Genomic DNA, 57,671 nt, shown 5'->3' with positions numbered 1-57,671 from the left:
TATTGGAAAACGAGATCAATTCAGCGAACGATAATCCGATCATTAATGTTGAAGATCAGCATGTTTACCATGGAGGAAACTTCCACGGCGATTATATTTCCCTTGAAATGGACAAGCTGAAGATTGTGGTAACAAAACTTACAATGCTGGCAGAAAGACAGCTGAATTATCTTTTGAATTCAAAAATTAATGAAATTTTACCTCCGTTTGTGAATTTAGGCAAATTAGGTTTCAATTTCGGAATGCAGGGTGTTCAGTTTACGGCAACTTCCACGACAGCGGAAAGCCAGATGTTATCAAATCCGATGTATGTTCACAGTATTCCTAATAATAATGATAATCAGGATATTGTAAGCATGGGAACGAATGCTGCCGTAATTTGCAGGAAAGTTATCGAAAATGCTTTTGAAGTATTGACGATTGAAGCGATTACTATTGTTCAGGCAATCGAATATCTTGGTTTTCAGGATAAAATATCATCGGCAACAAAAGAGTTGTATGATGAAATAAGAAAGATCATTCCTGCGTTTTCCAATGATATGATAATGTATCCTTATTTGGAAGAAGTGAAGAAATATTTAAAGATGAAATATTATGAAATCTAAATTTTTATTTTTTCTTTTTATTTTTTGGAATGTTATACTTTTGTCTCAAACTAATTCAGGCGTTAGATATCAATTATTTAGCCAACAAAATAGTAATGTTGTAATAAACAATAATATTGATTTATCTGGAATTTCCAATGAAATAGCTTCATTTAGGAATATGATAGATAAAAAAAATAAAGTTGATGGAAAAATTGAGACTTTAAAGAATACTTTTTCTGCTATAAAACATTTTCCAGACAGAATAATTGACGGATGGCATTTAGTAAAAGTTACCAACAATTATAATATTTGTTCAGATGCAAAAGTATTAATTCAGAATAACGAAATAAAAAAGTTTGTTGTTGGCAATTGGATTAAAAATTCATTGACTTTTGTTACTATTTCATCTATTAAAGATGCAAAAGCTGTTATCGAAGTTGGTTTTGATGATAAGCCAGAAACGTTAGAATTGTATTTTATATATGATTTGGAAAAACAAAATCTTGTAGAAAAACCTTTTGAATCTGCATATATTTGTTTTTGGTCAGACTTAAAAAAAAGCAGAACATATAAAAGTCTGGCTAAATAAAAGATTATTAGGCACTCTGAAAGGTGTAATTGTTTCACAAGCTAATTGTTATGATCCTTTAACTATAACATTAGAAGTTAAGCCAGGTATTTATGATTTTACAGCAGCAGGAAAAGGATCAATAGCTTGGGAAGGATCAATAAATGCTAAAGAGAATGAATGTTTAAGTTTACTTCTTAACAAAGAAAATCAAAAAAAATAAAATATAACAATAACACATGAAATGTGCAATCATCACAGGCGGCTCACGGGGAATTGGAAGAGCAATCTGTATAAAACTGGCAGAAGAAAAAAATTATCATATTCTGATCAACTATACTTCAAATGAAGCTGCAGCAAAGGAAACTTTGGTTAAAGTTGAAGAGTTGGGCTCTACAGGCGAAATTCTGAAATTCGATGTCGGAAATGCCGAAGAGACTCAGAAGATTTTAAACGAATGGCAGGAAAATAACCCAGGCGCTATTGTTGAAGTGATTGTAAATAATGCAGGAATCACAAGAGATGGTCTTTTCATGTGGATGCAGAGTGAAGACTGGAACTCGGTGATTAACACGAGTTTAAATGGGTTTTTCAATGTGACTAATTTCTTTATTCAAAAACTGTTGCGTAATAAATACGGCAGAATCATCAATATGGTTTCTGTTTCAGGGGTGAAAGGAACAGCGGGACAGACTAATTATTCTGCAGCAAAAGGAGCGTTGGTCGGTGTTACAAAAGCTTTGGCTCAGGAAGTGGCAAAAAGAAATATCACAGTCAATGCAGTGGCACCTGGATTCATTAAAACTGATATGACGCAGGAATTTAACGAAGATGAATTAAAAGCAATGATTCCTGCCAACCGATTCGGTGAAGCGGAAGAGGTAGCAGATTTAGTGGCATTTTTAGCATCTAAAAAATCATCTTACATTACAGGGGAAATCATTAATATTAACGGAGGAATTTATTCATAAAAATCAGGTAGCAGATATAAGATGGCAGGTAATAGCTGCAACCTAAAATCTGCAACCTAAAATCTTGAATTTTAAATGGAAAACAGGGTTGTCATTACCGGAATGGGGATTTATTCCTGCATCGGAACTTCTTTGGAAGAGGTGAAAGAATCTTTATTTCAGGGAAAATCCGGTATTTTTTTAGTGGACGAAAGAAAAGAATTTGGCTTCAGATCGGGACTCACGGGTGTTGTTCCTAAACCGGATCTCAAAAATCTTCTGAACCGCAGGCAGCGCGTAAGCATGGGCGAGGAAAGCGAATATGCCTATATTGCAACGCTTGATGCTTTAAAAAATGCAAACATAGACCAGAATTTTTTAGACAACAATGAAGTCGGAATTTTATATGGGAATGACAGCGTTTCCAAGGCGGTAGTGGAGTCTATCGACATTGCAAGAGAAAAAAAGATACTACTTTAATGGGTTCGGGAGCGATATTCAAATCCATGAACTCTACCATTACCATGAATCTTTCCACTATTTTTAAATTGAGAGGGATCAATCTTACCATAAGCGCGGCCTGTGCAAGCGGTTCTCATTCTTTGGGGCTGGCTTTCATGATGATTAAAAATGGTTTTCAGGATATGATCGTGTGTGGGGGAGCGCAGGAAACCAACAAATATTCAATGGCAAGCTTTGACGGATTAGGTGTTTTTTCTGTGAGAGAAGGCGAGCCTACAAAAGCTTCAAGACCTTTCGATTCCGGAAGAGATGGTTTGATTCCAAGCGGAGGAGCTGCAACATTAATTGTTGAAAGTCTTGAATCTGCACAGAAAAGAGGTGCCAATATCATTGCAGAGATCGTTGGCTATGGTTTTTCTTCAAACGGCGGACATATTTCAACACCGAATGTAGACGGTCCGGCTTTGGCAATGGACAGAGCGTTGAAACAATCGGGTTTAACGGCAAAAGATATTGATTATATTAATGCTCATGCCACTTCCACACCGATTGGTGATGCCAATGAAGCCAAAGCGATTTACGAAATCTTCGGAGGGGAAGTTCCGGTGAGTTCTACAAAATCAATGACAGGCCATGAATGCTGGATGGCTGGTGCCAGTGAGGTTATTTATTCTATTTTGATGATGCAGAATGATTTTATCGCGCCCAATATTAATCTTGAAAATCCTGACGAGGAAGCAAAAAAAGATAAATTTAATTGCCAAAACAAAAAGTCAAAAAATTGACGTATTTTTGTCGAATTCTTTCGGATTTGGGGGAACCAACTCTGCATTAATTGTTAAAAAATTTGATTAAAAACATGGAAAGGGAAAAAAATTGTTGCAATCGTCAATGACTTTTTAGTGAATGAATTTGAAGTAGACGGTGATGAAATCAGCAATGAAGCCAACTTAAAAACTACCTTAGGTTTGGATAGCTTAGATTACATTGATATGGTGGTTGTAATTGAATCTAATTTCGGAGTGAAATTAGGCGAAGCAGACTTTAAGAAAATGATCACATTTGATGATTTCTATTCAACAATCGAAAACAAAATCATTGAAAAAAACGCATAAATAATGTAACAATATACCAATCTGGCAATTTACTAATGTTTAAAAATATTGCTACATTATTAGGCTGATATATTGTTAAACTAATACTATGAACAAGTGGAAAGGTAAATCTAAAGGGACGATTTTAGGCTACAGAATATTCGTCTGGTGCATTAGAAATATCGGAATCCGCAGTTCATATTTTGTACTTTATTTTGTAGCATCCTATTATTTCATTTTCGAAAAAAAAAGCAATCAATACATTTCATATTATTTTCGAAAAAGACTTAATTATACTTTCTGGAAAGCAAAAATTTCTGTTTTTATAAGTTACTTTACTTTCGGAAAAGTTCTCATTGACAAAACGGCTATTTCTGCCGGTTTGCGTAATAAATACACCTACGAATTCGACGGAATTGAAAACCTTAGAAATCTTTTAGCAGAAAAAAAAGGCGGTGTTCTCATCAGTGCCCATATTGGAAATTTTGAGATTGCAGAACATTTTTTTGCAGATATTGATTTTGACTGTCAGATTAATTTAGTGACAACAGATCAGGAAGTTACGGCCATTAAAGAGTATCTTGAAAGTGTTTCCGTAAAAACCAGCAGCATTAAATTTATCTATGTTAAAGAAGATATGTCGCATATCTTTGATATCAACGAAGCATTGTCAAAAAATGAACTGATCTGTTTTACCGGAGACCGTTATTTTGAAGGTTCTAAATTTTTGGAGGGAGATTTATTAGAGAAAACGGCAAAATTCCCGGCCGGTCCGTTTCTTATTGCTTCAAGATTGAGTGTTCCTGTGGTGTATGTATATGTGATGAAAGAGAAGAACCTGCATTATCATTTGTATGCACGAGTTGCTCAAAACGTCAAAAAACGTGATGCACAGGGACTTTTGAATTCTTACACACAGAATCTGGAATCTATGATTAAAAAATATCCTCTTCAATGGTTCAATTATTTTGATTTTTGGGATGATATTGATTAAATTCCCTACTTTTACTCTTGAAAAAACTAATATTTAAACTCAAATACTAAGGTTCTTTTAAGAATTAATTCTTTTTTTGCTTTGATTTTCATTGATTAAGTTTTACTTTGCTAAGTGTTAATGCCTTTGCGAACTTTGCATTAAATAAAATTATTTCTAAATTTCTCAATAATATTTCTCCTTTGAAAAAAGAATTTGACATACTGATAATCGGCAGCGGATTGGGAGGTCTTGTTTCGGCACTTGTTCTGGCGAAAGAGGGCTTAAAGGTATGCATACTTGAGAAAAATAATCAATTCGGAGGGAATCTACAGACATTTTCACGTGATAAGCTTATTTTCGATACCGGAGTTCATTATCTTGGTGGTCTTTCGGAAGGGCAGAATCTACACCAGTACTTTTCTTATCTGGGCATTATAGATGAACTGCAGATTCATAAAATGGATGAAAACGGCTACGATAAAATCACTTTTGGAGAAGATAAAACTGAATATCCTCACGCGCAGGGCTACGAAAACTTTGTCGGTCAGTTATCAGAATATTTCCCCGAGGAAAAAGAAAATCTGGAAAATTACTGTGAAGAACTTCAGCGGGTCTGCAGCCAGTTTCCGAGATATAATCTGGTTGGAAAAGACCATTACAATGAAGAGATTCTTCATCTTAACACTAAAAGATTTATTGAATCGATTACCCAGAACAGAAAACTACAGTCTGTTTTATTAGGCTCGAATTTTCTGTACGCGGGAGATTCTGAAAATATACCTTTTTACGTTCATGCTTTAACGGTAAACTCCTATATCCAAAGTGCTTACAAATGTGTAAAAGGCGGAAGCCAGATCTCAAAATTACTGATTCGGAAGTTAAAAGAATACGGAGCGGAAGTTCATAAACATTCCGAAGTTTCTGAGTTTATATTTAATGAAAATAATTCTTTGACAGGAGTTAAAACAAAAACAGGAAAAGAATACGCTGCGAAACAATTTATTTCCAATATAGAAATCCGTTCAACCATTCAACTGATTGGCGAAAAAAGGTTAAAAAAATCTTTTCTGAACAGAGTTATGAGTTGGGAGCCTGTTTCCTCATGCTTTAGTGTTTATATTGTGCTGAAACCTCATGCTATTCCGAATTTTAATTATAATATTTACCATTATTCAAATGAGGAAATGGTGTGGAATGCGTATCGTTATAAAAAAGAGTTATGGCCTGAAACGTATATGCTTTCTTCCACGCAATCGAAGAATGATCCTGACTTTGCGGAAAGCCTGACGATAATTTCTTATATGGATTTTGAAGAAGTGGAAGAGTGGAAAGAAACCTTCAATACGGTTGCTGATGAATATGAAAGGGGAGAATTGTATGAAAAATTCAAGCTGGAAAAGGCGGAAAAAATGATTGACGCTCTGGAAAAGAAGATGCCGGATCTCAGAGAGTCTATTAAAAGAATCTATACTTCTTCGCCTTTGTCTTACCGCGATTATATCGGAAGTGCCAGCGGGAATATGTATGGCTACATGAAAAACTCAGAGAATCCTTTGAAAACAATGGTTTCTCCGAAGACGAAAATCAATAATCTTTTCCTGACAGGGCAATCCGTGAATATGCATGGTATTTTAGGATGTACGATCGGCGCGTTCAATACCTGCGCTGAAATTTTAGGGAAAGAACGTATTGATCAGAGGCTTACACAATTAATTAATAAAGATAAACGTGAAAAATAATAACGTAGCTGGTTGTAGGGATTCTGTCATTCTGAATACAGGACGCAGTTCTGCGAACGTAGTTCATAAGGGTAGTAGTAATGTCAGATGTTTCATTTTGTTATTTCTCAGCCTCAACCTGATCCTGAACCTAACCTCCTGCGGCGTAAGAAAATCTATAAATCACGTTCCTGATGTAAAGCAATATGCTCTTGAAATTCCAAAAGTTAATAGAATCAATGACTCAACTTTTAGCTTTAATCAAAATTATTTAACGAAAAATAAGCAGCAGCTTTGGGAATTGTATATTAAAGGAAATTCTTTACAGCTGGGCTATAACAATGGTGCTTTGACTCAAAGTCTGATGCAGAAGCAGGAAGAAATTTTCTTTTCAAAAGTTGAAGGATTTGTACCCTCTAAATTCAAACAGAATTTGCTAAGAGGCTTCCTGAAATGGTATAACCGGAAAATGTATCTGAATATCCGTGAAGATTATCAGGCCGAATTGTACGGATTATCACAGTATTCATCTGATAAATATAATTTTATTGCTCCGAAATTTTTAAGAAGCATGTATTTGCATGGTGCACATGATATCGGCCATGCAATGCAGGATTTAATGATGGTCGGCTGTACTTCTCTCGCGGTCTGGAACGAAAATACGGAAGATGGAGATCTGTTGATCGGCAGGAATTTTGACTTTTATGTAGGAGACGATTTTGCTAAAAATAAACTGATCGAATTTGTAGAACCGGAAGACGGAATTCCTTATCTCTCCGTTAGTTGGCCCGGAATGATCGGCGTGGTTTCCGGAATGAATAAAGAAGGGGTTACAGTAACGATTAATGCAGGGAAATCTAAAATTCCTTTAACTGCTAAAACACCCATTTCTCTGGTAACTAGGGAAATCCTTCAATATGCGAAAAATATCGACGAAGCTATTGCTATTGCAAGAAAAAGAAAAGTTTTTGTTTCAGAATCGATACTTGTCGGAAGTGCAAATGATAAAAAAGCTGTAATCATCGAGGTTTCACCAGATAATTTTGGAGTGTATAATGTTGAAAATACAAGCAAGGTGTTCTGTACCAATCATTTTCAGTCGGATGCTTATAAAGATGATAAAAGAAATCAGAAGCATATTCTTGAAAGTCATTCTGAATACCGATATGAAAAACTTCAGGAACTTTTACAGGAAAATAAAAAGTTGAATCCTGAAAAAATGGCTTCTATTTTAAGAGATATATCAGGACTGAAAGGCGAAAAAATTGGATACGGCAACGAAAAAGCGATCAATCAGCTACTGGCACATCATGCAGTGATTTTTTCTCCTCAGAAAAAGCTGGTATGGGTTTCTGCCAATCCTTATCAGCTGGGTGAATTTGTCTGCTATGATTTGAATGAAATTTTTTCTGATCAAAGACTGAAAAATGGGAAATTTTCAAAATCTGAATTAAATATTCCAAAAGATCCTTTTTTAGATTCTGAAGAATATAAAAATTATGAACACTACAAAAGGATGAGCTCAGAAGTAAATAAAGCGATTGATGGAGAAATTGTCATCACGAGCGATTCTCTTTCCTATTATCAATCTCTTAATCCTGATTTTTGGCTGGTTTATTATCAGGCAGGAAAATATTACTACAATGCAAAAGAATATTCAAAAGCAAAAATTGAATTTGAAAAGGCTTTAACGAAAGAAATCACAACAATTCCCGACAAAAAAAATGTTGAAAAATATTTACATAAGACAAATAAAAAATGAAGTAATTTACTTTTAGTATTTTTAAATTTTTGCTGTATTTGTAATATTGTTTTTATTATTTGTGTTGGTTTATTTATTTTTATTTTATTATAATTCATTGGCTTTATTAAGCAATATTTATTTAAAATGAATTTATTTTTGTTTATTTTGAAAGAAATGAAGTTTTTGTTGGGAAAAATTTGTTTTGATGTAGATTTATTATTTATATTCGTTTTCTCTAAATTGTTAATGAATGAAAAAAATCTACTTGTTGTCTTTACTTTGCTTTTTAGCCTTATTTTCCTGTAAAAATGACGAAAAAAATAGAAAGTGTAGAAACCGAAAGCTCTTTTGTTAATTTTAATATTGACGCAGTTCCGTATGCAAAATTATCGACCTATATGTTTTTTACGGGAGATCTTAAAAACTTACAGCCTAATACAAAAGTTATTTCTTATGAACCTGCCAGCTCACTTTTTACCGATTACGCACTGAAAAAAAGATTTATATGGATGCCGGGAGGTGTGAAAGCTGTTTATGATACAGACGACAAGATTCTCAATTTTCCTTTAGGGACGGTTCTTATTAAGAACTTTTATTACAATACCGTACAGCCGAGCAACACCACAAAGATCCTTGAGACTCGCTTAATGATCAAAAAATCAACTGGTTGGGTTTTTGCAGAATATCTTTGGAATGATGCGCAGACAGAAGCGGAATTAGTTACCGGAGCTAATTTTGCAAGTGGCAGTTCCAAGAATATTACTTTTAAAAAAGAAAATGGTGACATCATCACCACCGATTACAGGATTCCCTCGGAAACTGAGTGTCTGGCCTGTCATAAATTGGATAATAAGCCTATTCCGATTGGTGTAAAGCCTCAAAATCTAAATATTTCTTACAATTACCCGAATGGAATTAAGAATCAGCTACAGAAGCTTGTTGATGAAGGCTATCTTCAAAGTTATCCTTCCAATATTGTTTCCACAGTAAATTATAAGGATACCAGTAAACCTCTGGATATTCGCTTGCGATCTTACCTCGATATCAACTGTGCGCATTGTCATCAGGAAAATGCACGATGTGATTACAGAGCAATACGTTTAAGTTTCAGTCAGACATCAAACTTAACAAAATTAGGTGTTTGTGTCTCGGCAGACGAACCTATCAATCCTTCCTTGGAAAGAATTATCACTCCCGGCAATCCTGCCAAGTCTGTGATGCATTTCAGGCTGAGTTCTACGAATGAGAATAACAGAATGCCTTTACTGGGACGAACGATTGTTCATGATGAAGGTGTTGAGCTTTTAAGACAGTGGATTTCTTCATTAAATCAAACCTGTCCATAATAATTAATTAATACGAAAACTTTATAACTCATGAAAAAAATATTCCCCCCTTTTTGTTTTAGTATTGAATAGCACATGGGCAATTGCACAACTAACATGTGCCACAGCAGTTCCTCTCAGTTTGGGAACAGTTACTGCTCCTACTGTTACAGGAGATGCACCCGCAACGGCCTGCTCTTTAGGTACGCCCGGATCAAAAGGTTTATGGTACAAATTTACCGCTACGGAAAACAAGACCATTAAAGTTGCCACTTCTTCCGCGGGACAAAATGCAGATACGCGGCTGATTGTATTTATGGGAAATTGTAGTACCCTGAATTGTATTGCAGCCAACGACGATAGTGTAGGAGCTTTTTCTGCAGTTACGTTTAATGCTGTTGCAGGAACTACATATTACATTGTATTTGATAATAAATTCTCTTCAGCAGGTTTTAATATTACACTTTCAGAAGTGGTGGTGGTTCCGGATCGTTTGTCTTTTGTAGCGCAGCCGGTATCGGCAGCCGGAACTTTTAATAATTGTGTTGTAGATATGAACGGAGATTATCTTGATGATATTGTCTCTGTTGTAAGTGCTACCCAGATTGTTATTTCTTATCAACAGCCCGGAGGTGGATTCAATAATGTGACATATACGGTTCCTTCTACGATAATAACTCCATCCTGGAGTATTGCGGCAGGAGATTACGATAATAACGGTTTTAATGATCTTATTTATGGTTCTGGAAGCGGAGTCGCTTTTTTAAAGGCAAATTCCAATGGAACCGCATATACGTCGGACAGAAAATCACAGTCCTTCCTGGTACAAAGGACAAATTTTATAGATATCAATAATGACGGAAAGCTGGATGCTTTTGTTTGTGATGATAATGCACCCAACAGATTTTATATAAATGACGGTACAGATCTGAATCATAATCAGGGCGGGCTTGGAGATTTCCCATCCGGTGGAAATTACGGATCTATCTGGATTGATTATGATAACGATGGTGATATGGATCTTTTCATCGCAAAATGCAGCGGAGGAGGTTCTGGCCCCGGCGGAAATATCGATGAGCTTCACAGGAATAATGGTAATGCGACATTTACCAATGTTGCCGCTGCGGCTAATATGGCAAATCCGACTCAGACATGGTCTTCAGCATGGGGGGATTTTAATAATGACGGATGGATGGATGCCGTGGTAGGAATCAATTCTACCAGCAATGGATTGAGTAAAGTAATGAAAAATAATGGTGACGGAACATTTACAGATAAATCGGTAGGTTCCGGCTACGACACGACAAATGCATTAAGCAGGGAATATGTGGCCCATGACTTTGATAATGACGGATTTTTAGATGTGCTGGGAGCTGGAGATACAATTATGTTTGGGAATGGTGATTTTACATTTATTCCTAATGCAACACCTTACAATCTCGGCTATTATGATCGACCTATCGGAGATTTAAATAATGACGGATTTCTGGATATCCAAAATGGAAATCTTATTATGATGAATGCCGGAAATACCAATAAATGGCTGAAAGTGACACTCAAAGGAACGCAAAGCAACCGAAACGGAATCGGAGCCAGAGTGGAGATATACGGATCCTGGGGTAAACAAATCAGAGATATACAAAGTGGTACCGGTTTTGGAAACATGAGTACGTTGAATGCTCATTTCGGAATCGGGCAGGCGACAGCTATTACAAAAGTTATTGTGAGATGGCCTTCCGGTGTGGTAGATGTTATTAATAATGTAACACCAAATACAACATTAAACGTAATTGAAGGTTCATACCTGAATACAAAAGAAATACAGGAAACGCAACAAATGCTTACTGTGTATCCTAATCCTGCTCATGATAGGGTTTATTTTAAAACTCAGAAAGATTTTATTCCAGTTGAAGCCAAAATATATGATCTTTCCGGAAGAATCATTCTGCAGACTAAAATTGAACGGGATTCAGTTTCGGTAAAAGAATTGAGTTCAGGAAACTATATGCTGGTCTTAATTGATAAAAATGGAAAAACCCTGTCTCAGAAATTAATGGTGAAGTAAAACGAATTAAGATTAACCCAAATACAACTGCGATGCCGAAGGGCTTTGCAGTTTTTTAATATTAAACCTGTTTAAACTAATATTGAATTAACCGCAAAAGTTACAAAAGAAAAGTTTAAAAAGTTTTATGAGCTAATCAAAGCTTTCAAAAGAACAAAAATCAAAGATTTTTAAAACTATTGTTAGCTTTTTTCTTTTATAAGAATTGCTTATGATAGAAATTTAATCTTTTGTAACTTTTGTGGTTAAATAAAAAAGTTTAAACAAACTTATTAATTATTTTCCGGACTCACCTTATTAAGAAAAAGAAAAGTAGCGATTCCTGAAATTACTGACATCGTTACGGATAATATGGCACTGCCGATCAGATATTGCAGAAGGTTGTTCTTTACCAGTTCAAAGTTTATTTCCTGACTTAAAAAATTGCTCTCACCATGTACAAAAGGCGATCCTAAAAACAATGAGGCCACAATAATGAAAGGAATAAAAGGAGGTAAACTGACATTGGAAGCTACAAAAGCCAGAACTTTATTCAGCTTAAAAAGCACAGCTAATGAGATCGTTAATAATGTATGGAATCCCCAAAAAGGTGAAAAACCTATAAATACGCCCAGTGCAACGGAAAAAGCTTTCGTACGATTGGTTCCGTCACTTTCCAGAACGTCCTCTTTGATGAATTTCTTAAAGCTTTTTTTTTTGAAATTATTCACGAAATTTCGTGGAATAATGTACACTAAAGTAATGCTTACCAAAATCGTATTGAGAATACTTATTCGTGTAAAATCTTTGAAAGGCCTGAAATGCGAAACTCTTTCCTCAGGATCATACAGAACTTTTACCGGAACATTCTTCACAGGAATATGTCTCCAGGCTGTTCTTACAATGATTTCGATTTCAAATTCAAATTTAGGAGTAAAATATTTTTTAGGAATTTTATGCAAAGGATACAATCGGTATCCTGATTGCGTATCTTCTAGTTTAATTCCGGTTTCAAACCAGAACCAGAAATTAGAAAATCGGTTTCCAAAACTGCTTTTCTTAGGAATTCCGTCCTGAGACATATTGCGGTTCCCTATTAGTAAAACATCTTCTTTTTCGTTCTGCAATGCTTCTACAAAGACAGGGATATCATCGGGATAGTGCTGCCCGTCGGAATCGATGGTGATCGCATAGTTGTAATCCAGTTTTTTAGCCTTTCTAAAACCAATTTTTAATCCATTTCCTTTTCCTTTGTTTTCCAGTAAATTAATGACGGTGATCTGAAGATACTGATTTAAAATTTCCTGTGTGGAATCAGTTGACCCGTCATTTACAACAATTATATTTTCTGTGTATTCAAGAACACCGTCAATTACTCTTTTCAGAGTTTTTGCATTATTGTAAGTAGGTATTAAAACACAGATTTTCTTTTCAGAAATTGTGCTTTGTACTTCAGGCAGGGTCATTGTTTTATTTTAATGTTGCTTTTTCAGCTTCGCTCATGGTTTTGGATTGTACCATGAATTTTTTAATATAATTTTTCAGTGCTGCGTTTTGTTTGCTGTAATTATTCAGTAGAAAAGTTTTATCTTCCTTAAGACTTCCTCTGTAACCTACAATTTTCGGAATATTTTCCTGTACGCTCATTCGGATTACTCTCAATTCCGCATTATTGGGATTGTTTTTAATCACAGCTTCCAAATCGATTGCTCCGGATTTTACTAAAGATTTTCTGTTTGATTTGGCAAATTTTGCCTCCATGATTTTTGCTGCTGCTTTATATCCGATAATAGCAGCATCCGAACCAGACGTTTTTTCTGCAAGACTGACGAAAGATTCCGTATTAGCTTTAGAAGCATTAGCCTTTGCATAGCTTTCTCGTAACGATTCAAGACCCGACTGAAAAAAAAGAATAAAAGCTGTTATGAATGAAAAGATAAGTTTCATTATGTCAATTTTTGATAGTTAACTGACATTTTTAATGCAATAGTCTCGCCAAAAGAAGTCGTATTTTTCACCTTTACTTCTTCTTCAGTCTGGGTAATATCCAACTGAAGTTTGAGATCCGGCGTTTCAAAAGGATTGATAATCGCCATGAATTTTACATTGGAAGCCGATTTTAAAAATAATTTCGAACCAATAAACTCTTCAGAAAGTTCCTTCACAATTTGCATCATGCAAACTCCCGGAGTTACCGGGTTTCCGGGAAAATGTCCCTTAAAAATGTCATGATCTTTATTCAGCGAAATATGCGCCGTAAAGCTTCCGTTTTCTGCCTGTTCGTAAGATTGTAAAGTATAAAAATCTGTAAGAATCGTCTGCATAAAATTATTTTTTCATATTAAATGTATAGTAAACTCCGGCTTGGAAAGTGACGTTTGAATGGTCGTTGTAGAACGTATAAACCGGAATAAAACCTTTTTTTACTCTAGCTTCAATACCGAAATTATTGGTAATATCAACGCCTATACCTGCTGTAATGCCAAGATCAACTTCATTGGCCGCTTCAAAGTTTTTCTGCTCTACCAGGAAATCCATGGTTGGACCTATGTGAACATTGAATTTATTAAAGTAAAACTTATTTACCAGCTGAAATCCGATATAAGAGGCGGTAAGGGTCTGTCCGTCCCAGTTATTGATATTGGTGTCAAGTTTTGCCCCCCTGACGAGAATAATTAATTTCAGGTTGCAGCGCATAGAATTTAGCAAAGCGGATGTTTCCGAATAAGCCAATATAAAAATCTGTTTTGGTTTTGAAGTCCATTTTTGCTTCTGCACTATTTGAATAGTCAAAATCCAGATAAGAATACCATTGAGCCTTATTTGTAAAATGTGAAAAATTGGCGCCCGCACGTATTCCCGGATTAAAAGTTACTTGCGCAAAAGCAAATCCTGAAATGATTAATGTAAATAAAGGAATAATTTTTTTCATGTGAATTTATTCGTTCTCAGTTATTTGAAATAGTTTTATATTGATGTTAAAGTCTTTGTGCTGAAGATTTAAACTATCCGCGAAGATATGTTTTTTTGCATCAAAAGTAAAATCGATTTTTTCCTTGTTATTTTTCGTGTAAATGATTTGTTTCAGCAACCCATTTTGTTTGTTAATGAACAGGTAATATCCTTTTTTATCGATTTTTGAAAGATAAATCTTAGAATTTTCATTTTCAAAACTTTCGGTTACAGGATACTTTTGTCTTAAAAGTTCATGAAAATCATTCTTTAAAAAGTTAATGACAATTTTTTTGTCCAGATCAGGAAGTACATAATTGAGCTTAAAATCATTCTCTGAAATGGTAAAATCAATTAATTTATTTCCAAAATCTGATGTTAAAACAACACGGTGCGCTGTTTCATTAATTTTTTTTAATATCAGAATTCCGCTGACGTGATTTTTATAAATATCCATCTGACATTTATAAACATAATCTTCATTGGAAGAAAAATAAAGATTTTCAACAGTTTTTTGAGAATTGGCAATAGGATTTACACCTTCCAGCCTGTAAGATTTACATGAAATAAATAGTGTGAAAATCAGGCTATAAGCTAAATTCTGAAGCAGCAATCGGCGCATTGATCTTGGTGTTTTTGAAAACAATATTGGTGGTGTCTCCCGAAGCTTCCGTCATATTTACCTGAGAAACTGTTGATTGATTTTTAGGAAAATACAACTCAATCTGCTTAATATATTTCAGCAGTTGGGCAGACTTAGGAGTAAATTTTGCAATGTTGAAACTTCCATTTTTAAAATAAGAAACCGAGAACTCAGGATCACTAAACATCTGTCCGTTTGAGCTTCCGACAATCAGCTTATTGATTTTCTCAAAAGTCTTACTTTTTGCATCCACGGAAGATTTCTTTCCCTGATCATTGATGAAAATTTTATTCTCCTTGAAAAGAATGCTGTATTGATAGGGCTTTGTATATTTCCAGCTCAACATATTCGGCGTTTTCAGAGACATTTTTCCGTGCGTTATGATATTTTTATCCAGAAAATCCATTTTTTTTGGTTTGAGTGAAATCACTCTGCAGGGTTTTTATTTCTTTGGTTTCTGATGAAATTTTGGTAACGAATGCTTTTGCTTCAGTTCCTGACATTGCTGTATTTTGCGCAAAAAAAGAAACCGGAAATTAATAAGAATGCTCCGAAAGCAATATTTTTAATCATTTTTTTAATTCTTAATAATTGAATCAACCGTAAAAGTTGAATATTTTTTATCCTCCAAAAATACTAATAAATCTACCAAAACATTGAACGTTTTTTCTGAAGTGTCATGGAGAAGAATAATGCTTCCTTTTTTTAATCCTTTTGTAACTTTTTTATAAATTTTTTTCTCATCTTCTGTAATGGTATCCAGAGAACGAACATTCCAGCCGATGCTTTTTTTGTGAGTTTTTTTGATGGCTTTTGCAATATTCGGATTGGTAACACCGAATGGAGGACGGTACAAATTGGTTTTTAAGTTTCCTGTTTTCACTATGACTTCATCACATTTTTCAATTTCTTCAACCATTTTTGAAGTCGATAAAAATCCTGTCTTTTCTGAATGTGAATAGGTATGATTTCCAATAGTATGTCCTTCCTCAACAATTCTTTGAAAAGTTTCAGGGTATTTTTCAATTTGTTTTCCGATGCAAAAAAAAGTTGCTTTTATATTGTTTTCTTTTAACAGATCTAAAAACTTCGGCGTAAACTCGGTTGGTCCGTCATCGAAAGTTAATGCCACTTCCTTGATGTTGGTTCTTTTATGAATGATGCTGTTGACAAAATATCCTAATCCAATATCAAAAGCTCCCCAGACAACAACCGCAGAAAACATCAGAAAACAAAAAATGTACACCCAGAAACTTCCCTGAAATACATAAATAAAAACGTTGCAGAAAAGATAAAATAGAATAAATTGATAATGCTTCATCTTTATTGTTTTTGATTAATTTTCTCATCATAATTTCCATTTCTGTCATTCTGAATGGAGCAAAGCGAAATGAAGAATCTGATAATAAAAAAGAGATTCTTCCTTCGTCAGAATGACAAACTTTGCGTTGAACTAAGCTTTTCCTAACAGAACCAAGCTATGATCATTTCCCCCAAGATGATTATAAAGCAGAATATTTTTCACTTCATTTTTAGTCAGATCATTAATCACCATTACTTCAGGAATCTCCTGTTTTTTAAGAATATGACAGGCCATAAATGTAGAAAATCCACTTGCCGTATTGAATTCCCCACTCAAATGCTTGTAATACAATAAAGCTGAGTTTTCAAATAAATCCATTGCTTTTATATAATAAACATCTGCCTTCGTATCTCCGCTGAAACCTAAAATGACCGCATCAATATCTTGAGTTGATAAATTGTTTTTAGCCAAAAAATCTTCAATAAACTGTTGCGTTTCATCTAAATCTAATCTGTTGCTGATCTGAATATCTTTCAGTTGAGCATAAGAATTTTCTGTTTTATCCTTTCCCAGTACAAAAAAACTTGCTCCTTCTCCCCAGATTACACCTTCTGTTGTTGAGTTCAGGTAATTAACGGGAAGATTTTCTTCTTTTTTGATGGTTTTGTTTAATTTATACAATTCCATCGTTCTGTCGGTTTGTTCATCTGTTGAACCCACCAAAATGTTTTCTGCTTCACCGTCATTAATCTGTAATTTTGCATCTAAAAATGAAAATTCCAGTGACGAAGAAGTATTTACATAAGTGAAATTGTAAGCATGACATTGAAGGCCTAAAGCAATTTGTCCGGCAACCGTATTGTGTGTCGATTGAATAAAATAAGTCGGAGTCAGAAATTCTTCATTATTATCGAGTACATTTTTTAAGAACTTTTCAGAATCCTGCGAACAGCCTATTCCTGTTCCCACGATGATCGCATCAGGATTTTTGATGCCGGCTTCTTTTAAAGCAAATTGAGAGACTACGGAACTCATTTTTACTGTCTTAGACATTCTTCGGATCATTGCCGGAGGAATGAATTCTTTGTAAAGTGGCTCAACAGCTTTTAAAACCTGCGATGAAGTTTCTGGTTTTAAATTTTGAAAAAAAAATTTCATTTAAAGTGTCCTGAACTGAAATGCAGGCTGCACTGTTGATGTAAACCGCGCTCATGATTTGGAGAAAATTAAAGTTGAACAATTTCCTCCAAAACCAAATGAGTTGGAAAGAACGTGATTGATATTCTTTTCTTTAAGCTGAGTGACAGGTGTTAAATCAAATTCTTCCATTTTTGTTTTAAAATTCAGATTCGGAAAAATGATATTGTTTTGAATCGCCAATAAAGAATAAACCGCTTCAATTCCCGCCGCCGCCGCCAAAGTATGCCCTGTAAATGCTTTTGTAGAGCTGAATTCAGGAACTTTATTTTCGCCAAAAATACGGATCATCGCAATTCCTTCAGATAAATCATTATTAGGAGTTGCTGTCCCGTGGACATTGATATAGTCGATGCTTTCTTTACTTAAACCGGAAACTTTTAATGCTTTTTCCATAGCTAAATAAGCACCTTGTCCGTTTTCCGAAGAAGCAGTCTGGTGATGGGCGTCGTTGGCATTTCCGTAACCGGAAAGGTAACCTAAGATTTTTTTGTTTTCTTTTTTCACGATTTCATCGGATTCCAGAACAATGAATGCGGCAGCTTCGCCCAGATTCAGTCCTTTTCTGTCATTATCAAAAGGCGTGTTATAAGAATCCGTAAGAATCATTAATGTGTTGAACCCATTCAGGGTAAATTTAGAGAGCGCATCAGTCCCGCCAACAATTACACGATCTAATACGCCGTTTTTAATCAGTTTTGCGCCCATCATAATAGCGTTGGCTGCCGATGAACAAGCTGTACTGATGGTAGAAACCAAACCTTTTAAGCCCAAATAATCGGCAATCAGTAAGGATGAATTTCCCGCATCATGTGAGTCGATATATTTTTGCTTTTCAGGAAAGTCTTCGTAGGTGTAGAAATATTTTTCGGTAATATCCATTCCGCCAACGCTGGTCGATGAAATAAGACCTGTTTTATATTCATTAATATCCTTTATTCCTGCGCTTTCTACTGCTTCTTTTGCGGCAACCATTCCTAATAAAGCTGTTCTTGTAGCATTTTTTTCATCATTGAGATGAAGCTTTGCTACAATTTCTTCATTAGTCAGTTTTATTTCGCCGGTTTTGATATTTCCGGAATGGCGCGTTTCAAACAGCTGAATGTCTGATATTCCATGCTTCCCGGATTTTAATGAATGCAGATTTTCCTCCACGTTATTTCCTATAGAAGAAATAATGCCCATTCCTGTTATGGCAATTTTTTGACCCATGTTTAAAAATGTAACAATGTATCAATGTAACAGTTTACCAATTGCTAGACTGTTACATTGATACACTGGTATATTAATTTATTTTGTTCTGTTTTCTTCGATAAATTTCGCCATAGTATCAATAGATGTGAAAATTTCCTTTCCTTTTTTAGGATCAGATAATTTAATGCCGTATTCTTTATCCAGAAGAACGATCAATTCCAAAGCGTCGATAGAATCCAACCCAAGACCTCCTCCGAATAACGGATCCGTATCTTTGATTTCTTCTACTGCAACGTCTTCTAAATTAAGAACTTCGATGATTTTGTGTTTTAATTCTTCCCTTAAGTTTTCCATATTTTTAAAATTTACCAATGTATCAATGTACCAATTAATTAATACTGAATATCATTGTTACATTGTTATACTGTTATATTGTTAAATTACGCAGTCAGCAAATATACAAAAGCTTTATAACTTTCCTGATAGAGTTCTACCCAGCCGCATAATATTTTATCGGCCTTTCCTGACCGCAAAATCTGTTCCGAGTAATTTTTTAAAAATTCTTCGTCAAACTCATCCAGTACAAAAAAAAGCATTCTCGGTCTGCATTTTATGCCTGATGCTGATTTCCCCTACACAGATATTAGGTAGCGTGTACACAAAAACAGCAGGACTCGGAAAATAATTTTCTTGGGAATTGATACTTTCCTGATATTTAAAATCAGTATCTAAACTTGATGATTTGTTGGCAAAAACCAAAGCTGTTCTGCTGTGATCTTCATTTTTTAAAATCATTTCAGAAGCAAGAAAAGCCAGCTTACTTAAGTTATCCATTTTGTGGAATTTCGGATAATTTAATGCTAAACTTTTATAAGCTTCTTTCGCAAAATCTGAAAAATTTTCAGTTGGAGTTTCAAAAATAATTTCGTTGTTGAGCGTAATTTTTGAATTTTCTATCGTACAAATGTCTGTTTTCTTCATGAATAAAGTTTAAGGCTTTTTCTCTGGATTTTGATGTGTGTTGAAAACAGCAAAAACAATAATATTATTTCCTATAATTTGATAAATAATGACGTAAGGAAACTTTTGAATATATGCCTCACGTAAATTTCCTTTTTTCAAAGGAAAATGTAATGGATTATTTTGAATTCTGAAAAAATAAGACTCAACTCTTTGGGCAAATTTTTCTCCAAGTCCGGGTTGCTGACTTTCGTACCACAATGCAGCTTCTAGCAAATCAGTTTCAGCATTTGGAGATAAAGAAAAGTGGTAAATCATAATTTTTTTCATCAATCTTTCTTTCACTTCTTCCCACGAAGAAGTCTTAAGTTCGCCACTCAAATATTTTTTGCGTTCTTCTTCAATTCGATCATAAATATAATCAGGCACTTGTGGGTATTCTGAATGTTCCAATTCTGAATCTTCTTCAGCATCAATAATTCCTTTGAAAATGCGTAAAATTCTTTCATCCGCAATATCGATGAATTCATGAATTCTTTTTCTGATTTCTAAAGTAGAGTCCATTTTCTAAAACTTTATGTCTATCAAAATTACAAAATTATTTTTTACACTTTCTCCAAAACGATCGCTGCATTACATCCGCCAAAACCTGATGCCGTTTTCAGAATATATTTGATTTCCGAAGGTTGGTTTTCTTTTATAATATTCAAAGGTTGGGAAGTTCCCGTTTCTTCAAAATTTTTAGATGGAATTAAGGTTTTATTCAAAGCGCTTTCCATAGAAATAATACTTTCCAGTAATCCCGAAGCGCCCAGGCAATGGCCGTAATAAGCTTTCATACTGTTTAAAGGAACATTTTGTAATTCCATCCTGTTGAAAGCGATCGCTTCCATTTCGTCGTTGTAAATTGTAGCCGTTCCATGGGCGGAAATAAAGTCGATTTTTTCTGCGGTAACATTGGCTTCTGCCATTGCATTCCTGATGCTTGCAAATAAACCGTCACCCGTTCTTGAAGGTCCGGAAATATGGTTCGCATCATTGACAGCAGAATCTCCGGATATTTTAAAACTGCATGTTTCATTATTTTTCGGCTCTGAAGTGATGTAAACGGCTGCAGCAGCTTCACCAATATTAATTCCGTTTCGGTTTTTATCATAAGGTTTGCAGATTTCCGTTCCGATTGCCTGAAAAGAATTGAATCCGGAAACCACAAATTCTGAAATTTCGTCTCCGGCAATAACAAAAGCATCTTTATATTTTCCTGCCTGAATCATATTTTTAGCAATAGCAATCGCCATTACGCCGGACACACAGGCATTGGAAACAACAATGGGTTTAGATTTAAATCCAAAAAAATCAGCGATTTTTTGAGCTAAATTTGATAGAAAAACGCCTTTCGGCAACGAGGTCTGGTTTTTTAATAAACTGATATTCCCTTTTGTGGTTGATAAAATAAAAGCGGTTTCGTCTGAAATCTGATGTTTTTCAACTAAAGGTTTCAGGCTTAACAAAAACATTTTTTCGAGCCTTGTAAAATTGTCACTCTGAGTTTTTTCGAAGAATCTGTTAAATTCATTTTCCAATTCTTCAGAATCAAGCATCGATGCATAAAAAGACTCCTGATTTTCTATGATTTTATGTAAAGCTACTCCTGATTTTCCTTCCAAAAGTGCATTCCAGTTTGAAGAAACATCAAAGCCTAAAGGTGTGATACAATTATAATCTGTAATGCAAATTTCCTTCTTCATTACAATCCCATTTTATCTTTCCAGGCCTGAAAAAACTCAGGATTATACAAACATAAATTATTATCTGAATCCAGAAAAACCTGAATCGTTTCTCCTGAACACACCAATTTATTTTCTTCGTTAAAAAGCTCGTATCGGTAAATTAATTTCGCAGAAGTTGAATTCACAAAAGTGGTGACAATTTTGAATGTTTCACCATATTTTAAAGGCAGAAAATGTTCGCAGGTACTTTTTACAATCGGTGTAACGTAACCCGCTTTTTGAATATCAAGATAGGTCAAACCGTGCTGTCTTCCGAACGCCTCTCTTCCATCCTCAAAATAAACAATGTAATGGCCATGCCATACAATTCCCAACGGATCTGTTTCGTTGAATCTTACGCGTACTTCTTCGGTACAAGTTAAATTTTCTTTAGACTGCATTTTGTTTCGTTTTACCACAAGGTTCACAAAGTTATACACAACGTTCACAATGGTTATTCTAAATTTTATATCGTCCCGTTGATTAATCTTTTAACACCATTTTTAAATAAAACTGAGTTAAAATTAATCAATAAACCCAATTTGCAATTGCTTAATTTTAAATATGTTAAAACTTGAGCAATATGAATTTCATTTAATGATTCTACGGATTTTATTTCAACAACAACTTTCCTTTCAACCAATAAGTCAATCCTATAGCCAATGTCAAGTTTTATATCATCATAAATTAATGGCATTGGCTTCTGTTTTTCTATTAGTAATCCGGATTTCTGTAACTCATAGTACAGACATTCTTCGTATGCGCTTTCTAAAAGTCCAGCTCCAAGTTGGCGATGAACTTTTAATCCTGCATCAAAGATAATTTTTGAAATCTCATTTTCATTCATATCATTTTGTGTTTTATAATTATTTCTACCACAAAGGTCACAATAGGCTCCACAAGGGACACAAGATAAATGCTTGAGCTCTTTGTGAAAACCTTGTGCTCTTAGTGGTTAATCTCAAACTGCATTTTGTTTTCTTTCGTAAAATAATGAAATCGCGACCATAGCTACGTAAAATAAAAATAAGAAAGTAATTTCTTTTGCAATTCCTGCAATTCCGCTGTTTCTTAGGATGATATCGTAATAGGCATTTAATCCCCAGTTCATTGGCGAAAATTTCGCGATAGTCTGCATGAATTCAGGCATCAGAAATACCGGAACCCAGATTCCTCCGACTGCTGCCAATACCACAACCGATGTAGCTCCGAATGGGGCCGACTGTTCCTGAGTATCTGCGATAGTTCCCAGTAAAACGCCAAATCCAATCGCTGCCAAACCAGCAAAAATAGTTACAACAATAAGCTGGAACATTTTTCCCGTTACGTCAAACTGTGGTAAATCCATATACGGGAAAAGGTAAATTCCTACGGCAACCATCAATAAAAACTGAATAACGCAGATGATAAGATAGGTAAACGTTTTTCCTAAAATATGGATGAAGTAGGGAGTAGGACTTATTCTCGCTCTCACGCTTGTTCCCTGACTTTTTTCTTTAACTAGATTAATAGATAAAGGTACGACGATAAAAAAAATCGCAAACAATGCCCATGCCGGAACATTATGCTGAACGGAATTTGGCATGACATCCATTTTTCCTTTTTTCGGGGTGATTTCTTTAAAGCTGATTAAATTTTTATTTTCAGCAAGATTTTCTGTTGTCCCCAGCTGATCCTGGAAAGCTTTGTAGATCTTTTTATTCTCAATCTCAAAAATCATTTTATTCACGGCATTCATCACATTATTCTTGAATCCGATGTTGGTTGCCGGATCAAAATACAGGTGAATGTCTTTTGCTTTTGAAACCATTTTTTTCACTGCAGAAGAATCATTTTCTAGACCGAATGAACTTACAATCGCCTGAACTTTAGAATCTATATTAGAATTGATGTCTTTCGTCAAATGTTCAGGAATAACAATTGCCATTTGGTAATCTCCTCCAAAAACGGCGTCCTGAGCCGATTTTTCTGTGAAATTGGTTAAAAGTTCAAAACTTTTACTGCTTTCAAGTTCCTGTTTTATATTTTTTGAAACTTCAGATTTATCATTATCAATAAAAATAATAGGAATTTTTGAACCTTCCAGATTTTTAAAGGTAGAATCCTGAATCAGTGTGATTGTGATAATTAATAATAAAGGCATCACAAAAATGATGACAATCCCTCCGATATCTCTTTTCAGCAAAAGGATTTCCTTAACAAAACTTCTCCACAATTTATACAACAACATCTCGTAATTCTTTTCCGGTTAATGATATAAAAACGTCTTCAAGGTTTTCCGCATTGGAAACCCTGTTCACCAGTTCTTCCGGTGTTCCGACGGCATGGATTTTTCCATGATCGATAATAGCTATTTTTGTGCAGAATTCCTCCGCTTCCGAAAGATGATGGGAAGTGTAAATGATGCAGGTTCCTTTTTTATTTAGATCTAAAAGATAATCGATAATCGCTTTTTTCGACTGCACATCAACGCCAACAGTAGGCTCATCCAGAAACAGAACTTTAGGATTATGAAGCGTTCCTGCAATCAGATTGCATCGACGTTTCATTCCTCCGGAAAACTGTTCTACTTTTTTTGTCGGCAAATTTTGATAAACCCATTATTTCCAAAGATTCATCAATTGCGTTCTTTAATTTTTTATGACTTAAACCGTACAGGCTTCCGAAAAACATTAAATTTTCTCTGGCCGTTAAAGTTGGATATAAAGCATATTCCTGCGGAACGATCCCGATGATCTGCCTTAATTTAAAACCATTTTTCTGGGGTGTCAGTCCGTCAATTTTAAATTGCCCCGAAGTTGGTTTTATCAATCCCGAAAGCATGGAAATCAATGTGGTTTTTCCTGCTCCGTTTGGGCCGAGGATTCCGTAGATTTCATTTTTATCGATGCTTAAAGAAATATCATTTACAGAAAAATCTTCAGCATTTTTATATTTCTTGTAGAGGTTTTTTATTTCTATGAAATGTTCCACGTTATATTGCTTTTCTCAGTTTTTTATAGAAAGCTTCTTCCAGATCTGCAATGTGAAGCATGTTTTTTGAAAGTTGATTATAAATATCGCTTTTCGAATTTCTGTTTTTGTACACTCTTGCAATATCTACGGCAAAATCTCTCCAAAGATCACCAATCATGGTAATTTCCTTGGAAAGTTCTTTTAATTTATCATTCTTGAGGATGATGGCCGCTTCCTGTAAAAAAGCACCGTAGATAAACCTGAAGCCACCGCCGCCGGTGCCGATTTCTTCCTGCATTCTAATCAATTGTCCTAAATAGTGATTAGTCGTTTTTGTTCCTTTTTTCGCAGCCCATTTCGGGATGCTTTTTGCCACCCATCGCATGGCTTTTACACCAATAATCGGAATGGGAGCCAACATACTTTTACAGGTATCTTTGATCCCTTTTTTGATCGCTTCTTCCAGATTTATGTGTTCTGGAATGTAAATGGGGTAATACATGTGACCTTTTGGGGATAGTGCTCCTTTAGCATATCTTACTTTTTCAAGTTCGGCTTCGGTAAGGGCTGTCGTGTAATCCATTACAGGATCGCTGATCAGGAACTTTCCGTCTTCTTTTCCGTAAACTACAAGATTGTGTGCGTTGAAATGGAATTTATATTCTTCAGGGAAATAGGTCAGATTAAAAACGCCAACTTGAAGGCCTGTCGGAATATTGTTATCTAAGTTTTTTTCCAGGGCTTTCTGAGCTTCCTGAGGATTTGAGAATTTCAGCCTTTTAATTTTAATTCCCAGTCTTTTTGCGGCTTTGCTGAAGATCGCTCCGGGCATCGGGCGATAGCTGAATCCGGGTGCAAAATTTACTTTCAAAAAAGGGAGATATACAAAGAATAACCCCGAACCGATTCCGAAAATCATGGGTTCACTGAGTTTCAGCCCTTTGTTTAATAATAAATTGGAGGCAACACCGTTTTCGCAATGCGCGGTCTGATGGTGTTCAAAATTAAGTTTCATTCTTAGCTTGATTTAGTAAACCTCCAAGATTTTCAGATCCTGAAGGTTTTATTTTATTTTCCGTCGAAATTTTTAAGTTCTTCCAAAGAAATGCCAAAAGTATTAGCATACTTTTTCAGAACAGAATCGCTTAGTGTTTTAAATATTTTGGGTTTTCCGTGTCTTTTTACGCGCCATTGCCACATTCCTACATAGGCTGCCAGTACCTGAAAGTCCATTTTATTCAGTTCCATAAAATAAATGATAGGACTTACTTTACGACTGGCTACATTCTGTCTTGCTTCTTCAATTCTTTCGTGGATTAGTTCCATCGATTCTTCCAAAGCGGCTTTTTTTGCATCCCATCCAATGCTGTGAGCAGTTGTATAATTATCATTTTCGTCCGTAACATACAGAACTTCTGTCATGTTGGCAGATTGTAAATTGCTTTCGTCTTGGGGAAGGTCCTGTTTTTTCATTGATATCAGTGTTTTACTTCCTGGATAAATAAATTTATTTCAGCTCTGATTAATAATTCATCTTGATAAAAAGTCTCGCAAAAAATATTGCAGATATTCTCAAACTGCGAAATCAATGAAGCCCTGGAAATGATTTTATCACCTACTTTTGGTAGTGCAAACACTTCTATTTTTTTGATGTTGGTAATAAAGCCAATGACTTTTGTATCTGCTTCAGGATTTTCAAAGAAGCTTTGTCCGAGAATCGAAGAGCAGGTCTGTGCCAGATTTTCAATCAGGCCTGCTTCTGCAAACTCATTGTTGTGAACAAAAATGTTGTTTGCTTTAATCTCGAAGGAAGTCACAACTTTTTCTTTGGTCAATTCCAGAATATAATCTGCCATCAGCATCGGGTCCCGGTGCGGCAGAAAATTATGTATATTGATGATGTTTTCTTCCTTGATTTCCATTGATTTTTCTGAATTTTTTACATTACAACAGTTTTCATCTGAGATTTTGCAATAACCTCATCATTGATCTTTGTTACAACGTCGACTAAAGTTACTCCCATCATTTCATTAATTATAGAAACTTCTGACATTAGCTTATCTCCCAATTTCGGTAATTGTATTGCCTCAAAAGTTTTGATAGCACCAATGTAGCCAGTTGGAGCTTCTTTTCCCAATAAATAATATTTGTAGCCGGTGTGCAAAGCCACGCTCTGCGCCTGGTGTTCTACCAAGCCTGACGCCTGAAAAATTCCGTCATGAACAAAAATGTTTTCCTCTTTTACTTCAAATCCTGAAACCAATTGTGTTTCAGAATATTCTGCAATGCTGTTTACCATTACAAAAGGAAATCGTTGCGGAATTAAGCTTTCCACAAAGTTTTGGTCAGATGTTGGTAATTTGTTGTCCATTAGCAAACCGTTAATAAAGCACAAGAGTATGCAAATCTTCCGCTTTCAGGAACGCAAAGAAGTACTTTTTCTCCTTTTTTCAGTTTTCCGGAATTCATTAATTCTTCCAGCGCGATGAAAATAGATCCGGCTCCGATATTTCCTACTTCAGAAAGATTGTAGAACCATTTTTCCCAAGGGAAATCCAGCCCTACTTTGGCAAATTCATCTTTTAAACCGTCCTTAAAGTACCCTGACGAAATATGTGCCAGTACGTGGTCGATGGTGTTCGGATCAAGATTGTGCTTGTCGAAAGATGATCTTAAGCTTTCGGCACCCTTTACTAAAATATATTTATCTAAAATTTTTGTATCCTGCTTTAATGCAAAAATAGACTGCTTCAGCCATTCATCGGACGGATAATCTGCCCACGATTGTAAGCTTCCGTCTTCCTGCTTTTCGCAACCTGCATACATACAGGCCTCGATTTCGTGAGCATATGAATAGAAATCAATGAATTCTATTTTTAAAGAAACTTCGTTTTCTCTTGGTTTATTTTCAAGAAGGAAAGCTCCGGCACCATCAGAAAGCATCCATCTTAAAAATTCTCTTTTAAAAGCGATGATGGGTCTTTCTTCCAGCAATGCAAGGTTTTCTGCTTCGTGATTGAATTTATCGGCTGTCATCCATGCAGACATTCTTTCGGAACCCGCACAAACGGCTTTCTCCTGAACTCCTGCCTTAACGGAAAGAAATCCATAGTTTAAAGCGTTCATTCCTGAGTTGCAGAGTCCTGTAGCGGTATTAATTTCAATAGATTTTCCGATATTGAGTTCACCGTGTACCATTGAAGCGTGAGAAGGCTGTAACTGATCTGGTGAAGTTGTTCCTACAGATAGTAGTTTCATGTCTTCCTTTTTGAAATTTTCGTCAAAGAGACCTTCAATTGCTTTTGCTGTGATCTGGGCATTGGTATGCGTAGGATTACCTTCTTTATCCAAAGCGTAGTATCTCGTTGTAATTTTATTATTTCTTAAAATAAGTGCTTTAGCTTTAGATTTAGCGCCATTTATATAACCAAGATACGTTTCCATTTCATCATTAGAAACCGGTTCATTGGGCAGGTATGTTGATGCTTTTGTTATAAATACGTCGTACATTCTATTTTATATTAATTCCTTGTAAATATTCTCTTTGTTTTTTTCTTTTAAACCAGAAGATTGGTGTTGTTAACAGGTGTAAAACCAGTACGATAGGCGAAATAATCCATATCGCGGCCATCAAATATACTTTAAAGAATTTGATGAGCAATGGACGCTTCTCTTTTTTCTTTATGATAAGATTTGACCAGATGGTGAAAATTTTGTTGCCTACTTTTTCCACTCTTACCAGAAACGCACGAATTTCTACCGCTCCGTTTTTTACAAGATCCGGCTGAAGAGCTTCAAGTGTATTGGCGGAAAAATGCTTTTCAATAATATTGCCGTATTTTCCGGAACCATTAATTTCTTCGTCTGAAACTCCTGCTGCCGGAAGCATTCCTGATTTTTTCTTTTTTGCCGGTTGTCATCCAGCGAAGAATCGTGAGTACACTTGTATAATTGTCGTGTCTGTCTACGAGTGCAATATTCCCAACCAGCCTGGCCTGCATTTGTTTTAAATATACTTTCAGTTTTTCCTGAGAAAACATCCACATATTTCTTGTTCCTGAGACGGTAACGACAGGTGTGTCTTTAAGTATGTTTTGTGCAAAACTGCTCTTCAGGAAGGATATGATCGGAATAGAAGGCGTTAAATACCAAACCTGATATCCGAAAATAATCAGATCAAATTTTTTGTTCAGAACCTCATCAGGTGGCGGAAGAATCTCGCTTGGGATCTGCAGGTAAGATTCCGGAAAGGTATCGAAAAATACATCACCTGGCCACGGAAAAGGGAAATCCTTTTTCAGCCTGATGTTGTAGTATGTCACATCATATTCCTCATTTTTCTCTTCAAACGGCCGGGCAATATTTTTTACAATATCTTCCAGCTGTCCGGATTGAGTATAATATATAACAAGTATATTTTTTTTCATTAATTCTTTTTATCCGGTTACAAAAATATGCTTTTCATATTTATTATTCAGAACTAAATACTTTTAATGATCCGTCACTGAATTTTAATGTATAGTCAGCATTGTTTAATGTGCTGTTTTTTATAGTGCAGAAGATAACGATTTCAGGAAGCTTTTCTAAAGAACAAATGTCAAAATTTTCATCCGAAACCAGCAGTACATCAATATTTTTATTAATTTCAGTGTTATCTTGTATATAACTGATTTTTCTTCTTTTTACCAGATAATTCTGTTCGGCAATCTGTCGTTTTTCATCGTTTTTCATCAAGGTGAAAATCTTTCTTCCTGCCTGCTGAAGAGTCAGTAAAATATCTTTCTGCCCAAAATCATCCGCAATATGAAAAATATTCGCATTTTTCGGAATATGTTTGTTGAGTTCAAAATAGATAGATTTGTTGTATTTAAAATCTTTCTTAACTTCACTCACGACCTCAGCATCTTTATACAAAAAGCTTAAAAACAGTTTTTTCTTAAAATAATTTTCATCTTCAAGTTCAGCTCTCAAATCCGCAAATTCCTTTCTGAAATAAGCATTGATTTTTTTTGCTCTTTCCGAATAATTTAACCCAAAACTTATATCGTCCTTTTTAATTCTTTCACCCACTTTTACGGTAATCGCTCCGTCGTAAATGATAAAATCTCCTTTCGGCAAAACTTCGGAATTCCCATGAATATAGATGGGTAAAATATCCAGACCAAACTGTTCCGCCAGATAAAATGCTCCTTTGTGAAACCTTTTAATGTCATTTGTATAGGAACGTTCCGCTTCAGGAAAAACGACTAGAGAATATCCCTGATCTATCTTTTCCTGTAGTTTGTCGATTCCGTTTTCGATACCCTGAGATACCGGATAGAATCCCATTGCCTTTACCATTTTCCCGAAAACGGGAGACTGATATACCCAGTCATTAACCAGATAAACGATCTTATGGGTAGCCATTGCAATCGCTAAAGTGTCCAGAAATGATGTATGATTGGCAATGATAACGGCCGGTTTGCTGAAGTCTTCTTTCGTAGCTTTAATGATCTTTTTCCTTACCCATGGATTCGTAAATAGTACAGAAGTTAAAAACTTTGCGGAAATTAATTTGAAAAAGTTTAATGTTCTTCCTCTGGAGTTTTTTGCAAAAGGACTGATAATCAAGGAAAAGAATAAACCTCCCAATCCATAATAAAGAAAAGATAAAGTTGAATGCAAAAAAAGTCTGAATGTAATCGGAGAAAGTCCTTTTCTCGCCCTGTTGGTAATCAGTAATCTGAACCAGAAAGGATATAATGTTGATGTGATGATAATCACTGAAAACATCCCGATCAACGCTACCAAAGCAAGCGAATGAAGGGCCGGATGTTTTGCGAAGATCAATGAACCGATCGATAATATAGTTGTGAAAACAGCCAGAATAATGGAGGTTCTGTACGTAGGAAGTTCATTTTTTCCGGTGGTGTGTTCCTTCTGCATGGCCTGGGTAAGGAAAATGCTGAAATCGTCACCTACACCGAATACAAGAGTACATACGACGGTACTGAAAATATTAAGCTCCAACCCTAGAAAATATAGAATTCCGGCTGTTACAATTCCTGTAAGGACGATCGGGAACATGGTCAGAACCGTAAGCTCAAAATTTCTGAAGAATACGATGATCGTTAAAATAATAGCTAAAAGAGAATAATTAATCAGCGTATTAAAATCTCTTTTCAGCAGACCCAGAAAGTTTTCATTCATCTGCTGACGGTCAATGGCCAGAACATCATGTCTTTTCTCAATATCTTTAATGAAACCATCTCTTTTACCTTCATCTACTTTCACCACATTCGAAACCGTAAAGAAACCGTTTTCCTGGCTCAGAAATTCGGAGACCTGCAGTGCTTTTATTTTTTCGTAATCTTTAAGAGTTAACGGAGTATAATTTTTATTTAAATTATCATTAAACTGGTTGAATGCAGTAGTATTAAAGCCATATTCATTTCCGTTTCTGACCAGCTCTGAAATTGTGGTGATCTTTTTTTCTTTCGTCCAGAATTCATTCCATTCTTTTATTTTTTTATCCTGGTCTTTTACTGATAAAACAACCCTTCCCAAAGAGTTGTAGCTTAATATTTTCCCTTCCTGCTTTTCTTTTTCCAGAAAGCCGTTCAGTTCTGAATTTTTCGTAAGCGCTTCTTCCGCAGAATTTCCATATGAAATCGTATAAATAGATTTTGAAGTAATATCAGAGAGTTTCTGTAATTTTGCCTCGCTGATTTTCAGATCTTTTGGAATGTAATTTAAATCCCCGATATCTTCATTGAATCCTACATGTCTGAATCCGAACAGACACGCAATAATAATCACCGAACAGCCAATAATCAGCGGTTTGTTCTTTTCGTAGGGATAAGATCCTATTTTATCAATGAAATTGGTATTGGTTTGTTTTTCAGATTTCGGTTTATACAGTTGAGGAACGATAATTAACGCGGTAACGGATGACAAAATTACTGTAATCGCGGCAAAAAGACCAAGATCCTTCAATGCTTCAGAACGTACAAACACAAGACACAGAAACGAAACAGCGGTTGTCGCACTGCTTAATATGATAGGCTGCGTGATTTCTTTGTAAAGCTCTTCTATATTATTGTTGTGTTTATAATGGGTAAGAATATGAAGGGCGTAATCGATCGTTATCCCAATCAGAATAGCGCCTACGCTTAACGAAATAGCCGAAATTTTATCTTTAATGAAATACAAAATCAATAAAGCCAGTAAAACCGAGAAAACCGTCGGCAGAAAAACAATAATCGGGGTAAAAAAATTCCTGAAATAATACATCAGTAAAATCAAAAGTACAGTCATGGAAATCATCACCGTATTCTGGATGTCTTTTTTTGATCTGCTCGGCATTTGCAACCGCAATCACCGGAGAACCAAAATAACTGATCTCTGTTTTTCCTTTAAATTGCTTGTTGAGGTTGTTTTTTATTTCATTAAGCTGATTGACAAAAATTTCATTGTGCTTGGTGTCATTGCTTTTATTTTTCGGATCAATAAAAAGCAGGAGATTCTTTCCGTCTTTGGTAACAATATAGCTGTTTTCGAGTTTAAAATCCTTACTGATATTTAAGGCGTTCAGTTTCTTTATTCCTAAAAAAGTAATACCAAGAGGATCTTTTTTTAATAAATTCCTTGGTGACGAGACTTGTCGGGGAAGCCAGTGAAATATAGTTGCTTTCAACCTGTTTGGCAATGCTGTCTTTATTCAGTTTTCTTCCAATTTCTTTATAATCGTTTTCATCTAAAAATAACGGAAGATTCTGATTAACAAAATCAAAGGTCTCTGAAATCTCATTGTCATTTACTTTTCCCTGAACGGAGCCTATGTATTTTTGTAAAGGTTCAATTTTTTTCAGAAAAGTATCGGCTGTTTCCGAAAGCTGAAAATCGTCTTCCTTGGATTTATTTTCAATAATGACAATAATTTTATCGGAGAAATTGAGTTGTTTAAGAATTTTCGCGGTGAGATCAGATTTTTCATTTTTCGGGATAATCTGATTGATATCTTCCTCAAAATTTATTTTTGAAGCAAAAAAAGCCGCATAACACAGCAATTCCGACTGCAAAAAGTACAGAAAGAAGCTTATTTTTAGCAATAAGATGGTATAAAAATATAAAGAAACGATGCATTACATGATCCAATCAAGTTTGCAAATTTAATTTTTTCATTATTAGTTCAAAATGTTTTAACAATAAGTTTATCTGAAAATCAGTAAAATATTTAATCAAAACGAAAAAAAAATCTACTTTTGTAAGAGTTCCCATTGATGAAATTTAAAAATAACTAGGTAAACTGACTTTGATTTTACTATGTTTAAAATATTTGATGAAAAAAAAGACGGATTTTTATTCGTCATTATTCTCCCTTTCCTGCTCTTTTTTATGTCCTATTACGGATTTGAATCTTCATATGTCGTAGGAATCAAATCCTGGGAAAAAGTTCCAGATTTTATGTTTTCATCGGTGTATGTCTATCGCGTCATTCCCAATTACTTAAGTGTCCATGTGACGGAGGCGGTGACATTTGTAGTCAATAATTATATGCCGTTTGCAAAAAGCTTTCTTCTGAAACAGGGCTCATTATTTTATCACAGCACTTTTCTTATTAATGTTTTCTTTTTTATTCTGACATCCATTGTTTTAAATGAGATTTTTAAATTAAAACCTGTTGAACTTCTTTTAAATGAAAATGTAAAAAGACTGGTTCATCTGGTGGCCCTATTTTTCATTGTTATCGTTCAATATGTTCCTACGAATTGTGATTGTATAGCTCTGTTTTTTTATGTTTTGGGAATCTTTTTTTACTCTTAAATATCTGCATAACGGAAAATATTTATATCTGATTGGTTTGGGCTTAATCATTTTTATTTCGACATTCATCAGGGAAACTTCATGCCTGAATATTGCTTTTTTTGCATCCGTTTTTATCACTCGTGATGATCTCAGGAAAAGAAATTTTGTATTTGTGAAAGAAATTTTCTTTTTGGTGCTTGCTTTCATTTTGCCTTATATTGGTTTGCGCCTGATGATCCATCAGCGGGCATCATTTGTAGAGGGAATTTATTGGGTTAAAAATTTCACAAGCCCTTACAATCTGCTGGGGCTTTTGTTTGGAATGCTGAGTATTTATTTAGGCTACAAAATGTCTGGGAAAACAGGAAAATTGATGATCCGGAAATATCTTTTCTTCTCTGCGCCTTATCTTATCATGATTGCTTCGGTAGGGCTTTTTTGGGAAACAAGACTTTTCCTTCCCCTGATCCTGACGGGAATCGTTGCCGCTTCACAAAATAAAGCTGGAAAAATTAAGGAAGAAGGAAATTCGAATAGGTATCAATCGTAAATTTTCCTCTTTCGATATTTTTAAAACTTGAAAAAATAATAAAGTTGAAAAGACAGTAACAGATAATGATGGCGTGTATTATTTTTCTGTTGGCATTATTCGCAGAATACATTGCGTAAGGCATTAGATATCCGGTTGCCGTAAAGAATATTCCGGTAAGCCGGGACGAGAATATGGTGCTTCCCCTGAAGATAAAAAAGAAACATATTCCCAATACACAGAAATTTCTCATGTATTCATAATAAGGATATTTTTCCTTCATATTATTGTCGAACGCAAATAAGAATATCGTAGACAGTATCGCATTTCCTTCCGGAACGCCAATTCCTCCGTTCAGCCTTTCGGTCGTAGTACTCATATTGATATAGTTATTGAATCCGGTCATTAAACTGCTTTCTTCAGGAAGAAGATTCCCAAAGTATTTATATATTTCAAAAGGCGAAGCAATCATTGATCCTATAATGGCAGTTGCCATAACCGTTTTATTGATAGGAATTCTTGCCAGCCAATACATAGGCAGGAAAAATATACAGACATTGTGAATTCCCATTGCCAGATAAATACAGATAAGATAATACCAGACTTTTCTTTCTTTAATAAAACGTATTGAAAAATAACAGATAATCGTTCCCAATGCCTGTCTCATCTGCCCGTTTTCACCAATAAAGAAACTCGGAAAAAAAAGAGAAGGATTGTGGTGTAAGGATAAAGGGAATTTTCTTTAATGTTTATATAATTTAAAGGAATCGAAACAAGCGCCAGAAAAAAAGTAACTACATAAAATGGAGGAGCCAGGAAAACATCGAAGATGAGTTTATTAATAAGGATATACAGCCATTCCATATCCAGCGGACTGTCTAATTTCAGGGCTTTTCTGAAAATATCCGTATAGCTTGTGTGTGAGCTGTACCAAAAGTAAATATTCTTGTAACTCCCATAATCGGGTCCTGCATCCCGAAATCCGACAACCAGGATAAGCCAGGCAGCAATGGGAATCAGATATTTTATACTGGGTTTCTCGTCTCGATAGGCTTCAGCAAAGCTTAGACATAGAATTATAATGAAGGGAACTAAATAATAAGGGTGCAATAGATGCATAAATTGTGTTTTTCAAAGTCTGTGTATGCAAAAGTAATCAAATAATTAATATATCGTCGTTAAAAATAAACAGAGGCTTAAAAGAAAATGCGTAATTTCGCGAATCTGATAAACACAAATCAAGACATTTAAAAAGAGATTAATCTTAACACAATCAAATTTTAAAGATGAAAAAAAACATATTAGATTATCAATTAGTTCTCTATCTCATTGTTGTCACTCTCTTATGTATCTTTAAGGTATATTTCGCGTACATTACATGCAACGGATATGCATTCGCCGACTGGATGATCAATTATCAGGAAGCCGGTTTCAGCAGAAGAGGATTGCCGGGAACTGTTTTCGTTTTTCTGTATAAACTATTTTCGTTAAAGATTCAGTACTCTGTTTTCTTTGTGCAGGCTGCCGTTCATATTGTTTTCTTTTATTTTCTGTATAGGCTTCTCAAATTTAAAAAGGCGAATATCATAGATGTGCTGTTTCTCTTTACCCCGTTTTGCCTTTGGGGATTTTTTTCAGATCCTGCGATAGGAGCAAGAAAAGATGGTGTTTTATGGCTGCTTTTTACTGCTTTTACTTATTACCTTTCGCAGAATAAACTTACTAAAACCAAAGAATACATCTTTCTGTTATTATTTTCCGTTTCGGTTTTTATACATGAAAGCTTTGTTTTTTATGCCCAGTATTTTTTGATGGCGCTCTATTTTCGCAACGGAAAAATTGATATTAAAAAGTACAGCCTTATTTTACTGTCGTTCTATATTCCTGCCGGAATCGTTTTATTGATGGGAATTAATACCGATTATCATAAAACATTACAGCTTATTCAGGAATGTGGGATCGATCTTCAGGAGGAGAATATTTTTCAGTGGAAAGAAACACAGCTTATCAAAATAGATTATTATACAAAAGAATTTAAAAACCTGAGCTTATATGTCATAAGTGTAGCCCTTCAACTGGGTTTTGTGATATTATATATGTTTCTGAAGAAGTTTGCGCCGGAAAACAGAAAAAAACTTTTAATGGCTTTTGCATTTGCTTTTTTTATCAGTATTCCTTTGTTTCTGATTGCTATTGATGTAGGAAGATGGTTTTATAACAATTTTATTCTTTTTGAAATACTTCTTATTTCTCTGATTCCTGTTTCGGGGATGAAATTTTTTGATTCAGAAATAGTAAAAAACCGTGTAATGATGATATTTATTGTTCTTATTCTATTGGCTGACTTTACCTACAGAGTTCCCTCCGCATTAATAGGAATACAAACAGGATTGCCATTAAGATTTTTTATGCACCTTTTCGGAATTCATTCTTTTTAAGTGTTCAATTAATTAGACCAAGTGACAACGTTTTATTTCAATTTCTTAAAACACATAATGATGATAGACAGAGCCACACAATATTTTAATACTAAGATTTTCATTTATTTTTTAATTGCAGTTACGGCTGTTTACACGCTTGTATTTACCTGGTATTATAATTTTAAGGATGACGGATACATTCTCGCCGACTGGCTTATTAATTATCAGGATGGCGGTTTCAAAAGGAGGGGATTATCCGGAAGTTTCTTTTTCCTTTTGCAGGATTTAACGGGCTTAAGGCTTAATTATCTTGTATATTTCGCCCAGTTTCTCATTATTTCAGGCTTTTTTCTGATGTACACAAAACTAATACGCTATAAAGTCACCGACTTACTTTATCTTTCACTTTTGCTTTCGCCTGTTGGTTTCGTCGGACTTTTAAATACGGTTACCTACGTTGGCAAGAAAGAGTTTATTGTATTTTTGATATTTACCTGGTTTGTTTATCTCCTCAATAACGATAAACTGTCGAAAAATAAAGAATATCTTTTTTGTATTGCCATTTTTACGGCAACTTTTCTGCACGAAGTGGTTCTTTTTTTACGTTCCGTATTTTCCCATTGCCCTATATCTGAAGAAAGGGAAGTTTGAATACAGAAGATATATCAAATATTTCCTTTCAGCCGGAATTCCCGTTTTGCTGATCTTAGCATTTGGGAAAAATGTAAATGAAGGGCGATCATTGCAAATTCTCGCGGCAAGAGGTGTTCATCCCACTTACGGAATATTTTATTGGAATATTAATGAGAGAGATTATATTAAAGAACATATCAGTGATTATCTTTTGTATTTTATCAGTTTAGCTTTTAGTGTTTTTCATCTTTCTTATTATTTAAAATTTCTAAAAGACAGAAAGGTTATATCTATTTTGTTAATAGGAGCTTTTTTTATTCTCGCTTCCGCTGTTTTATCTGGCAATTGATTGGGGAAGATGGATGTATATTCATATGATGATGATAATTGTCGCTTTTGCCCTGCTGCTGCGTAAAGGCGACTCGGTTTCAGCATCAGAATCTATAGTCGTCAACAGGAAATTTTACATCACCATGTTTATCATTATTTTCTCGCTCATCTATAGAGTTGAAATGTCAGGAAAAGGCTTTACATTCGAAGGAATACTCTACAGACTGTTTGTTGCACCGGTAGAATTATTAAATAAAATGTGATTCCAAAAACCTATCTAATAAAAAAACTTTACTTTTGCAAAAAAAATTTTAGAATGTCGAAAAACTTAGTAATCGTCGAATCACCGGCAAAAGCAAAAACGATTCAGAAGTATTTAGGGAAGGATTTTGAAGTAAAATCCAGTTTCGGACATATCCGTGACCTGCCTAAAAAAGGAATGGGGATCGATTTGGCTACCTTCAGCCCCGATTACGAAGTTTCTGCTGACAAAAAGAAATTGGTGACAGAACTGAAAGCTGCCGTGAAAAAAGCCGAAATGGTATGGCTGGCTTCCGATGAAGACCGCGAGGGTGAAGCTATTGCATGGCATCTTGCAGACGAGCTGAAACTGAAACCCGAAAACAGAAAAAGAATTGTTTTCCACGAAATTACTAAAAATGCCATTCTAAAAGCAATCGGTAACCCCAGAGATATTGATCAGAACCTTGTAAATGCCCAACAGGCAAGAAGAGTACTCGACAGAATCGTAGGTTTCGAGATGTCACCGGTTCTCTGGAAAAAAGTGAAACCCGGATTATCTGCCGGAAGAGTGCAGTCGGTAGCCGTAAGACTGATTGTTGAAAGAGAAAAAGAAATCCGTGAATTTGTTCCGAAAGCAACCTTTAAACTTGACGGAGTTTTCCTGAATAAGACAAATCAGGAAATTGCGGCAAAGCTTAAGAAAGATTTTGAAAAAGAACAGGATGCAGAAAAATTCCTGGAACTTGCCAGAACAGCAGAATTCAAGGTATTAAATGTTGAAACAAAACCGGGAACAAGATCTGCCTCAGCACCTTTTACGACTTCTACACTACAGCAGGAAGCTTCTTCCAGATTAGGATATAATGTGACCAATACCATGCGTCTTGCACAAAGATTATATGAAGAAGGGTACATTACCTATATGAGAACAGACTCGGTAAACCTTTCTCAGGAAGCTATTGACGGAGCAAAGAAACAGATCACCTCAGAATATGGTGCAGAATATTCTTCTCCAAGAAATTATACAACGAAATCAGCATCAGCACAGGAAGCTCACGAAGCTATCCGTCCGACTGATTTTACTGTTAAAAGCATCGGAGATGTTCAGTTGAACAGATTGTACCAGTTAATTTACAGAAGAACATTAGCTTCTCAGATGGCTAATGCTAAAATAGAGAAAACCGTAATCGAGATCGGGAATGCCAAATTACCACAGCATTTTGAAGCCCAGGGAGAGGTTATTATTTTCGACGGATTCTTAAAAGCTTATGGTATTGTAAAAACGGAAGAAGACGACGAAGAAAATAATGAGAAACTCCTTCCGAAAGTAAATGTGGGAGAAGTTTTAGAATATAAAAAAATTACAGCCACAGAGAAATTCACAAGGCCAAGTGCAAGATACACCGAAGCAGGATTGGTAAGAAAGCTTGAAGAACTTGGAATCGGGCGTCCTTCCACATATGCACCGACCATTCAGACGATACAGAATCGTGAGTATGTAGACAAGCGTGAAATCGAACCGCAAACTCGCGAAGTGGTAAAAATCTCTTTGGCAAAAGATAAAATTAAAAAAGAAGTCCTCGAAGAAAAATTCGGGGGCGATAAAAATAAATTCGTTCCTACAGACATCGGTGAAGTCGTGAATGACTTCCTGACAGATAATTTTAAAGAAATTCTTGACTACGGCTTTACAGCAAGAGTGGAAGAAAGCTTTGATGAAATTGCCAGCGGCGACCAGAAATGGAAGCAAATGATGACGGATTTCTACTCAAAATTCCATCCCAGAATTGAAGATGTAGAAGAAAATGCCGACAGAGCGACTGGCGACAGACTTCTTGGAATTGATCCGAAAACCGGTAAAAATGTTCACGCAAGAATCGGAAGATTCGGAGCGATGATCCAGATCGGGGAAACGGATGATGAAGAAAAACCTGTTTTTGCATCATTAATGGTCGGCCAGAATATTGCGACTATTAGTCTTGAAGAGGCATTGGAATTATTTAAGCTTCCGTTTGATCTTGGTGAAGTCGACGGCCAGCCTGTTTCAGTGGGTGTCGGAAGATTCGGGCCTTATGTGAAGTGGGGAGAAACATATATCAGCATTCCGAAAGGAGAAGATCCGCTTTCTGTAGATCAGAAGCGTGCGGAAGAGATCATTAATGAAAAGAAAATTGCTGATGCGCCGATCGCAACGTACAAAGGTGAACCTGTGACAAAAGGTTCAGGAAGATTCGGGCCGTTCATCAAGTATAAAGATATTTTCGTCAATGTTCCGAAGAGATATGATTTTGAAAATCTTTCTCAAAGTGATATCAACGAATTGATCGATGCCAAGCTTGAAAAAGAAGCCAACCGATACATCCAGCAGTGGGAAAAAGAAAAGATCTCCATTGAAAACGGAAGATGGGGACCTTTCGTTAAATTTGGAAAAGCGATGTTCAAGATTCCGAAGAAAAAAGACGATTCTAAATACGATGCCGAGGAGCTGAAAGAAGTTTCTTTGGATGAGGTTAAAAAATGGATCACCGATCAGGACAAGAATGCTTTCGCAGAAAAGAAAAAACCTGCTGCCAAGAAAACAGCTGCAGCGAAGAAAACTACAACAGCGAAAAAGCCGGCAGCTAAGAAGCCCGCAGCAAAGAAATAAATTATTTTTTTTAATATATAAAGCACAGATTTTTGGTCTGTGCTTTTTTGTTTTATGGTCCCATCCTAAAATAAAGTTTACACAAATAGACTTATTATGGAAAAGCGCTTATCATTAAATAATTATCATCCATCCAACAACATTCATCCACCAATCTTTCACGTTCATCATCCAGCCTTTTACCCTCAAAAACCAATGAAAAAGGCTGGTTTTCCACCCTTTTAGGCTCGCCGTTGAACCTTTTAGGATGAAACTCCAGCCTTTTAGGGTGAATTTTCACCCTTTTTGCATGAAAAACGACCCTTTTTGGCTGGTTGTTGAGCCTAAAAGGGTCGTTTTTGAATTCCGGACTTAGTTATTATTCTTTGTTAGGAAGTTTTTTATAGCTTTTCCTTACAAATCTCTGGCTGAGATCTTCATAAACCGGTTTTGCTGTTGGAACTCCTTTGTCATAAGCTTCTTTTGTGGTGCCGTAATAAAACATGGCAGCTGTGAGCGCTTCACTTCCGGCGAGAATGACGGTGTCTTTAATGTCTGATGCCAGTTGTGTCGCCAGATTTCCGAGCGGGTCAAGTGATGTTACCAGGGCTTCGTCTTTCAGAAACTCTGTTTTGTCCATGTAATTTGGGATGAATTCAGGATTGGTCGTCATATAGCTTTTCACCTTTTGTACGGTAGCTACCGTTTTGTTTCCCATTTTAAAGATAGATTCTTTTTCTTCTGAAGTTAAAGCCTGTAAGTAAGGCGCAAGAAGTGCTTTGCATTCCTGTAATTTCTGATTAACCTCTGTAATTACAGATTGAGGGATCTCTACACTGATCTGATTTTGTGTACTCATCGTTTGTGAATTTTTAATTATTAAACAATTAAAAGTAATAAATTTTTTGATACCACAAAATATACTTACTTCAGAAAGCATAATTTTTTAACCTTTGAACATTATTATGTTAATAACAAATCGGGGTGTAATTGATCTGAGAAATTATACAAGGAATATTCGAATTTATTTTAATATTTTTGAACTTATTAAAAAGGAAAATTGAAGCATGGATTTTGAAGATTTTATCATTTCGCCCAGAAATTTCAAGACAGAAAGTTGGCAGATCGGAAATCGTATCACGAAAAATATTAAAGAAGACAGCATAGTTTTGCTGTTCGTTTCCGATTACAGAGGAGCGAATGGTGATGCTGAGGTGCAGGATTTCACCGGTATCAGGAGAGAGTTTTATAAACTGTCACAACTTGACTTCGAGATTCCTGTCGTAGATCTTGGAGATCTGGTTTCCGGAAAGACGGTTCAGGATTCTCACTATATTTTGCAGGAAGTCTTGTCGGCCTGTCATTACAAAAGAGCCATTCCTGTGATCATCGGAGGTTCCAACGATTTTGCCTTTTCCCTTTTTTCAGCCCTGAATTTTCATACTAAAAATATCAACTACACGCAGATCAGCAATATTATTTCTCTGAAACAGGGAGAAATGATTGACGAATATAATTTTTTAAGCAAAATATTCGGGTCTAAAAATTTTTCTATTAAAAATTATCATCATTTAGGATATCAGAAACATTTGAATGAAGCAGATTCCGTAAGATTAATCAAGGAAGTGGAATTTGATATCATCCGCCTTGCAGAAATGATGAATTCTACGGAGAAAACGGAACCGTTTTTCAGAAAAGCGGATCTTGTGACGGTAAACTGTGATGCGATGGAAAGCTTCAGTGAGGCCTTTTCAATGAATCCCCAGGTGAACGGGCTGAACCGAAGAGAGATCTGTGCCTATATGAAGGAAATCGGATTGAGCGAAAACCTGAAGTCCGTAGGAATCTTTAATTATAATATTTATTCTGAAAATCAGCTCAACCACCAGCTTCTCGCACAGATGATCTGGTACCTGATCGAGGGAATTAATATTCAGAGATCGCATCCGAAAGAAAGACATTATGAAATATTCTATGTGCTGATTGATGACCGGCAGTACACCTTCAAAAGGGATACCTTTAGTAATCTATGGTATTTCGGGGATGATGAAGATATAGAAAACTGCGTCCCCTGTTCCAGAAAAGATTTTGATGAAGCTAAAAAAGGCTGGCTAAACACACGACTGACGAAAAATTAATTCATGACACAAGTTCCCTCAAAAATTTCTATCATTATTCCCGTTTATAATGTAGAGCAATATCTTGCAAAATGCCTCGATTCTGTGATCCGTCAAACCTACCAGAATATTGAAATTCTGGTGGTAAATGACGGTAGTAAAGATAATTCTGCACAGATCATTGCAGACTATGTCCGGAAATATCCCGATAAAATAAAATCCTTCAACAAAGAAAACGGCGGACTGAGCGATGCCAGGAATTTCGGTGTCGACAGGGCTACCGGAGATTATATCGGATTTGTAGACAGCGATGATTATATAAATCCTTCCATGTATGAAGAAATGATTGAGCTGGCCGAAAGGCATGACGCGGAGATGGTGATCTGTAATATTCAGAAGGTAGATCAGCAAGGAAGGATTATACAGAAACTGACCCAGGTTCCCCATATGCCTGAAAAGATCGATCTTGAAAAGAATTTTTCCGTTTTTTCCGATATCAGTTATTTTGCCTGTAATAAATTATTCAGGACGGAGCTTTTTAACGGGAAAAGATTTAAAAGAAATGTTCATTTCGAAGATATTCAGCTGATCCCGCAGCTTTTATTAATGTGTAAAACCATAGCACAGACACAGAATTTCCATTATCAGTATCTTGAAAGATCAGATTCCATCACAAAAACCCATACCGAAAAAGGCCTTGATATTTTTAAAGCAATAGAAGATGTAGAGGGTTTTTTCAGTAAAACGGCTTATGCAGTGCGGGTGAAAGAGCTTAAAAATTTTCAGATTTTTGAAGGAGTTTATTCTTTTATTGCTTATCTCGCTTTTGTAAAAGATGATGATGTTTTTTACAGAATGTCTGAAAATCTAGAACAATTCATCAGTAAAAGGGACATAAAGCTGAAAAATATTTTAAATTATAATCGTTTTGGTAAGAATTATCTTTTATCTTTGCCTTTGAAAAAGAGTATATTTTATCTTTTATTTTTTGCCCGACAGAAAAAACTGATAAGAAAATTAATGTAAACACAAATGTTAGTACTGTTTCGGAAGTAAAAACAACACATATTTATTCCGGATATTTCTTCAGGAGAAGCAGTGCTTTAAATGAAAAAAGATGAAAAATTTTGAACTGTTCCTCAACCACACCGGTCTCCCTATATTTTGTATCAAAATAGGATTGGGGTTTTTATTTTCTTTTTTAATCACTTTTTTTTCCGTTCCTACCATTATCAGGATTTCCAGAAGGAAGAATCTGATGGACGAGCCTGGCATAAGGAGCTCTCATTTACGGAAAATTGCGAATCTCGGTGGAATTGCCATTTTTTATTCGATAGGAATCTGTGCTCCTATTTTCGCGTATGAGCTTTTTGATCTCTATAAATTCCTGTTTGCTTCGCTCGTTATTCTGCTGTATGTAGGCGTGATGGATGATATTGTAGTGATGAGAGCCTACAAAAAACTCGTGGCACAGATTGTTGTTTCTTCGCTTATTGTGATCGGTTCAGATATCAGGATAAGAAACCTTTTCGGTATTTTCGGAATTTATGAGATTGAATATTTCGTAAGTGTTATTTTCAGTATCATCACCTTTATTATTCTTATCAATGCTTTTAATCTTATTGATGGTATCGACGGGCTTGCGGGAGGATATTCTGTGATTTGCAGCGCACTGTTTGGGATTAGTTATTACCGTTTGGGAGAGTATAATTATCCCTTGGTAATTTTGTCGGTGATTATTATTGGGTCGGTTTTGGCTTTTCTGTATTTTAATCTTTCTAACTACCGGACGAATAAGATTTTCATGGGAGATACCGGTTCCATGCTGTTGGGATTTTTGCTGGCATTTACTTCCATCTGCTTTATTGATATTTTTATTGATAAAAAACTTCCCGATGTTCCAAGATACCACCTTCAGTCTGCACCTGTCGTAGCCGTTGCTATTCTTATACTGCCGATCGTCGATACCCTGAACGTAATAATTGTAAGAATACTTAATGGAAGATCTCCCTTTGACGCAGACAAAAATCATATACATCACAAGCTTTTAAGGCTTGATCTTACCCACAGAAGATCGTCTTTTTATATCATTATGTATTATCTTTTTGTAGTCAGTATCGCCTACTTTCTCAGACATATCAATGTCAATCTCCTGTTGCTGATTATACTGTTTATCGGCTTTTTAGGAGCTTATATTCCTGATTTTATTTATGTTTTAAAAAATAGTAAAAACACTAAAGATTAAATCTCTACTTTTGCATTAATTTCCAAATATGATGAAAAACTATAAGTATTTATTTTTTTTAATGCTGCCTTTTATCATGACGTCCTGCATTACGACAAAGGATGTCCGATACATGCAGCCGAATGAAAGTCTGGTGATCAACGAAGAAGGCCTAGTTCCCTACAATATTCCGGTGTACAGGATTACCAGAAATGATATTTTAAATCTCAATATCGTTACGACTCCCAAAGGAGATGCAGCCCAGTTTTATTCATCGCTGAATACCTCCGGATCTGCCGTTTCCGGAAGTACAGGAAGTTCATCGCCTGCGATAAGTCGCGGTGTAGGAAATGGAGGAGGATTGGGAACAGGAGGAAATGCTGTTTTCTATTTTAACGGATTAAAGGTAGATTCCAACGGAGATATTAATGTGTTCGGGATCGGTTATATTAAAGCTGAAGGAAGAACCATTGATGATGTAGCTCAGGAAATACAAACCAAGGTTAATGATAATTTTCAGGAAGGAAAATCTGAAGTAAGGCTGAATACCGACGGAATTACCTACTACATCATAGGAGACGTAGAGACGACAGGGCTTACCGGAGAAAAAGTGGCGCATAAAAATACACTCAATATTTCTGAAGCGATCTCAATCAATGGCGGCCTAAACAGAACTATTGATAAAAAAAACATTGTTATCCACAGAAAGCTGCCCGAAGGAATTAAAATAGCTAAGATTGATCTCACCAGAGAAGATGTAATGAACTCACCATACTATTACGTACAGAACGGAGACGAAATTTATCTGAATACGAGAGCAAAAAGCCTGAATGGTTTAGGAAAAGATCCTATTCAGACTCTTACAACCGGTGTTTCGATCATTACGACGGCATTGTCTATCTATCTTCTTCTTAAAAATCTATAATATCATGATCCCGGGAAAAGATACTACTGCAGAGAAGGCAGATTCTAAGAAGGAAAAATACGGTTCTTTCGCACTGTTTGACATTGAGCATTTTTTAAGAAGAATCCTCAAAAACTGGTATTGGTTTGTATTGATGTTATTTATTGGGTATTCAATATCGTGGACGTACAGCAAATACTACGCACAGAATATTTATGCATCTAGTTTATCTTTAAGCATTTCGAATAATACCGCAAGTTATTTTACTCCAAGTCAGTCTGTCAACCTTATCTGGAATAACGGTGGCAACCAGGATGGAGTTTATCTGAAAAAAATGCTTTTATCCAGAACTCACAACGAATTTTTGGTAAAAGAGCTTGGTCTTTTTGTGAATTATTCTACAAAGGGAGCCATCAAATCTACCTATCTGGATAAAGATGATATTCCAATTCTCGTTCAGATAGACAAAAAGCACCTTCAGCAGATGGATTATCCGTTTACTCTGGTTCCAAAAGGTGAAGACAAGTTTGAAGTAATTTTGCCTGAAGATGGGCAGTCAATCAATTTATACAGCTATGAAACAGAAGGTTTTTCAATGGTGGATCCATATGAAAGGGCTGCCAATAAAATTATTTCGGTAGGAGAGTGGTACACTTCCCCGAATTTTAGATTCAGACTGGTGAAAAATCCGATTGTTCCCAAAATCCGGCTTGAAAATATTATTGTCAAGCTAAGTACGGTAAATAACGCGGTAAACGATATTGTCTCTACTATCTCAGTTGATTTTGATAAAGAGATCAATACCATCATGATTATTACCAAGAAAGGCTATAATCTTAATGGAACCGTTAATTTCCTCAATAAATCTGTAAGTCAGCTGCAGAAAAAAAGGGAGGCCGATAAATTAACGGTGGACAGAAATACGGAGGTTTATCTTCAGGAAAATCTTGATAAAATAAGAAAAAAGCTAGATTCAAGTGCCAATGTCCTGAATGATATGAAAACCAACGAAAAGCTCTATGATATCAAAGACAGAGATGAAAAATCTCTCAATGAAATTAAAGATCTTGAAGCTAAAAAGGCAGATTTGGAAAGTAAGATTGTTTCATTAAACCAGATAAAACAGACGCTCGCGTCTCAAAATTTTGATAAAATGATCAGTACCAGCGCGGCCGGATTTCAGGATGGGGCATTTACCGCATCTATTTCAGAGTTAAAAGCATTATATCTCAAAAGACGTGAAATGGCATTGATTTATAAGCCAAACTCTGAGCCGATGATTGAAATTAATAAACTGATCAATGAGGCGAGAATGAATTCCGGCGGAGTTCTTACCAACTATTATTCGCAATATTATAAGGATATTGAGAAAATTAATCAGAAAGTTTCTGATGCCAATTCTGATCTGGATGCCTATCCGGAAAAGCAAAGGAAATATCTGGATGCCGAAAGAGGTTACAATATGATTGAAGCTACCTACAACAGCCTGCTTACCAGACAAAACGAAACTCAAATGAAAATGGCGGCCAATCAATCGGATATCACCGTAATTGATCCTGCTAAAAATGTAGGGCAAGCAGCAATCGGGCCTAATGTAAAAGTGGTAAAAACAGGGATTATGGGCGGTTTACTCGTTATTCCTTTAGTCTTTATGCTGATCGGGGAGGTACTCGATACCAAGATTAGAAACATCAAAGAACTGCTGAATGCCACTCGCATTCCGCTACTCGGCGTGATCGGGAATAATAACAATGAAAATATGCTTACGGTTCTTGAGCAGCCTAAGTCTTCTGTCTCTGAGGCATTCAGAGGCATACGGGCCAATATAAGATTTCTGTCGGAAGAGAATGGCGGAAGTAAGATCATTCTCGTTACATCATCCATTGGAGGGGAGGGTAAAACGTATGTTTCTATTAATCTGGCATCAGTTCTGGGCTTGAGTGATAAAAAAACAATCCTTTTGGGGATGGATCTCAGGAAGCCGAAAATTTTCGGAGATTTCAGAATTGATAATAAATATGGGATTTCAAATTATCTTACGGGAGAAGTGGAAATGGATAAGATTATTAATAAAACGAGAATTCCAAATCTTGATGTGGCTACTTCAGGGCCAATTCCGCCAAATCCTTCTGAACTTTTAATGAGTGAAAGAAATATTAAATTTATTGAAGATCTGAAAGAGCTGTATGATTTTATCATTATTGATTCTCCGCCGGTAGGTCTGGTTGCAGATTCTTATGAGTTGATGAAATATTCGGATGCCAATATTTACGTTGTACGCCATGAATACACAGAAAAATATATGCTGAAAATGATTACAGAGAAATATCACAAAGGAGAAACTGAAAATCTGGGACTTGTGTACAATGATTATAGCAGTAAACAGGGTTACGGATATGGTTATGGGTACGGCTACGGCTACGGTTATGGCTATTTTGATGAGGATAAAAATTACAAAGAACCACTGTTAATAAGAATTAGAAATAAAGTACGGCAAATATTCAATAAAAAATAATACTTTTAAGCCCTCATTTATTGGGGGGTTTATTATATGATGATCCGGTTGATTTCTATTAAAAAAAGAATAATTTAGCGAGTTTATCGTTTACTTTATAACAAATTATGTTTTTTTGTTTATTTTTAACTAAACATTAAGATTATCATTAATATAAAAAAGTTTTATATTTGCAAAAATTAAATTTTAAAATAACCATAAATCCATATTCTTTTATGAATAGAAAATTATTGTTTAGCTTCCTTGCCGCCCTAGGAACTGTGGTAAGTGTTAAAGCTCAAAGAAACGAACTTGGAGTTCGTCTAGGTATGAGTAACCTAGTTGGGGATATAGGGAGAACGAATTATATTTTACAAAAGCCATTGGATTTAAGTAAAGCGTCGGATTGGGGAGTTCCGTTTTATGGTGGTATTTTATATAGATTTAATTTTAATCCCCATCAGACAGTAAGATTGGATCTTGGATACAACCAGATCCAGTTCAGTGACAAAGTGGCAAAGGAAGAGTACAGAAAGAACAGAAATTCATTCGGGAAAAACAATGTGTATGAAGCAAGTTTGGTTTTTGAATATAACTTCTTTCCTGTGAACAACGAACAGAAAAGTATGGTAAGTCCTTATATTTTTGGAGGGGTGGGTGCTTTAATGTTTGATGCTCCGAAAGCTACCTTCATTAATGATTTCAAAAGAGATGCCGATGGTGTTGCGCTGGCTCCGGTTAATGAGCTTGATTTTACCACGACCCCGGTGTACTCTACAGGGACAAAAACTACCATGAATATTCCTTTTGGAGTAGGTTTGAAATATAAATTTAATTATAACTGGGCAATTTTTGCAGAAGCTACCTTCAGATATACCCTGACGGACCAGCTTGATTATAGCAGAATCCTTAGCAAAGATGTGGTTTCCACGTATAATGGAGATATCTTAAGCCCTGTTACAGGAGGATCTCTTCTTCAGACAGATGCCTATTATGTGGTGTCTAAAGAGAGAGAAGCTGCCTTATTGGGAGAAAGAAATATTGGAGATTCAAAGTCTAAAGACTGGATGAATACGGTAAGTTTAGGACTTACTTATTCGTTTGGAAGACCTCCATGTTATTGTGATTAATATGTCGTTGATAAAAGATAAAATAGATCCGGATAATTTACCAAAGCATGTTGCTGTTATCATGGATGGTAATGGAAGATGGGCAAAATCGCGTGGCGAAGAAAGAACCTTTGGTCACAGGAATGCCATTAATGCAGTAAGAAATGCCATTAATGCATGCAATGAAATACATATTCCGTACCTGACGCTTTACACCTTTTCTTCGGAAAACTGGAATCGTCCCGCAGAAGAAGTAAACACCTTGATGAATCTACTCGTTGAGACTTTATTATTGGAAGCGGATGAGATTTTCAGTAAAGGTTTGAGAATGCATGTAATTGGTAATCTGGATAAACTGCCTTCACTTGTTAAAGATCAGCTTAACAACGTGATAGAGCTTACAAAAGAAAATACAAAAGGCAATTTGGTACTGGCCATAAGCTATGGCTCGCAAAATGAAATACTAAATGCCGTGAAAAATATAAGTACAGATGTGAAAGAAGGGAAGATTAATGCAGAGGATATTGATGAAAAATTATTCGAAAATTATCTTTATACTAAAGATTTCCCGCCCGTTGACCTTTTGATAAGAACCAGCGGCGAGATCAGAATCAGTAATTTCCTCCTTTGGCAGATCGCCTATGCAGAACTGCAGTTTTTAGATGTTCTGTGGCCGGACTTTACGAAAGATATTTTCTTTCAGTGTATTGTTGATTATCAAAACAAAGAAAGAAGATTCGGAAAGACCGGTGAACAAGTAAAAATCCAGTAATTTAAGAAAAGAAAGACTACGATAAAATGAAGTTTAGACTATTACCCATCATTATGTTTGTTGCTTCAGCACATTTTTATGGACAGGTAACTCCACAGGACAGCACAAAGGTGAGCAATTCTGTACATGCAGAAAACCAGGCAGGAACATACACACTGAAAGACATTGTTGTAGATGGGGTTAAAAAATATACTCCGGCTCAGATTCTGAGATTTACAGGATTAGCAAAAGGTGAAACGGTAGATATTCCGGGGCAGAAAATTAGTAACGCCGTAAAAAAACTTTGGGATACCCAATCCTTTTCGGAGGTAGAAGTGTACGTTCAGAGTATTGAAGGTGAGACTATTATCCTTAAATTCTATTTGCAGGATCTGAAAGACCTTGGCGAAGTAAAATTTACCGGTAAGGGTATCGGAAAATCCAAAAATGAAAAAATGGCTAAAGACAACAATCTGAAGCCGGGAACTAAAATTACGCAGAACCTGATTTCAAGTCTTAAAACAAATGTTCCGAAAGATTTTGTTAAAAAAGGATTTGCAGATGCTAAAATTACCATCCAGGAGAAAGTAAATGCAGGTGACCCAAATCTGGTAGACTGGACGATTAATGTTGATAAAGGAAAAAGAATCAAGATTGATCATATTGAATTTGAAGGAAACCAGGCTGTAACAGACAGAAAGCTTAGAAAAAAAGCTTTCAAAGAAACAAAACAGAAAAGGTTTGGTATCGGAGGAATTCTGAAATCTTCAAAATTTATTGAAGATAAATATCAGGAAGACAAGCAGAATTTAATCAGCTATTATAATTCGTTGGGTTATAGAGATGCAAAGATTATTTCAGATTCTGTTTGGAGAAACAAAAGAAATAACTACGAGATCGATGTAAAGCTTAATGAAGGAAAGCAGTATTATATCGGTGATATTACATTCACCGGAAATACAGTGTATCCTACAGATTATTTGCAGAGACTTCTGGGATATAAAAAAGGAGATATCTACGATGCTGTTGGTTTCAACAAAAAAGTAGGTGAAGATGGGGGTAAAGAAGACGACTCTGACATCAAATCTGTTTACATGAACAATGGGTATCTTTTCTCAAATGTAACTCCTGTTGAAAAATCTGTAGATGGAGACAAGATTAATCTTGAAATCCGCATCAATGAAGGTGAGAAAGCAACCTGGAACAGAGTGACATGGGAAGGGAATACAACGACGCATGACCATGTAATTTTAAGAGCTTTAAGAACAAAACCAGGGAATCTTTTTGCCAAAAGTGATATCAAAAGAACATATTTCGATTTAGCAGGAATGCAGTTCTTTGATCCTCAGCAGGTAGGTCAGGATATTCAGCCGAATCAGCAGGATAACACGGTAGATATCAAATGGAAGCTTGTTGAAAAAGGTTCATCACAGGTTCAGTTACAGGCAGGTTACGGAGGTAACAGCTTTATCGGGACATTAGGGTTGACGTTCAATAATTTCTCACTTAAGAATTTCCTTAAATTTAAAGACTTTAAACCTGTTCCTCAAGGAGATGGACAGACATTATCTCTTCAGGCACAGGCAGGACAATATTTCCAGAATTATGGAGTTTCATTCACTGAACCATGGTTATTCGGAACAAGACCTACCGCGCTTTCCGTGAGTCTTAATAACTCGAGAGTAAAGTATTCTGATGCTTATGGAGATGCTCAGAAGTTGAATATTTTCTCCGCTTCAGTAGGATTGAACAGATTATTAAAGTGGCCGGATGATTATTTCTCATTATACACAGGGCTTCAGTTCCAGAAGTATGATTTTAAAAACTATCCTTTCGATTTCGGAGGAGTTACAGAAAATTATGGTACGGCAAACAACTTCAGCATTAACTTAGGATTGAGCAGAAACTCTGCGGGGATTGACCCAATTTTCCCGACTGTGGGTTCAAACCTTGATTTTTCAGTAAAATTTACTCCGCCATACTCATTGTTCAGCAATAAAGATTATTCTACAATGAGTCCTACGGAAAAATATAAATGGATGGAATTCTACAAGGTGAAGTTCAAAGCTGATGTCTATAACGAGATCGTTGGAAAACTGGTGCTAAGATCTTCTGCAGAAATGGGATTCATGGACGGATACAACAAAGAACTTGGTGCTCCGCCGTTTGAAAGATTCTATGTAGGTGGTACCGGGCTTTTCGGTGGACGATATGACGGTAGAGAATTGATTCCGTTAAGAGGTTATGAAAATGCTTCTACCTATGGAGGAACTTCCGAAGATATTACTCCAACAGGTGGAGGTACTATTTACAACAGATTTACGTTAGAATTAAGATATCCGATTTCATTGAACCAGACCGCAAAAATTTATGCACTAACGTTCGCTGAAGGAGGTAATGTTTGGAATTCCTGGGGTAGTTACAATCCATTTCAGCTGAAAAGATCAGTCGGTGTCGGTGTAAGAGTTTATATGGGAGCATTTGGATTGATTGGGTTTGACTTCGCTTACGGATTCGACAAAACTGTTACAGGAACTGAGCCTTCCGGATGGAAGACACACTTCCTGATGAACCAATCTTTATAATTCATCATATGAAAAAGTTTAGAATTGTTTTCTCGTTCCTTTTATTTTTGATTTTCAGCTTAAGCAATGCACAGAAAGTGGGTGTTGTTGATACTGATTATATTTTAAATAAAATGCCTCAGTACAAAGAAGCCGAAGCAAGGCTGAATGCACAGATTGATACATGGCAGTCGGAACTTCAGAATCTGCAGTCGGAATATGAGCGCAAAAGATCTGCTTTTGAAAGTGAGAAAGTGCTTTTAATAGGAGATCAGCTGAAGCTTAGAGAAAAAGAAGTAATGGATTTAGACAAAAATATCAAAACCACTACAAGTTTACGTTTTGGCGCCACAGGGGAGATTAAGAAACTGAGAACAAATCTGGTTCAGCCTTTTCAGGATCAGATCTGGGGGGCAATTAAAACAATGGCTGAGAAAAACGGAATAGGCATTGTAATTGATAAAACAAGCAATAACGTGCTTTTCCTTCAGAAACGATTCGATTATTCAGACAAAGTGTTGGATATTTTACTAAAAGATACTGATAAAAAAGAAAAAACTAAAACCAGAAAATAAAAGTTTAACTTTTATTACATTTACAGATCTAAAAAACAAATTAAATTATTTATTTACCAATTATGAAAAAATTAAGTGTATTATTTGCAGCGGTAATGATGGTTGTATCGGTAGGTATGGCAAAAGCTCAAAAAATTGCAACTTTAGACGTTATAGGTGTTCTTAATGCAATGCCTGAAAAGAAAAAAGCGGATACTGATCTTAAAGCTTACTTAGATACTAAACAGGCTGAAATTAAGAAAAAAGCAGACGCAGGACAAGCTAAATTAAAGCAATATACTGAAGAAGCTCCTAAGAAAACAGCTGAAGAAAACAAAGCCAGAGAAGCGGAATTAGGAAAAATGCAACAAGAAATTCAGGAGATGAATGATAAAGCTCAGAAAGATTTCGTGGCAAAACAGGATGCTGCTTACGAACCAATCGAGAAAAAACTTAACGATGCGGTTTCTAAAGTTGCTAAAGCAAACGGTTATGATTACATCATGGATGCAAATTCTTCTGCCTTCGTATTCAAAGGAGGTCCTGATGCGACTCCAGCTGTAAAGAAAGAACTTGGTGTTCAGTAATTTTTAGAAATTAACAAACATTTATAAAATAACCATCTCTCATCGGGGTGGTTTTTTTATTTTTGCACAATGGAAAAAGAAGTATCAACCACGGTAAAGGTGCGGTTTAGTGATTGTGATCCGATTGGTCATCTGAATAATGTGAAATATCTGGACTACATGTTCAACGCCAGAGAAGATCATGTGGAAACATTTTATGGATTTACTTATGAAGAATATACCAAGCAAACGGGATGTACTTGGATTGCTATTCAAAATGAAATAGCATACTTGAAGGAGGTGAGATATAATATCTCAGTAGTGATCAGCAGCAAAACCATCGATGTTCAGGACAGAACGGCAAAGGTTGAAATTCTTATGAAAAGTTTAGACGAGAAAACTATTTTTGCAGTATTGTGGGTTACGGTGATTTACTTTAATGTTAAAACAAGAAGATCCGAGGTACATCCTGAAGATATTAAAGAAACGTTCAATAAATTCTATGTAGATTTGGATCAGAAAGATTTTCAGTCCAGAGTTAAATTTTTAAGATCACAGAACGCAAAAAATTCATAATGAAAAAAATATTGGTAATAGGAGGAAACGGACAGCTTGGAAACTGTATAAGAAAAATTGCTCCTGACTTTGAATTGGATTACGAGTTTGTTTTTACAGATTCTCAAATGCTTGATATCACAGACGAAGATCAGGTAAATACATATTTTTACGATTGCAAGCCGGATTTCTGTATCAACGCATCGGCATTTACCGCGGTAGACCTTGCTGAAACTGAGAAAGACAAAGCTTTCGCTGTTAATGCAAATGGTGTTGCTCATCTGGCTGAGGCCTGCAAAGAACATAATGCAGTGATGATTCATGTCTCTACAGATTATGTGTTTGACGGGGAAACTAATCTTTGCTATTCCGAAGACGACTTTACAAGCCCGATAGGAGTATATGGTGAGTCAAAATTAAAAGGGGAGGAACTGGCTTTAGATTTAAATCCTAAAACAATTATTCTAAGAACATCCTGGTTGTATTCAGAATTCAATAAAAATTTTGTTAAAACCATGCTGAATCTTTTCTCCCAAAAAGAAGAATTGGGAATTGTCGGAGATCAGTTTGGGCAGCCTACCAATGCAAATGATTTGGCGGAATCAATCATGACTATCATTGAAGCTCCTCAAAAAACTTATGGAGTGTTCCATTTTTCAAATTATCCTGAAACGACATGGTTTGAGTTTGCAAAAAAAATAGCGGAACTTTCAAAATCAAAAATTAAATTAAATCAATTAACGGCAGAACAATATCCGACTCCGGCAAAAAGGCCGAAAAGAAGCACAATGTGTCTTGATAAAATTGAAGAAACTTATAAAATAGAACCCAAACATTGGGAAAACAGCCTTGAAGAATGTATAGATATTCTTCAAAACAAAAGATAAATAATGAAAAAAATACTTATTGCAGCTCTCGTATTCATGATACAGCTTTTTATTGCACAGAATGTGTACCTTACAAAAGTTGAAAAAACTCATGAAAACACAGACAAATTCCTATATAAAATTAATGAAGAAATAAAAAATGCAGAATATCTGGGTGAAATTGAAGTTCAGGGATTTTCCAGATACTACGCAGATGTTTTTTCTTTAATTTATAAAAAGGCAAAAGAAATCGGAGCCAATACATTTGCATTGAAACCCTTTGAAACTGTCGACGGATCACTACAAAACTTCAATCCTGCCAACTATAAACTCGCTTTATATTATCTTCCCAAAGATAAATTGACAGACCAGACCGGAAACCTGTATTTATTTGCCTCTTCCGATAAAGACCAGAAGATCGCTCTCAATAAAACAGATTATGTGATTCCGCCAAGATCTTATCTTGTTATAAAGACGATCCCTGGCCAGGTGTACACGATCTCTACAAAAAAACTCTTGGGGTCTACTATTAAAATACAGCCAAAAGAAAATAGTTCGAATCAATACTTTCAGATTTCAGCCACAAAAATCAAAGCTGATGAAACCGGTACCGGAGGGCTTAATTTAAAGAGCGGTGATATTATCGGACTCGAAAAATCTTACGCCGAATTTCTCAGTGTCATTTACAATAAACAAAAAGCAGAGTGAAAACTTTGCTTTTTTCTTTTCAGTAGCTAGATCCGGCTCTTCGCTCTTACTCCTCGCGCCGCAACTTCCCATGCTCCCCACCGCTAAACCCATTCCTTCCCAACCCTCCAACTCCGCTGTGGGGTAACCGCTACTATCCGGGCTAGGTTGTGGGTGCTTGATTTCACGGTCACCACTCAAAAACATATGATTTAAAACCCTCCAACTCTTTTTTTAGAATAAAAAAAACCTTTACTATTTAAATTCACCATCTGCGCCATCTGCAAAATCTGCGAGAGCTTAAATACAAAAACAAACCATACACACTCCCGAAACACCAACATCCTCCACCCCTCATACCCTAAAACCTCAAAAATCAAACTTTTGTTTAAAATTATTCTCTTTAGTATTCAGTTGGTTAGCATTAAATGTGAATAGAACATGAATATTATGTTACATTAAATTAGGATTATAAGATTTAAAAGTACTACTTTTGCCCCACTGAAAAACGGAGAGTTGATTAGGTAGCGCAGAAGAGCTTTTAAGAAGAGCGGATAAATTAAAAAGAACTACTTTATAATAAAGGATACATTTAAAAGTCGGATTTAGTTCATGAATTTTTTTAAGAAAATATTTGTGAGAATAAAAAAAGATTAGTATCTTTGCAGTCCCGATAAAACGGGAGCGCAGGGGTAGGTTTGACGGATGTTTGAAGGAAATTAGGGTTATCAAAAAAACTTTAAAAATTCTTTAAAAAAACATTTGGCTGATAAGAAATAATTTATTACTTTTGCACTCGCAAATACGGCGTGAAACTGACAGAGAAAGTAGCGGAGTATGAAGCGGAAGATTTGAAGATCATTGACATACAATATAACAACCAAGTAAGGAAAAACTAAAGCGTTAAAAAACTTTGAGTGAGTCAAGAACAAACATACAATGGAGAGTTTGATCCTGGCTCAGGATGAACGCTAGCGGGAGGCCTAACACATGCAAGCTGAGCGGTAGAGATCTTTCGGGATCTTGAGAGCGGCGTACGGGTGCGGAACACGTGTGCAACCTGCCTTTATCAGGGGGATAGCCTTTCGAAAGGAAGATTAATACTCCATAATATAATAGATGGCATCATTTATTATTGAAAACTGAGGTGGATAGAGATGGGCACGCGCAAGATTAGATAGTTGGTGAGGTAACGGCTCACCAAGTCGATGATCTTTAGGGGGGCCTGAGAGGGTGATCCCCCACACTGGTACTGAGACACGGACCAGACTCCTACGGGAGGCAGCAGTGAGGAATATTGGACAATGGGTTAGCGCCTGATCCAGCCATCCCGCGTGAAGGACGACGGCCCTATGGGTTGTAAACTTCTTTTGTACAGGGATAAACCTATCTACGTGTAGATAGCTGAAGGTACTGTACGAATAAGCACCGGCTAACTCCGTGCCAGCAGCCGCGGTAATACGGAGGGTGCAAGCGTTATCCGGATTTATTGGGTTTAAAGGGTCCGTAGGCGGATCCGTAAGTCAGTGGTGAAATCTCACAGCTTAACTGTGAAACTGCCATTGATACTGCGGGTCTTGAGTAAGGTAGAAGTGGCTGGAATAAGTAGTGTAGCGGTGAAATGCATAGATATTACTTAGAACACCAATTGCGAAGGCAGGTCACTATGTCTTAACTGACGCTGATGGACGAAAGCGTGGGGAGCGAACAGGATTAGATACCCTGGTAGTCCACGCCGTAAACGATGCTAACTCGTTTTTGGGCTTTCGGGTTCAGAGACTAAGCGAAAGTGATAAGTTAGCCACCTGGGGAGTACGTTCGCAAGAATGAAACTCAAAGGAATTGACGGGGGCCCGCACAAGCGGTGGATTATGTGGTTTAATTCGATGATACGCGAGGAACCTTACCAAGGCTTAAATGGGAATTGACAGGCTCAGAAATGGGTTTTTCTTCGGACAATTTTCAAGGTGCTGCATGGTTGTCGTCAGCTCGTGCCGTGAGGTGTTAGGTTAAGTCCTGCAACGAGCGCAACCCCTGTTACTAGTTGCTACCATTAAGTTGAGGACTCTAGTAAGACTGCCTACGCAAGTAGAGAGGAAGGTGGGGATGACGTCAAATCATCACGGCCCTTACGCCTTGGGCCACACACGTAATACAATGGCCGGTACAGAGGGCAGCTACACAGCGATGTGATGCGAATCTCGAAAGCCGGTCTCAGTTCGGATTGGAGTCTGCAACTCGACTCTATGAAGCTGGAATCGCTAGTAATCG

Annotated in this window: 57 protein-coding genes, 1 rRNA gene and 3 pseudogenes (2 of these 61 only partly in view); 30 read left to right on the top strand and 31 right to left on the bottom strand. The window is 35.9% G+C overall.

Translation table 11 applies throughout. The features are described 5' to 3' along the window. From AAHI02_RS11760 to AAHI02_RS11715, 10 genes and pseudogenes are all read left to right on the top strand, one after another. Positions 1-605, top strand: partial view of an aromatic amino acid ammonia-lyase gene (locus tag AAHI02_RS11760; RefSeq protein WP_346983409.1) — the 3' portion only. 928 nt of this gene lie to the left of the window's left edge; 605 of the gene's 1,533 nt are visible here — the last part of the coding sequence; its start codon lies beyond the left edge, outside the window; the stop codon is at positions 603-605. Then, positions 595-1,176, top strand: coding sequence for a hypothetical protein (locus tag AAHI02_RS11755; protein ID WP_346983408.1), 582 nt, complete (start codon positions 595-597; stop codon positions 1,174-1,176). The genes AAHI02_RS11760 and AAHI02_RS11755 overlap by 11 nt, the downstream gene beginning before the upstream one ends. A 218-nt stretch (positions 1,177-1,394) precedes the next feature. Next, entirely contained in the window at positions 1,395-2,126 is a 732-nt protein-coding gene (gene fabG / locus AAHI02_RS11750) for a 3-oxoacyl-ACP reductase FabG (RefSeq protein ID WP_346983407.1), read from the top strand. 75 nt (positions 2,127-2,201) lie between these two features. Continuing rightward, positions 2,202-3,422, top strand: a pseudogene (locus tag AAHI02_RS11745) (beta-ketoacyl-[acyl-carrier-protein] synthase family protein). A 47-nt stretch (positions 3,423-3,469) separates the two neighbouring features. Beyond that, positions 3,470-3,682, top strand: coding sequence for a phosphopantetheine-binding protein (locus tag AAHI02_RS11740; protein WP_346983406.1), 213 nt, complete (start codon positions 3,470-3,472; stop codon positions 3,680-3,682). An 88-nt stretch (positions 3,683-3,770) separates the two neighbouring features. After that, on the top strand, positions 3,771-4,655 hold the full coding sequence (locus AAHI02_RS11735; RefSeq protein WP_346983405.1) for a lipid A biosynthesis acyltransferase: 885 nt from the start codon (positions 3,771-3,773) through the stop codon (positions 4,653-4,655). A gap of 182 nt (positions 4,656-4,837) precedes the next feature. Further along, complete coding sequence (locus tag AAHI02_RS11730; RefSeq protein WP_346983404.1) at positions 4,838-6,376, top strand: NAD(P)/FAD-dependent oxidoreductase; 1,539 nt, start codon at positions 4,838-4,840, stop codon at positions 6,374-6,376. A gap of 94 nt (positions 6,377-6,470) precedes the next feature. Beyond that, the gene (locus AAHI02_RS11725) at positions 6,471-8,117 is read left to right on the top strand and encodes a C45 family peptidase (RefSeq protein ID WP_346986612.1); all 1,647 of its coding nucleotides are present in this window, start codon (positions 6,471-6,473) and stop codon (positions 8,115-8,117) included. A gap of 290 nt (positions 8,118-8,407) precedes the next feature. Continuing rightward, entirely contained in the window at positions 8,408-9,445 is a 1,038-nt protein-coding gene (locus AAHI02_RS11720) for a hypothetical protein (protein ID WP_346983403.1), read from the top strand. Positions 9,446-9,509: 64 nt separating this feature from the next. Continuing rightward, positions 9,510-11,489, top strand: coding sequence for an FG-GAP-like repeat-containing protein (locus tag AAHI02_RS11715; RefSeq protein WP_346983402.1), 1,980 nt, complete (start codon positions 9,510-9,512; stop codon positions 11,487-11,489). A gap of 272 nt (positions 11,490-11,761) precedes the next feature. Here AAHI02_RS11715 and AAHI02_RS11710 read toward each other — a convergent pair whose 3' ends face one another. The 27 genes and pseudogenes from AAHI02_RS11710 to AAHI02_RS11580 form a co-directional block, all read right to left on the bottom strand. Next, positions 11,762-12,934: a DUF2062 domain-containing protein gene (locus AAHI02_RS11710; RefSeq protein ID WP_346983401.1), complete on the bottom strand. Its 1,173-nt coding sequence runs from the start codon at positions 12,932-12,934 to the stop codon at positions 11,762-11,764. Between the two features lie 4 nt (positions 12,935-12,938). Then, on the bottom strand, positions 12,939-13,415 hold the full coding sequence (locus AAHI02_RS11705; RefSeq protein ID WP_346983400.1) for a hypothetical protein: 477 nt from the start codon (positions 13,413-13,415) through the stop codon (positions 12,939-12,941). Further along, positions 13,415-13,792, bottom strand: a complete 378-nt coding sequence (locus AAHI02_RS11700; RefSeq protein WP_346983399.1) for a 3-hydroxyacyl-ACP dehydratase — start codon at positions 13,790-13,792, stop codon at positions 13,415-13,417. The genes AAHI02_RS11705 and AAHI02_RS11700 overlap by 1 nt, the downstream gene beginning before the upstream one ends. A 4-nt stretch (positions 13,793-13,796) precedes the next feature. After that, the gene (locus tag AAHI02_RS11695; RefSeq protein WP_346983398.1) at positions 13,797-14,165 is read right to left on the bottom strand and encodes a hypothetical protein; all 369 of its coding nucleotides are present in this window, start codon (positions 14,163-14,165) and stop codon (positions 13,797-13,799) included. Continuing rightward, positions 14,116-14,400, bottom strand: a complete 285-nt coding sequence (locus tag AAHI02_RS11690) for an outer membrane beta-barrel protein (protein WP_346983397.1) — start codon at positions 14,398-14,400, stop codon at positions 14,116-14,118. Before AAHI02_RS11690 ends, AAHI02_RS11695 begins: the two co-directional genes overlap by 50 nt. Before the next feature lie 6 nt (positions 14,401-14,406). Next, a complete protein-coding gene (locus AAHI02_RS11685; RefSeq protein ID WP_346983396.1) occupies positions 14,407-15,042 on the bottom strand; it encodes a hypothetical protein in 636 nt (211 codons plus the stop codon). Next, on the bottom strand, positions 15,008-15,469 hold the full coding sequence (locus tag AAHI02_RS11680; protein ID WP_346983395.1) for an outer membrane lipoprotein carrier protein LolA: 462 nt from the start codon (positions 15,467-15,469) through the stop codon (positions 15,008-15,010). The genes AAHI02_RS11685 and AAHI02_RS11680 overlap by 35 nt, the downstream gene beginning before the upstream one ends. Before the next feature lie 171 nt (positions 15,470-15,640). Beyond that, positions 15,641-16,384, bottom strand: coding sequence for a polysaccharide deacetylase family protein (locus tag AAHI02_RS11675; RefSeq protein WP_346983394.1), 744 nt, complete (start codon positions 16,382-16,384; stop codon positions 15,641-15,643). A gap of 132 nt (positions 16,385-16,516) precedes the next feature. Beyond that, a complete protein-coding gene (locus tag AAHI02_RS11670) occupies positions 16,517-17,524 on the bottom strand; it encodes a beta-ketoacyl synthase N-terminal-like domain-containing protein (RefSeq protein WP_346983393.1) in 1,008 nt (335 codons plus the stop codon). A gap of 51 nt (positions 17,525-17,575) precedes the next feature. Continuing rightward, positions 17,576-18,775, bottom strand: a complete 1,200-nt coding sequence (locus tag AAHI02_RS11665) for a beta-ketoacyl-[acyl-carrier-protein] synthase family protein (protein WP_346983392.1) — start codon at positions 18,773-18,775, stop codon at positions 17,576-17,578. A gap of 78 nt (positions 18,776-18,853) precedes the next feature. Further along, positions 18,854-19,111 (bottom strand): phosphopantetheine-binding protein, encoded by a 258-nt coding sequence (locus AAHI02_RS11660; protein WP_089858199.1) that lies wholly within the window; start codon positions 19,109-19,111, stop codon positions 18,854-18,856. A gap of 86 nt (positions 19,112-19,197) precedes the next feature. Continuing rightward, positions 19,198-19,738 (bottom strand): annotated as a pseudogene (locus AAHI02_RS11655) (3-oxoacyl-ACP synthase). 9 nt (positions 19,739-19,747) lie between these two features. Continuing rightward, complete coding sequence (locus tag AAHI02_RS11650; RefSeq protein ID WP_346983391.1) at positions 19,748-20,281, bottom strand: type II toxin-antitoxin system RelE/ParE family toxin; 534 nt, start codon at positions 20,279-20,281, stop codon at positions 19,748-19,750. A 41-nt stretch (positions 20,282-20,322) separates the two neighbouring features. Beyond that, positions 20,323-21,465, bottom strand: a complete 1,143-nt coding sequence (locus AAHI02_RS11645) for a beta-ketoacyl synthase N-terminal-like domain-containing protein (RefSeq protein WP_346983390.1) — start codon at positions 21,463-21,465, stop codon at positions 20,323-20,325. Further along, positions 21,465-21,887, bottom strand: coding sequence for an acyl-CoA thioesterase (locus AAHI02_RS11640; protein WP_042720359.1), 423 nt, complete (start codon positions 21,885-21,887; stop codon positions 21,465-21,467). The genes AAHI02_RS11645 and AAHI02_RS11640 overlap by 1 nt, the downstream gene beginning before the upstream one ends. A gap of 65 nt (positions 21,888-21,952) precedes the next feature. Beyond that, positions 21,953-22,333: a GxxExxY protein gene (locus AAHI02_RS11635; protein WP_346983389.1), complete on the bottom strand. Its 381-nt coding sequence runs from the start codon at positions 22,331-22,333 to the stop codon at positions 21,953-21,955. 114 nt (positions 22,334-22,447) lie between these two features. After that, positions 22,448-23,716, bottom strand: a complete 1,269-nt coding sequence (locus AAHI02_RS11630) for an ABC transporter permease (protein WP_346983388.1) — start codon at positions 23,714-23,716, stop codon at positions 22,448-22,450. Next, a pseudogene (locus AAHI02_RS11625) lies at positions 23,703-24,459 on the bottom strand (ABC transporter ATP-binding protein). The gene AAHI02_RS11630 and the pseudogene AAHI02_RS11625 overlap by 14 nt, the downstream one beginning before the upstream one ends. A gap of 1 nt (position 24,460) precedes the next feature. After that, a complete protein-coding gene (locus tag AAHI02_RS11620) occupies positions 24,461-25,456 on the bottom strand; it encodes a BtrH N-terminal domain-containing protein (RefSeq protein WP_346983387.1) in 996 nt (331 codons plus the stop codon). 53 nt (positions 25,457-25,509) lie between these two features. Continuing rightward, positions 25,510-25,914 (bottom strand): hypothetical protein, encoded by a 405-nt coding sequence (locus AAHI02_RS11615; protein WP_346983386.1) that lies wholly within the window; start codon positions 25,912-25,914, stop codon positions 25,510-25,512. A 5-nt stretch (positions 25,915-25,919) separates the two neighbouring features. Further along, positions 25,920-26,363: an ABC transporter permease gene (locus tag AAHI02_RS11610; protein WP_346983385.1), complete on the bottom strand. Its 444-nt coding sequence runs from the start codon at positions 26,361-26,363 to the stop codon at positions 25,920-25,922. A gap of 17 nt (positions 26,364-26,380) precedes the next feature. After that, entirely contained in the window at positions 26,381-26,812 is a 432-nt protein-coding gene (locus AAHI02_RS11605; protein WP_346983384.1) for a hypothetical protein, read from the bottom strand. After that, entirely contained in the window at positions 26,812-27,951 is a 1,140-nt protein-coding gene (locus AAHI02_RS11600; protein WP_346983383.1) for a beta-ketoacyl-ACP synthase III, read from the bottom strand. Before AAHI02_RS11600 ends, AAHI02_RS11605 begins: the two co-directional genes overlap by 1 nt. Before the next feature lies 1 nt (position 27,952). Continuing rightward, positions 27,953-28,330 carry a hypothetical protein gene (locus AAHI02_RS11595; RefSeq protein ID WP_346983382.1) on the bottom strand — a complete coding sequence of 126 codons (378 nt, stop codon included), beginning with the start codon at positions 28,328-28,330 and terminating at the stop codon, positions 27,953-27,955. Beyond that, positions 28,293-28,868, bottom strand: coding sequence for a hypothetical protein (locus tag AAHI02_RS11590; protein WP_346983381.1), 576 nt, complete (start codon positions 28,866-28,868; stop codon positions 28,293-28,295). Before AAHI02_RS11590 ends, AAHI02_RS11595 begins: the two co-directional genes overlap by 38 nt. 43 nt (positions 28,869-28,911) lie before the next feature. Further along, positions 28,912-31,785, bottom strand: a complete 2,874-nt coding sequence (locus AAHI02_RS11585) for an MMPL family transporter (RefSeq protein WP_346983380.1) — start codon at positions 31,783-31,785, stop codon at positions 28,912-28,914. Between the two features lie 206 nt (positions 31,786-31,991). Next, positions 31,992-32,531: a hypothetical protein gene (locus AAHI02_RS11580; RefSeq protein WP_346983379.1), complete on the bottom strand. Its 540-nt coding sequence runs from the start codon at positions 32,529-32,531 to the stop codon at positions 31,992-31,994. 214 nt (positions 32,532-32,745) lie between these two features. Between AAHI02_RS11580 and AAHI02_RS11575 the strand changes: the two genes are divergently transcribed. Together AAHI02_RS11575 and AAHI02_RS11570 are read left to right on the top strand one after the other, a co-directional pair. After that, positions 32,746-33,246: a hypothetical protein gene (locus AAHI02_RS11575; RefSeq protein ID WP_346983378.1), complete on the top strand. Its 501-nt coding sequence runs from the start codon at positions 32,746-32,748 to the stop codon at positions 33,244-33,246. Beyond that, positions 33,218-33,778, top strand: a complete 561-nt coding sequence (locus AAHI02_RS11570) for a hypothetical protein (RefSeq protein ID WP_346983377.1) — start codon at positions 33,218-33,220, stop codon at positions 33,776-33,778. Before AAHI02_RS11575 ends, AAHI02_RS11570 begins: the two co-directional genes overlap by 29 nt. Here the strand turns inward: AAHI02_RS11570 and AAHI02_RS11565 are convergent. Then, on the bottom strand, positions 33,741-34,424 hold the full coding sequence (locus AAHI02_RS11565) for an EpsG family protein (RefSeq protein WP_346983376.1): 684 nt from the start codon (positions 34,422-34,424) through the stop codon (positions 33,741-33,743). The two genes, AAHI02_RS11570 and AAHI02_RS11565, sit on opposite strands and share 38 nt — an antisense overlap. Continuing rightward, entirely contained in the window at positions 34,421-34,876 is a 456-nt protein-coding gene (locus AAHI02_RS11560) for a hypothetical protein (RefSeq protein WP_346983375.1), read from the bottom strand. The genes AAHI02_RS11565 and AAHI02_RS11560 overlap by 4 nt, the downstream gene beginning before the upstream one ends. Positions 34,877-35,043: 167 nt before the next feature. Here AAHI02_RS11560 and AAHI02_RS11555 point away from each other — a divergent pair, with 167 nt between their 5' ends. From AAHI02_RS11555 to topA, 4 genes are all read left to right on the top strand, one after another. Then, a complete protein-coding gene (locus tag AAHI02_RS11555) occupies positions 35,044-36,195 on the top strand; it encodes a hypothetical protein (RefSeq protein ID WP_346983374.1) in 1,152 nt (383 codons plus the stop codon). A 57-nt stretch (positions 36,196-36,252) separates the two neighbouring features. After that, positions 36,253-36,828 (top strand): hypothetical protein, encoded by a 576-nt coding sequence (locus tag AAHI02_RS11550; RefSeq protein WP_346983373.1) that lies wholly within the window; start codon positions 36,253-36,255, stop codon positions 36,826-36,828. A gap of 356 nt (positions 36,829-37,184) precedes the next feature. Then, the gene (locus AAHI02_RS11545) at positions 37,185-37,403 is read left to right on the top strand and encodes a hypothetical protein (protein ID WP_346983372.1); all 219 of its coding nucleotides are present in this window, start codon (positions 37,185-37,187) and stop codon (positions 37,401-37,403) included. A gap of 53 nt (positions 37,404-37,456) precedes the next feature. Next, a complete protein-coding gene (gene topA / locus AAHI02_RS11540; protein ID WP_346983371.1) occupies positions 37,457-40,030 on the top strand; it encodes a type I DNA topoisomerase in 2,574 nt (857 codons plus the stop codon). 94 nt (positions 40,031-40,124) lie between these two features. Here topA and AAHI02_RS11535 read toward each other — a convergent pair whose 3' ends face one another. Both AAHI02_RS11535 and AAHI02_RS11530 read right to left on the bottom strand, forming a co-directional pair. Beyond that, positions 40,125-40,310, bottom strand: a complete 186-nt coding sequence (locus AAHI02_RS11535) for a hypothetical protein (protein WP_346983370.1) — start codon at positions 40,308-40,310, stop codon at positions 40,125-40,127. Between the two features lie 78 nt (positions 40,311-40,388). Next, positions 40,389-40,868, bottom strand: coding sequence for a hypothetical protein (locus tag AAHI02_RS11530; protein ID WP_346983369.1), 480 nt, complete (start codon positions 40,866-40,868; stop codon positions 40,389-40,391). A 208-nt stretch (positions 40,869-41,076) separates the two neighbouring features. On the opposite strand from AAHI02_RS11530, the gene AAHI02_RS11525 reads away from it, so the two are divergent. The 14 genes from AAHI02_RS11525 to AAHI02_RS11460 form a co-directional block, all read left to right on the top strand. Continuing rightward, the gene (locus tag AAHI02_RS11525) at positions 41,077-42,147 is read left to right on the top strand and encodes a formimidoylglutamase (protein ID WP_346983368.1); all 1,071 of its coding nucleotides are present in this window, start codon (positions 41,077-41,079) and stop codon (positions 42,145-42,147) included. A gap of 3 nt (positions 42,148-42,150) precedes the next feature. Beyond that, positions 42,151-43,152: a glycosyltransferase family 2 protein gene (locus AAHI02_RS11520; RefSeq protein WP_346983367.1), complete on the top strand. Its 1,002-nt coding sequence runs from the start codon at positions 42,151-42,153 to the stop codon at positions 43,150-43,152. 91 nt (positions 43,153-43,243) lie between these two features. After that, complete coding sequence (locus AAHI02_RS11515) at positions 43,244-44,371, top strand: MraY family glycosyltransferase (RefSeq protein WP_346983366.1); 1,128 nt, start codon at positions 43,244-43,246, stop codon at positions 44,369-44,371. A 28-nt stretch (positions 44,372-44,399) separates the two neighbouring features. Beyond that, on the top strand, positions 44,400-45,275 hold the full coding sequence (locus AAHI02_RS11510) for a polysaccharide biosynthesis/export family protein (RefSeq protein WP_346983365.1): 876 nt from the start codon (positions 44,400-44,402) through the stop codon (positions 45,273-45,275). 4 nt (positions 45,276-45,279) lie between these two features. Beyond that, a complete protein-coding gene (locus AAHI02_RS11505) occupies positions 45,280-47,769 on the top strand; it encodes a polysaccharide biosynthesis tyrosine autokinase (protein ID WP_346983364.1) in 2,490 nt (829 codons plus the stop codon). Positions 47,770-47,984: 215 nt separating this feature from the next. Continuing rightward, positions 47,985-48,878, top strand: a complete 894-nt coding sequence (locus AAHI02_RS11500; protein ID WP_346983363.1) for a DUF6089 family protein — start codon at positions 47,985-47,987, stop codon at positions 48,876-48,878. Between the two features lies 1 nt (position 48,879). Continuing rightward, positions 48,880-49,629, top strand: coding sequence for an isoprenyl transferase (locus AAHI02_RS11495; protein WP_346983362.1), 750 nt, complete (start codon positions 48,880-48,882; stop codon positions 49,627-49,629). 26 nt (positions 49,630-49,655) lie between these two features. Continuing rightward, positions 49,656-52,193: an outer membrane protein assembly factor BamA gene (gene bamA / locus AAHI02_RS11490; protein WP_346983361.1), complete on the top strand. Its 2,538-nt coding sequence runs from the start codon at positions 49,656-49,658 to the stop codon at positions 52,191-52,193. Positions 52,194-52,201: 8 nt separating this feature from the next. Continuing rightward, the gene (locus tag AAHI02_RS11485) at positions 52,202-52,747 is read left to right on the top strand and encodes an OmpH family outer membrane protein (protein ID WP_346983360.1); all 546 of its coding nucleotides are present in this window, start codon (positions 52,202-52,204) and stop codon (positions 52,745-52,747) included. A 62-nt stretch (positions 52,748-52,809) separates the two neighbouring features. Next, complete coding sequence (locus AAHI02_RS11480) at positions 52,810-53,313, top strand: OmpH family outer membrane protein (RefSeq protein WP_346983359.1); 504 nt, start codon at positions 52,810-52,812, stop codon at positions 53,311-53,313. Between the two features lie 69 nt (positions 53,314-53,382). Next, positions 53,383-53,868, top strand: coding sequence for an acyl-CoA thioesterase (locus AAHI02_RS11475; RefSeq protein WP_346983358.1), 486 nt, complete (start codon positions 53,383-53,385; stop codon positions 53,866-53,868). Beyond that, entirely contained in the window at positions 53,868-54,734 is an 867-nt protein-coding gene (rfbD, locus tag AAHI02_RS11470; RefSeq protein WP_346983357.1) for a dTDP-4-dehydrorhamnose reductase, read from the top strand. Before AAHI02_RS11475 ends, rfbD begins: the two co-directional genes overlap by 1 nt. A gap of 3 nt (positions 54,735-54,737) precedes the next feature. Beyond that, positions 54,738-55,421 (top strand): hypothetical protein, encoded by a 684-nt coding sequence (locus AAHI02_RS11465; RefSeq protein WP_346983356.1) that lies wholly within the window; start codon positions 54,738-54,740, stop codon positions 55,419-55,421. Between the two features lie 915 nt (positions 55,422-56,336). Beyond that, a 16S ribosomal RNA gene (locus AAHI02_RS11460) occupies positions 56,337-57,671 on the top strand; it runs 183 nt beyond the window's last position.

Origin of the sequence: Chryseobacterium sp. POE27, assembly GCF_039727685.1 — a bacterium.
In the GTDB taxonomy this organism is placed as follows: Bacteria; Bacteroidota; Bacteroidia; order Flavobacteriales; family Weeksellaceae; genus Chryseobacterium.
This window is presented reverse-complemented; position numbering and strand designations above follow the sequence as displayed.

Bases quoted from the DNA above. Each gene is read 5' to 3' on its own strand.
- AAHI02_RS11755 (WP_346983408.1), top strand. From the start codon at position 595: ATGAAATCTAAATTTTTATTTTTTCTTTTTATTTTTTGGAATGTTATA.
- fabG (WP_346983407.1), top strand. From the start codon at position 1,395: ATGAAATGTGCAATCATCACAGGCGGCTCACGGGGAATTGGAAGAGCA.
- AAHI02_RS11735 (WP_346983405.1), top strand. From the start codon at position 3,771: ATGAACAAGTGGAAAGGTAAATCTAAAGGGACGATTTTAGGCTACAGA.
- AAHI02_RS11720 (WP_346983403.1), top strand. From the start codon at position 8,408: ATGACGAAAAAAATAGAAAGTGTAGAAACCGAAAGCTCTTTTGTTAAT.
- AAHI02_RS11710 (WP_346983401.1), bottom strand. From the start codon at position 12,934: ATGACCCTGCCTGAAGTACAAAGCACAATTTCTGAAAAGAAAATCTGT.
- AAHI02_RS11705 (WP_346983400.1), bottom strand. From the start codon at position 13,415: ATGAAACTTATCTTTTCATTCATAACAGCTTTTATTCTTTTTTTTCAG.
- AAHI02_RS11700 (WP_346983399.1), bottom strand. From the start codon at position 13,792: ATGCAGACGATTCTTACAGATTTTTATACTTTACAATCTTACGAACAG.
- AAHI02_RS11695 (WP_346983398.1), bottom strand. From the start codon at position 14,165: ATGCGCTGCAACCTGAAATTAATTATTCTCGTCAGGGGGGCAAAACTT.
- AAHI02_RS11690 (WP_346983397.1), bottom strand. From the start codon at position 14,400: ATGAAAAAAATTATTCCTTTATTTACATTAATCATTTCAGGATTTGCT.
- AAHI02_RS11685 (WP_346983396.1), bottom strand. From the start codon at position 15,042: ATGCGCCGATTGCTGCTTCAGAATTTAGCTTATAGCCTGATTTTCACA.
- AAHI02_RS11680 (WP_346983395.1), bottom strand. From the start codon at position 15,469: ATGGATTTTCTGGATAAAAATATCATAACGCACGGAAAAATGTCTCTG.
- AAHI02_RS11675 (WP_346983394.1), bottom strand. From the start codon at position 16,384: ATGAAGCATTATCAATTTATTCTATTTTATCTTTTCTGCAACGTTTTT.
- AAHI02_RS11670 (WP_346983393.1), bottom strand. From the start codon at position 17,524: ATGAAATTTTTTTTTCAAAATTTAAAACCAGAAACTTCATCGCAGGTT.
- AAHI02_RS11665 (WP_346983392.1), bottom strand. From the start codon at position 18,775: ATGGGTCAAAAAATTGCCATAACAGGAATGGGCATTATTTCTTCTATA.
- AAHI02_RS11660 (WP_089858199.1), bottom strand. From the start codon at position 19,111: ATGGAAAACTTAAGGGAAGAATTAAAACACAAAATCATCGAAGTTCTT.
- AAHI02_RS11650 (WP_346983391.1), bottom strand. From the start codon at position 20,281: ATGGACTCTACTTTAGAAATCAGAAAAAGAATTCATGAATTCATCGAT.
- AAHI02_RS11645 (WP_346983390.1), bottom strand. From the start codon at position 21,465: ATGAAGAAGGAAATTTGCATTACAGATTATAATTGTATCACACCTTTA.
- AAHI02_RS11640 (WP_042720359.1), bottom strand. From the start codon at position 21,887: ATGCAGTCTAAAGAAAATTTAACTTGTACCGAAGAAGTACGCGTAAGA.
- AAHI02_RS11635 (WP_346983389.1), bottom strand. From the start codon at position 22,333: ATGAATGAAAATGAGATTTCAAAAATTATCTTTGATGCAGGATTAAAA.
- AAHI02_RS11630 (WP_346983388.1), bottom strand. From the start codon at position 23,716: ATGTTGTTGTATAAATTGTGGAGAAGTTTTGTTAAGGAAATCCTTTTG.
- AAHI02_RS11620 (WP_346983387.1), bottom strand. From the start codon at position 25,456: ATGAAACTTAATTTTGAACACCATCAGACCGCGCATTGCGAAAACGGT.
- AAHI02_RS11615 (WP_346983386.1), bottom strand. From the start codon at position 25,914: ATGAAAAAACAGGACCTTCCCCAAGACGAAAGCAATTTACAATCTGCC.
- AAHI02_RS11610 (WP_346983385.1), bottom strand. From the start codon at position 26,363: ATGGAAATCAAGGAAGAAAACATCATCAATATACATAATTTTCTGCCG.
- AAHI02_RS11605 (WP_346983384.1), bottom strand. From the start codon at position 26,812: ATGGACAACAAATTACCAACATCTGACCAAAACTTTGTGGAAAGCTTA.
- AAHI02_RS11600 (WP_346983383.1), bottom strand. From the start codon at position 27,951: ATGTACGACGTATTTATAACAAAAGCATCAACATACCTGCCCAATGAA.
- AAHI02_RS11595 (WP_346983382.1), bottom strand. From the start codon at position 28,330: ATGCTTCCGGCAGCAGGAGTTTCAGACGAAGAAATTAATGGTTCCGGA.
- AAHI02_RS11590 (WP_346983381.1), bottom strand. From the start codon at position 28,868: ATGAAAAAAAATATACTTGTTATATATTATACTCAATCCGGACAGCTG.
- AAHI02_RS11585 (WP_346983380.1), bottom strand. From the start codon at position 31,785: ATGCCGAGCAGATCAAAAAAAGACATCCAGAATACGGTGATGATTTCC.
- AAHI02_RS11575 (WP_346983378.1), top strand. From the start codon at position 32,746: ATGTTTAAAATATTTGATGAAAAAAAAGACGGATTTTTATTCGTCATT.
- AAHI02_RS11570 (WP_346983377.1), top strand. From the start codon at position 33,218: ATGTTTTGGGAATCTTTTTTTACTCTTAAATATCTGCATAACGGAAAA.
- AAHI02_RS11565 (WP_346983376.1), bottom strand. From the start codon at position 34,424: ATGAGACAGGCATTGGGAACGATTATCTGTTATTTTTCAATACGTTTT.
- AAHI02_RS11560 (WP_346983375.1), bottom strand. From the start codon at position 34,876: ATGCATCTATTGCACCCTTATTATTTAGTTCCCTTCATTATAATTCTA.
- AAHI02_RS11555 (WP_346983374.1), top strand. From the start codon at position 35,044: ATGAAAAAAAACATATTAGATTATCAATTAGTTCTCTATCTCATTGTT.
- AAHI02_RS11550 (WP_346983373.1), top strand. From the start codon at position 36,253: ATGATGATAGACAGAGCCACACAATATTTTAATACTAAGATTTTCATT.
- AAHI02_RS11545 (WP_346983372.1), top strand. From the start codon at position 37,185: ATGATGATGATAATTGTCGCTTTTGCCCTGCTGCTGCGTAAAGGCGAC.
- topA (WP_346983371.1), top strand. From the start codon at position 37,457: ATGTCGAAAAACTTAGTAATCGTCGAATCACCGGCAAAAGCAAAAACG.
- AAHI02_RS11530 (WP_346983369.1), bottom strand. From the start codon at position 40,868: ATGAGTACACAAAATCAGATCAGTGTAGAGATCCCTCAATCTGTAATT.
- AAHI02_RS11525 (WP_346983368.1), top strand. From the start codon at position 41,077: ATGGATTTTGAAGATTTTATCATTTCGCCCAGAAATTTCAAGACAGAA.
- AAHI02_RS11520 (WP_346983367.1), top strand. From the start codon at position 42,151: ATGACACAAGTTCCCTCAAAAATTTCTATCATTATTCCCGTTTATAAT.
- AAHI02_RS11515 (WP_346983366.1), top strand. From the start codon at position 43,244: ATGAAAAATTTTGAACTGTTCCTCAACCACACCGGTCTCCCTATATTT.
- AAHI02_RS11510 (WP_346983365.1), top strand. From the start codon at position 44,400: ATGATGAAAAACTATAAGTATTTATTTTTTTTAATGCTGCCTTTTATC.
- AAHI02_RS11505 (WP_346983364.1), top strand. From the start codon at position 45,280: ATGATCCCGGGAAAAGATACTACTGCAGAGAAGGCAGATTCTAAGAAG.
- AAHI02_RS11500 (WP_346983363.1), top strand. From the start codon at position 47,985: ATGAATAGAAAATTATTGTTTAGCTTCCTTGCCGCCCTAGGAACTGTG.
- AAHI02_RS11495 (WP_346983362.1), top strand. From the start codon at position 48,880: ATGTCGTTGATAAAAGATAAAATAGATCCGGATAATTTACCAAAGCAT.
- bamA (WP_346983361.1), top strand. From the start codon at position 49,656: ATGAAGTTTAGACTATTACCCATCATTATGTTTGTTGCTTCAGCACAT.
- AAHI02_RS11485 (WP_346983360.1), top strand. From the start codon at position 52,202: ATGAAAAAGTTTAGAATTGTTTTCTCGTTCCTTTTATTTTTGATTTTC.
- AAHI02_RS11480 (WP_346983359.1), top strand. From the start codon at position 52,810: ATGAAAAAATTAAGTGTATTATTTGCAGCGGTAATGATGGTTGTATCG.
- AAHI02_RS11475 (WP_346983358.1), top strand. From the start codon at position 53,383: ATGGAAAAAGAAGTATCAACCACGGTAAAGGTGCGGTTTAGTGATTGT.
- rfbD (WP_346983357.1), top strand. From the start codon at position 53,868: ATGAAAAAAATATTGGTAATAGGAGGAAACGGACAGCTTGGAAACTGT.
- AAHI02_RS11465 (WP_346983356.1), top strand. From the start codon at position 54,738: ATGAAAAAAATACTTATTGCAGCTCTCGTATTCATGATACAGCTTTTT.